Origin of the sequence: Kitasatospora sp. NPDC058046 (genome assembly GCF_042885595.1) — a bacterium.
In the GTDB taxonomy this organism is placed as follows: domain Bacteria; phylum Actinomycetota; class Actinomycetes; order Streptomycetales; family Streptomycetaceae; genus Kitasatospora.
Genome location: NZ_JBHVRS010000001.1, coordinates 1 through 55,999, shown reverse-complemented (window position 1 = coordinate 55,999; position 55,999 = coordinate 1). Strand labels below are relative to the sequence as shown.

Annotated in this window: 48 protein-coding genes and 2 pseudogenes; 18 read left to right on the top strand and 32 right to left on the bottom strand. The window is 74.1% G+C overall.

The window, feature by feature from the left end:
- Nucleotides 1–23 precede the first annotated feature (23 nt).
- The 8 genes from ACFVU7_RS00250 to ACFVU7_RS00215 form a co-directional block, all read right to left on the bottom strand.
- Complete coding sequence (locus ACFVU7_RS00250; protein WP_049655034.1) at nt 24–1,187, bottom strand: aliphatic sulfonate ABC transporter substrate-binding protein; 1,164 nt, start codon at nt 1,185–1,187, stop codon at nt 24–26.
- A gap of 246 nt (nt 1,188–1,433) precedes the next feature.
- Nucleotides 1,434–2,747 carry a sulfate adenylyltransferase subunit 1 gene (locus ACFVU7_RS00245; RefSeq protein ID WP_074001004.1) on the bottom strand — a complete coding sequence of 438 codons (1,314 nt, stop codon included), beginning with the start codon at nt 2,745–2,747 and terminating at the stop codon, nt 1,434–1,436.
- On the bottom strand, nt 2,747–3,706 hold the full coding sequence (gene cysD, locus ACFVU7_RS00240; RefSeq protein ID WP_259316546.1) for a sulfate adenylyltransferase subunit CysD: 960 nt from the start codon (nt 3,704–3,706) through the stop codon (nt 2,747–2,749). The genes ACFVU7_RS00245 and cysD overlap by 1 nt, the downstream gene beginning before the upstream one ends.
- Nucleotides 3,703–4,284 (bottom strand): adenylyl-sulfate kinase, encoded by a 582-nt coding sequence (cysC, locus tag ACFVU7_RS00235; protein ID WP_074001209.1) that lies wholly within the window; start codon nt 4,282–4,284, stop codon nt 3,703–3,705. Before cysC ends, cysD begins: the two co-directional genes overlap by 4 nt.
- Before the next feature lie 60 nt (nt 4,285–4,344).
- Nucleotides 4,345–5,046 carry a phosphoadenylyl-sulfate reductase gene (locus tag ACFVU7_RS00230; RefSeq protein ID WP_117487354.1) on the bottom strand — a complete coding sequence of 234 codons (702 nt, stop codon included), beginning with the start codon at nt 5,044–5,046 and terminating at the stop codon, nt 4,345–4,347.
- Nucleotides 5,027–5,209, bottom strand: coding sequence for a hypothetical protein (locus tag ACFVU7_RS00225; protein ID WP_030060859.1), 183 nt, complete (start codon nt 5,207–5,209; stop codon nt 5,027–5,029). The genes ACFVU7_RS00230 and ACFVU7_RS00225 overlap by 20 nt, the downstream gene beginning before the upstream one ends.
- Entirely contained in the window at nt 5,206–6,930 is a 1,725-nt protein-coding gene (locus tag ACFVU7_RS00220; RefSeq protein ID WP_388043533.1) for a nitrite/sulfite reductase, read from the bottom strand. Before ACFVU7_RS00220 ends, ACFVU7_RS00225 begins: the two co-directional genes overlap by 4 nt.
- A 198-nt stretch (nt 6,931–7,128) precedes the next feature.
- Nucleotides 7,129–7,212 carry a putative leader peptide gene (locus tag ACFVU7_RS00215; RefSeq protein ID WP_310593185.1) on the bottom strand — a complete coding sequence of 28 codons (84 nt, stop codon included), beginning with the start codon at nt 7,210–7,212 and terminating at the stop codon, nt 7,129–7,131.
- A 213-nt stretch (nt 7,213–7,425) separates the two neighbouring features.
- Between ACFVU7_RS00215 and ACFVU7_RS00210 the strand changes: the two genes are divergently transcribed.
- Complete coding sequence (locus tag ACFVU7_RS00210) at nt 7,426–8,835, top strand: YihY/virulence factor BrkB family protein (protein WP_387966463.1); 1,410 nt, start codon at nt 7,426–7,428, stop codon at nt 8,833–8,835.
- 109 nt (nt 8,836–8,944) lie between these two features.
- On the opposite strand, the gene ACFVU7_RS00205 is transcribed toward ACFVU7_RS00210, so the two are convergent.
- Nucleotides 8,945–10,573 (bottom strand): FtsW/RodA/SpoVE family cell cycle protein, encoded by a 1,629-nt coding sequence (locus tag ACFVU7_RS00205; protein WP_388043531.1) that lies wholly within the window; start codon nt 10,571–10,573, stop codon nt 8,945–8,947.
- Between the two features lie 313 nt (nt 10,574–10,886).
- Between ACFVU7_RS00205 and ACFVU7_RS00200 the strand changes: the two genes are divergently transcribed.
- Nucleotides 10,887–12,029 carry a cytochrome c oxidase assembly protein gene (locus ACFVU7_RS00200; protein WP_388043529.1) on the top strand — a complete coding sequence of 381 codons (1,143 nt, stop codon included), beginning with the start codon at nt 10,887–10,889 and terminating at the stop codon, nt 12,027–12,029.
- A 401-nt stretch (nt 12,030–12,430) separates the two neighbouring features.
- Nucleotides 12,431–13,567, top strand: coding sequence for a ribosome small subunit-dependent GTPase A (rsgA, locus tag ACFVU7_RS00195; RefSeq protein WP_388043527.1), 1,137 nt, complete (start codon nt 12,431–12,433; stop codon nt 13,565–13,567).
- A 59-nt stretch (nt 13,568–13,626) separates the two neighbouring features.
- Here the strand turns inward: rsgA and ACFVU7_RS00190 are convergent, their stop codons facing one another.
- Nucleotides 13,627–14,085 (bottom strand): ASCH domain-containing protein, encoded by a 459-nt coding sequence (locus ACFVU7_RS00190; protein WP_117487350.1) that lies wholly within the window; start codon nt 14,083–14,085, stop codon nt 13,627–13,629.
- 379 nt (nt 14,086–14,464) lie between these two features.
- On the opposite strand from ACFVU7_RS00190, the gene ACFVU7_RS00185 reads away from it, so the two are divergent.
- Both ACFVU7_RS00185 and ACFVU7_RS00180 read left to right on the top strand, forming a co-directional pair.
- A complete protein-coding gene (locus tag ACFVU7_RS00185) occupies nt 14,465–16,129 on the top strand; it encodes a DNA-3-methyladenine glycosylase 2 family protein (RefSeq protein WP_082345998.1) in 1,665 nt (554 codons plus the stop codon).
- Entirely contained in the window at nt 16,126–16,635 is a 510-nt protein-coding gene (locus tag ACFVU7_RS00180) for a methylated-DNA--[protein]-cysteine S-methyltransferase (RefSeq protein WP_117487348.1), read from the top strand. Before ACFVU7_RS00185 ends, ACFVU7_RS00180 begins: the two co-directional genes overlap by 4 nt.
- Nucleotides 16,636–16,678: 43 nt before the next feature.
- Here the strand turns inward: ACFVU7_RS00180 and ACFVU7_RS00175 are convergent, their stop codons facing one another.
- The gene (locus ACFVU7_RS00175; RefSeq protein ID WP_388043524.1) at nt 16,679–17,188 is read right to left on the bottom strand and encodes a GNAT family N-acetyltransferase; all 510 of its coding nucleotides are present in this window, start codon (nt 17,186–17,188) and stop codon (nt 16,679–16,681) included.
- 104 nt (nt 17,189–17,292) lie between these two features.
- A complete protein-coding gene (locus ACFVU7_RS00170; RefSeq protein ID WP_049656105.1) occupies nt 17,293–17,811 on the bottom strand; it encodes a MarR family winged helix-turn-helix transcriptional regulator in 519 nt (172 codons plus the stop codon).
- Nucleotides 17,812–18,002: 191 nt separating this feature from the next.
- Here ACFVU7_RS00170 and ACFVU7_RS00165 point away from each other — a divergent pair, with 191 nt between their 5' ends.
- Nucleotides 18,003–19,511, top strand: coding sequence for an MFS transporter (locus ACFVU7_RS00165; protein ID WP_388043522.1), 1,509 nt, complete (start codon nt 18,003–18,005; stop codon nt 19,509–19,511).
- On the opposite strand, the gene pth is transcribed toward ACFVU7_RS00165, so the two are convergent.
- The 4 genes from pth to ACFVU7_RS00145 form a co-directional block, all read right to left on the bottom strand.
- Entirely contained in the window at nt 19,508–20,098 is a 591-nt protein-coding gene (pth, locus tag ACFVU7_RS00160; protein ID WP_388043520.1) for an aminoacyl-tRNA hydrolase, read from the bottom strand. The genes ACFVU7_RS00165 and pth overlap by 4 nt on opposite strands.
- A gap of 177 nt (nt 20,099–20,275) precedes the next feature.
- Nucleotides 20,276–20,950 (bottom strand): DUF305 domain-containing protein, encoded by a 675-nt coding sequence (locus ACFVU7_RS00155; RefSeq protein WP_388044148.1) that lies wholly within the window; start codon nt 20,948–20,950, stop codon nt 20,276–20,278.
- Between the two features lie 35 nt (nt 20,951–20,985).
- Nucleotides 20,986–21,651, bottom strand: coding sequence for a DUF3105 domain-containing protein (locus ACFVU7_RS00150; protein WP_074001014.1), 666 nt, complete (start codon nt 21,649–21,651; stop codon nt 20,986–20,988).
- A gap of 101 nt (nt 21,652–21,752) precedes the next feature.
- Nucleotides 21,753–22,220, bottom strand: a complete 468-nt coding sequence (locus ACFVU7_RS00145) for a hypothetical protein (RefSeq protein ID WP_074001015.1) — start codon at nt 22,218–22,220, stop codon at nt 21,753–21,755.
- A gap of 389 nt (nt 22,221–22,609) precedes the next feature.
- Here ACFVU7_RS00145 and ACFVU7_RS00140 point away from each other — a divergent pair, with 389 nt between their 5' ends.
- Nucleotides 22,610–24,199: a hypothetical protein gene (locus tag ACFVU7_RS00140; protein WP_388043518.1), complete on the top strand. Its 1,590-nt coding sequence runs from the start codon at nt 22,610–22,612 to the stop codon at nt 24,197–24,199.
- 52 nt (nt 24,200–24,251) lie between these two features.
- On the opposite strand, the gene ACFVU7_RS00135 is transcribed toward ACFVU7_RS00140, so the two are convergent.
- The 5 genes from ACFVU7_RS00135 to ACFVU7_RS00115 all read right to left on the bottom strand — a co-directional run bounded on the left by ACFVU7_RS00135 (nt 24,252) and on the right by ACFVU7_RS00115 (nt 30,112).
- A complete protein-coding gene (locus ACFVU7_RS00135) occupies nt 24,252–25,742 on the bottom strand; it encodes an alpha/beta hydrolase (RefSeq protein WP_388043516.1) in 1,491 nt (496 codons plus the stop codon).
- Between the two features lie 180 nt (nt 25,743–25,922).
- Nucleotides 25,923–26,522, bottom strand: a complete 600-nt coding sequence (locus ACFVU7_RS00130) for a TetR/AcrR family transcriptional regulator (protein ID WP_380743123.1) — start codon at nt 26,520–26,522, stop codon at nt 25,923–25,925.
- Nucleotides 26,523–26,619: 97 nt separating this feature from the next.
- Nucleotides 26,620–27,666, bottom strand: coding sequence for an agmatine/peptidylarginine deiminase (locus ACFVU7_RS00125; protein WP_074001019.1), 1,047 nt, complete (start codon nt 27,664–27,666; stop codon nt 26,620–26,622).
- Between the two features lie 17 nt (nt 27,667–27,683).
- Nucleotides 27,684–29,405, bottom strand: coding sequence for an urease subunit alpha (locus tag ACFVU7_RS00120; protein WP_380718008.1), 1,722 nt, complete (start codon nt 29,403–29,405; stop codon nt 27,684–27,686).
- Entirely contained in the window at nt 29,402–30,112 is a 711-nt protein-coding gene (locus ACFVU7_RS00115; protein ID WP_388043514.1) for an urease subunit gamma, read from the bottom strand. The genes ACFVU7_RS00120 and ACFVU7_RS00115 overlap by 4 nt, the downstream gene beginning before the upstream one ends.
- 665 nt (nt 30,113–30,777) lie before the next feature.
- Between ACFVU7_RS00115 and ACFVU7_RS00110 the strand changes: the two genes are divergently transcribed.
- Nucleotides 30,778–31,164, top strand: coding sequence for an ATP-binding protein (locus ACFVU7_RS00110; protein WP_049658213.1), 387 nt, complete (start codon nt 30,778–30,780; stop codon nt 31,162–31,164).
- 338 nt (nt 31,165–31,502) lie between these two features.
- On the top strand, nt 31,503–33,911 hold the full coding sequence (locus ACFVU7_RS00105; RefSeq protein WP_388043511.1) for a SpoIIE family protein phosphatase: 2,409 nt from the start codon (nt 31,503–31,505) through the stop codon (nt 33,909–33,911).
- 46 nt (nt 33,912–33,957) lie between these two features.
- Here ACFVU7_RS00105 and ACFVU7_RS00100 read toward each other — a convergent pair whose 3' ends face one another.
- The 5 genes from ACFVU7_RS00100 to ACFVU7_RS00080 all read right to left on the bottom strand — a co-directional run bounded on the left by ACFVU7_RS00100 (nt 33,958) and on the right by ACFVU7_RS00080 (nt 39,172).
- Nucleotides 33,958–35,112 carry a DUF2637 domain-containing protein gene (locus tag ACFVU7_RS00100; protein ID WP_388043510.1) on the bottom strand — a complete coding sequence of 385 codons (1,155 nt, stop codon included), beginning with the start codon at nt 35,110–35,112 and terminating at the stop codon, nt 33,958–33,960.
- 214 nt (nt 35,113–35,326) lie between these two features.
- Nucleotides 35,327–36,274: a (2Fe-2S)-binding protein gene (locus tag ACFVU7_RS00095; RefSeq protein ID WP_388043508.1), complete on the bottom strand. Its 948-nt coding sequence runs from the start codon at nt 36,272–36,274 to the stop codon at nt 35,327–35,329.
- 163 nt (nt 36,275–36,437) lie between these two features.
- Nucleotides 36,438–37,310, bottom strand: a complete 873-nt coding sequence (locus ACFVU7_RS00090; RefSeq protein WP_049660965.1) for a hypothetical protein — start codon at nt 37,308–37,310, stop codon at nt 36,438–36,440.
- Between the two features lie 221 nt (nt 37,311–37,531).
- A complete protein-coding gene (locus ACFVU7_RS00085) occupies nt 37,532–38,380 on the bottom strand; it encodes a hypothetical protein (protein WP_241852729.1) in 849 nt (282 codons plus the stop codon).
- A 174-nt stretch (nt 38,381–38,554) separates the two neighbouring features.
- The gene (locus tag ACFVU7_RS00080) at nt 38,555–39,172 is read right to left on the bottom strand and encodes an NTP transferase domain-containing protein (protein WP_388043506.1); all 618 of its coding nucleotides are present in this window, start codon (nt 39,170–39,172) and stop codon (nt 38,555–38,557) included.
- Between the two features lie 130 nt (nt 39,173–39,302).
- Between ACFVU7_RS00080 and moaA the strand changes: the two genes are divergently transcribed.
- The 3 genes from moaA (at nt 39,303) to ACFVU7_RS00065 (ending at nt 43,033) form a co-directional block, all read left to right on the top strand.
- Nucleotides 39,303–40,448, top strand: coding sequence for a GTP 3',8-cyclase MoaA (gene moaA / locus ACFVU7_RS00075; RefSeq protein ID WP_388043504.1), 1,146 nt, complete (start codon nt 39,303–39,305; stop codon nt 40,446–40,448).
- Nucleotides 40,449–40,599: 151 nt separating this feature from the next.
- Nucleotides 40,600–41,373, top strand: coding sequence for an HNH endonuclease family protein (locus tag ACFVU7_RS00070; protein ID WP_117487336.1), 774 nt, complete (start codon nt 40,600–40,602; stop codon nt 41,371–41,373).
- A 94-nt stretch (nt 41,374–41,467) separates the two neighbouring features.
- Nucleotides 41,468–43,033 (top strand): alpha/beta fold hydrolase, encoded by a 1,566-nt coding sequence (locus ACFVU7_RS00065; RefSeq protein WP_388043502.1) that lies wholly within the window; start codon nt 41,468–41,470, stop codon nt 43,031–43,033.
- Nucleotides 43,034–43,137: 104 nt separating this feature from the next.
- Here ACFVU7_RS00065 and ACFVU7_RS00060 read toward each other — a convergent pair whose 3' ends face one another.
- Both ACFVU7_RS00060 and ACFVU7_RS00055 read right to left on the bottom strand, forming a co-directional pair.
- Entirely contained in the window at nt 43,138–45,543 is a 2,406-nt protein-coding gene (locus tag ACFVU7_RS00060) for a glycosyltransferase family 39 protein (RefSeq protein ID WP_388043500.1), read from the bottom strand.
- Between the two features lie 71 nt (nt 45,544–45,614).
- Nucleotides 45,615–46,736 (bottom strand): esterase family protein, encoded by a 1,122-nt coding sequence (locus ACFVU7_RS00055; protein ID WP_074001025.1) that lies wholly within the window; start codon nt 46,734–46,736, stop codon nt 45,615–45,617.
- A 154-nt stretch (nt 46,737–46,890) separates the two neighbouring features.
- Here ACFVU7_RS00055 and ACFVU7_RS00050 point away from each other — a divergent pair, with 154 nt between their 5' ends.
- The 5 genes and pseudogenes from ACFVU7_RS00050 (at nt 46,891) to ACFVU7_RS00030 (ending at nt 51,325) form a co-directional block, all read left to right on the top strand.
- Complete coding sequence (locus ACFVU7_RS00050) at nt 46,891–47,859, top strand: hypothetical protein (RefSeq protein WP_388043498.1); 969 nt, start codon at nt 46,891–46,893, stop codon at nt 47,857–47,859.
- Nucleotides 47,860–47,990: 131 nt separating this feature from the next.
- A pseudogene (locus tag ACFVU7_RS00045) lies at nt 47,991–48,677 on the top strand (serine protease); the annotation flags it as partial.
- Nucleotides 48,678–48,881: 204 nt separating this feature from the next.
- Nucleotides 48,882–49,607, top strand: a pseudogene (locus ACFVU7_RS00040) (putative Ig domain-containing protein); the annotation flags it as partial.
- A 76-nt stretch (nt 49,608–49,683) separates the two neighbouring features.
- On the top strand, nt 49,684–50,349 hold the full coding sequence (locus ACFVU7_RS00035; RefSeq protein ID WP_074001028.1) for an HAD family phosphatase: 666 nt from the start codon (nt 49,684–49,686) through the stop codon (nt 50,347–50,349).
- Nucleotides 50,350–50,428: 79 nt separating this feature from the next.
- Nucleotides 50,429–51,325, top strand: coding sequence for an aminoglycoside phosphotransferase family protein (locus ACFVU7_RS00030; protein ID WP_388043497.1), 897 nt, complete (start codon nt 50,429–50,431; stop codon nt 51,323–51,325).
- 59 nt (nt 51,326–51,384) lie between these two features.
- Here the strand turns inward: ACFVU7_RS00030 and ACFVU7_RS00025 are convergent, their stop codons facing one another.
- The 3 genes from ACFVU7_RS00025 to ACFVU7_RS00015 all read right to left on the bottom strand — a co-directional run bounded on the left by ACFVU7_RS00025 (nt 51,385) and on the right by ACFVU7_RS00015 (nt 53,685).
- Complete coding sequence (locus ACFVU7_RS00025) at nt 51,385–51,849, bottom strand: hypothetical protein (RefSeq protein ID WP_388043495.1); 465 nt, start codon at nt 51,847–51,849, stop codon at nt 51,385–51,387.
- A gap of 127 nt (nt 51,850–51,976) precedes the next feature.
- Nucleotides 51,977–52,975 (bottom strand): helix-turn-helix domain-containing protein, encoded by a 999-nt coding sequence (locus ACFVU7_RS00020; RefSeq protein ID WP_388043493.1) that lies wholly within the window; start codon nt 52,973–52,975, stop codon nt 51,977–51,979.
- 299 nt (nt 52,976–53,274) lie between these two features.
- Complete coding sequence (locus ACFVU7_RS00015; protein ID WP_388043491.1) at nt 53,275–53,685, bottom strand: GNAT family N-acetyltransferase; 411 nt, start codon at nt 53,683–53,685, stop codon at nt 53,275–53,277.
- A 359-nt stretch (nt 53,686–54,044) separates the two neighbouring features.
- Between ACFVU7_RS00015 and hemC the strand changes: the two genes are divergently transcribed.
- The gene (hemC, locus tag ACFVU7_RS00010; protein ID WP_388043489.1) at nt 54,045–54,977 is read left to right on the top strand and encodes a hydroxymethylbilane synthase; all 933 of its coding nucleotides are present in this window, start codon (nt 54,045–54,047) and stop codon (nt 54,975–54,977) included.
- Here hemC and ACFVU7_RS00005 read toward each other — a convergent pair.
- Nucleotides 54,974–55,777, bottom strand: a complete 804-nt coding sequence (locus ACFVU7_RS00005; protein ID WP_388044145.1) for a hypothetical protein — start codon at nt 55,775–55,777, stop codon at nt 54,974–54,976. The two genes, hemC and ACFVU7_RS00005, sit on opposite strands and share 4 nt — an antisense overlap.
- Nucleotides 55,778–55,999: the final 222 nt, after the last annotated feature.

The window sequence follows — 55,999 nt, the reverse complement described above, 5'->3', positions numbered from 1 at the left end:
GACGAACGGCCTTGCTGCGGGCGCTACTTGGCGCCGAGTCCGGCGTCCGCGACGGCGGGCCGGCCCTCCGCGGCGAGGACCTTGTTCAGCAGGGTGAGGTCGTAGATGCCGTTCAGGTTGGGCTTCTTGAGGAGCCCGGCGGTGACGGCGTGGTCGGCCTCGGCCTGGAGGGTGTTCGCCAGCGGGTCGTCCAGGAAGTCGATGTCGGCCCAGGCCGGGTCCAGGATGGCGGGCTCCAGGGAGTTGCCGGCCTCCTTCTTGATCGCCTCGTTGGCGTCGGCCTTGGCCTTGTCGGAGTTGTCCTTGATGAAGGCGTTGGTCTTCACCGAGCCGCGCAGCACGGCCTCCACCACGTCCGGGTGCTCCGTGAGGAACTTCTGCGAGACGATGATGTTGGTGATCACGAACTTCTTGTCGGGCCAGACGTCCTTCTCGTTGAGCAGGACCTTCGCGCCGAGCGTGACCAGCTTGGAGGCGGTGGGCTCGGGCACCCAGGCGGCGTCGATGGAGCCGGACTTGTACGCGTCGGGGGTGACCTTGTTGTCGGTGCGCACGACCGAGACGTCGCCGGCGCCGGTGGCCGCGTCGACCTTGTAGCCCTTGCCCGCCAGGTAGTTGAGCAGGGCGACGTCCTGGGTGTTGCCGAGCTGCGGGGTGGCGATCTTCTTGCCCTTGAGGTCGTCCAGGGTGGCGATCTTCTCCGGGTTGGCGACCAGCTTGACGCCGCCGGAGGCCGAACCGCCGATGATCTTCAGGGACTTGCCGTCGGACTTGGTGTAGCCGTTGATCGCGGGGGAGGGGCCGATCCAGCCGATGTCGATGGAGCCGGCGTTCAGCGCCTCGATCTCGGCCGGGCCGGCGTTGAAGACCTGGGTCTTGACCTGGGTGGCGCCGAGCTCCTTCTGGAAGAAGCCCTCCTGGAGGCCGACCAGCGGGGTGCCGTGGGTGAGGTTGGCGAAGTAGCCGATCTTCACCGTGTCCGCGGACAGCTTCGCGCCGGAACTCCCGGCGGTGGCAGCGGTGTTGGCCTTGGCGTCGGAGGACTTGTCGTCCGCCTTGGAGCCGTAGCTGCAGGACGACAGCAGGGCCGCCACGGTCAGGCCGGCCGCGGCGGCGGCCGCGGAGCGTCTGATCCGCCCGGCGTCGGGGCGGGTGCGGGTATGCGGGAGGGCCGGGTTCGGTGCCATGGCGAGAGTCCTGTTCGCGGACGGACCGTCAGGAGGCGGTCTCGGACGGACGGTTGGAAGGTGGTGCGCGCGGCAGCGGTGTGCCGGGGGCAAGCCGGGCGGCTGTGGGGGGAGACAGCCCGGTGACAGGGCGTTCTCAGCCCCGTCGGCCCGCACATCGGGTCAGGCCGCCCTGGCCGCTGCCGAGGACGCCGCTGCCGATGCGGCCGCCTTCCTTGTCCATGCCCGAGAACGCCTCGCTGGGCATCAGACCCAGTCCTCCTCGTCGGGTGTGCCGGTGGTGGGTACGGTGGCGAAGGCCTCGCCCGCCATGCCGGCGGTGAGGGTGGTGCCGTCGGCCGGGTCGATGAGCAGGAACGACCCGGTGCGGCGGTTGTCGGAGTAGCCGTCCAGGGCCAGCGGCTCGGCGGTGCGCAGGACGACCCGGCCGATGTCGTTGACGTTCAGCCCGTCGGGGGCGGGGCGCTGTTCCAAAGTGTCGATGTCGATCCGGTAGGCGACGTCCTTGACCAGCGCCCGCACGGTGCGGGTGGTGTGCTTGAGGAGGACCTTGTCGCCGGCGCGCAGCGGCCGTTCGCTGAGGTGGCTGACGGTGGCCTCGATGTCCTTGGTGGGGACGGGCACGGGGCCGGCGGCGATGAGGTCGCCGCGGGAGACGTCCAGGTCGTCGGCGAGGCGGACGGTCACCGACTGCGGGGCCCAGGCGGCGTCGGCCTGGCGGCCGAGGGCGTCGATCCCGGCGACGGTGGTGGTGTGGCCGGACGGCAGGACCGTGACGGTGTCGCCGACGCGCAGCACGCCGGACGCCAACTGGCCCGCGTAGCCGCGGTAGTCGGGGTGCTCCTCGGTCTGCGGGCGGATGACGTACTGGACCGGGAAGCGGGCCGGCTCGGCGCCCGGGTCGCTGCCGACCGGCACCGTCTCCAGGTGCTCCAGCAGGGTCGGGCCGCCGTACCAGTCCATGTGCGCGGACGGCTCGACGACGTTGTCCCCGGCGAGGGCGGAGATCGGGACGGCCAGCACGTCCTTGACGCCGAGCGAGGCGGCGTAGGCGGTGAACTCGGCGGCGATGGCGGCGAACACGGGCTCGGCGTAGTCGACCAGGTCCATCTTGTTGACGGCGAGGACGACGTGCGGCACGCGCAGCAGGGCGGCGACGGCGGCGTGCCGGCGGGTCTGCTCGACGACGCCGTTGCGGGCGTCGACGAGGACGACGGCGAGTTCGGCCGTGGAGGCGCCGGTGACCATGTTGCGGGTGTACTGCACGTGCCCGGGGGTGTCGGCGAGGATGAACCGCCGGCGGGGCGTGGCGAAGTAGCGGTAGGCCACGTCGATGGTGATGCCCTGTTCGCGCTCGGCCCGCAGGCCGTCGGTGAGCAGGGCGAGGTCGGGCGCCTCCTGGCCGCGGCTGCGGGAGGCGTGCTCGACGGCCTCCAGCTGGTCGGCGAGCACCGACTTGGAGTCGTGCAGCAGCCGGCCGACGAGGGTGGACTTGCCGTCGTCGACGGAGCCGGCGGTGGCGAAGCGCAGCAGCGAGGTGGCGTTGGTGGCGGTGCTCATTAGAAGTATCCCTCGCGCTTGCGGTCTTCCATCGCGGCCTCGGAGAGCTTGTCGTCGGCCCGCGTCGCACCGCGCTCGGTGAGGCGCGAGGCGGCGATCTCGGCGATGACGGCCTCGATGGTGGTGGCGTCGGAGTCGACGGCGCCGGTGCAGGACATGTCGCCGACGGTGCGGTAGCGGATCAGCCGCCGCTGGACCGGCTCGTGCTCCTTGGGGCCGCCCCAGTCGCCGGCGGTCAGCCACATGCCGCTGCGGGCGAAGACGTCCCGCTCGTGGGCGTAGTAGATCTCCGGCAGCTCGATGCCCTCGCGCTCGATGTACTGCCACACGTCGAGCTCGGTCCAGTTGGACAGCGGGAAGACCCGCACGTGCTCGCCCACCGCGTGGCGGCCGTTGTAGAGCGACCACAGCTCGGGGCGCTGGCGGCGCGGGTCCCAGGCGCCGAACTCGTCGCGCAGCGAGAAGACGCGCTCCTTGGCGCGGGCCTTCTCCTCGTCGCGGCGCCCGCCGCCGAACACCGCGTCGAAGCGGTTCGTCTCGATGGCGTCCAGCAGCGGCACGGTCTGCAGCGGGTTGCGGGTGCCGTCGGGGCGCTCGCGCAGGACGCCGCGGTCGATGAAGTCCTGGACGTGGGCGACGTGCAGGCGCAGGCCGTGCCGCGCGGCGACGCGGTCGCGGTAGTCGATGACCTCGGGGAAGTTGTGCCCGGTGTCGACGTGCAGCAGCGAGAAGGGGACGGCGGCGGGCGCGAAGGCCTTGAGCGCCAGGTGCAGCATGACGATGGAGTCCTTGCCGCCGGAGAACAGGATCACCGGGCGTTCGAACTCCCCCGCGACCTCGCGGAAGATGTGCACCGACTCGGCCTCCAGCGCGTCCAGGTGGGACAGCGCGAAGGGCCCCCCTGAATTCTGGTTGGGGTCGCCGGCGGTGCGGACCGGGCTGTCGGTCTCGGTGGTCATGCCAGACCCCTCTCGGTCAGGAAGGCGTGCAGCTCGGCGGCGGACTCGGCGACCGCGCGGCCCTGGGTCTGGAGGCGCAGCTCCGGCCGCTCCGGGGCCTCGTACGGGTCGTCCACGCCGGTCAGGCCGGAGATCTCGCCGGCCGCCTGCTTGGCGTACAGGCCCTTGACGTCCCGTTCGGCGCACAGCTCGACCGGGGTGGCGACGTGGATCTCCAGGAACTCGGTGCCGGCCGCCGCGTGCCGCTCGCGCACCGCGGCGCGGGAGTCCGCGAACGGGGCGATCACCGGGGCGAGCACCTTGACGCCGTTGGCCGCCAGCTTCTCGGCGACGAAGCCGATCCGGGTGACGTTGGTGTGCCGGTCCTCGCGGGAGAAGCCGAGGCCCTTGGAGAGGAACTCGCGGATCTCGTCGCCGTCCAGGACCTCGACCTTGTGGCCCTCGGCGCGCAGCCGCTCGGCGAGGGCGAAGGCCAGGGTGGTCTTGCCCGCGCTCGGCAGCCCGGTCAGCCACACGGTGGCGCCGCGCTCGCACGGGGCGGCCGTACGGGCCGCCTCTGCGGCTCCGTCGGCGGCCAGGGTGTCAGCTGTCACGGTTCTTTCCTTACACGAGGATGGACGGACGATCAGAACGGACGATCAGAGGTGGATGCCGCACTCGGTCTTGCCGGAGCCGGACCAGCGGCCGGCCCGGGCGTCCTCACCCTCGCCCGGCTTGCGGGTGCAGGACAACGGGGAGCAGCCGATCGAGGTGTAGCCCTCCCACAGCAGCGGGTTGAGCAGCACGCCGTGGGCGGCGACGTAGGCGTCCACGTCCTCCTGGGTCCAGCGGGCGATCGGGGCGATCTTGACCTTGCGGCGCTTCGGGTCCCAGGACACCACGGGGGTGTTCGCCCGGGTCGGCGACTCGTCGCGGCGCAGCCCGGTCGCCCAGGCGTCGTAGCCGGCCAGGCCCCGGTTGAGCGGCTCGACCTTGCGCAGCGAGCAGCACAGGTCCGGGTCGCGGTCGTGCAGGGCCGGCCCGTGCTCGGCGTCCTGCTCGGCCACCGTCCGCAGCGGGGTGAGCGTGATGACGTTGACCGGCATGGTCGCGGCCACCGCGTCGCGCGTCCCGAGGGTCTCCGGGAAGTGGTAACCGGTGTCCAGGAACACCACGTCCACCCCCGGGAACACCGAGGACGCCAGGTGGGCCACCACCGCGTCCTCCATCGAGGAGGTGACGCAGAACCGCGCGCCGAAGGTGTCCGCGGCCCACCGCAGGACCTCCTGCGCGGTGGCCTCCTCCAGCTCGCGGCCGGCCCGGACGGCTATCGCCTCGTGGTCAGTCGCGGTGCTGCTCATGTGACGTACCCCCGTGGTTGGTCGGTGACAGCAGGCCGAGGAACTTCAGCTGGAAGGCGCGGCGGCACCCGTGGCACTCCCAGGCGCCGTGCCCGGCCTCGGAGGGGCGCAGGTCCTCGTCCCCGCAGTACGGGCAGAAGAACGGCGCGGCTCGCTCGCTCACGACAGCTGCTCCTCGGTCGCCCGGGCCGCCCACTGGGCGAAGCGCTCGCCCTCGGTGCGGTCGGCCTGGTAGCGGGTCAGCACGCGCTCGACGTAGTCGGGCAGGCCCGCGCTGGTGACCTTGAGGCCGCGGACCTTGCGGCCGAAGCCGGCCTCCAGGCCGAGCGCGCCGCCGAGGTGGACCTGGTAGCCCTCGACCTGCTCGCCGTGCTCGTCGGTGACCAGCTGGCCCTTGAGGCCGATGTCGGCGACCTGGATGCGGGCGCAGGCGTTCGGGCAGCCGTTGATGTTGATGGTCAGCGGCTCGGCGAACTCCGGCAGGCGCTGCTCCAGCTCGTCGATGAGCGTGCGGCCGCGCTCCTTGGTCTCGACGATGGCGAGCTTGCAGTACTCGATGCCGGTGCAGGCCATGGTGCCGCGGCGGAACGGCGAGGGGGTGACCCGCAGGTCGAGCGCCTCCAGGCCGGCCACCACGGAGTCGACGTGCTCCTCGGCGATGTCGAGGACGATCATCTTCTGCTCGGCGGTGGTGCGCACCCGGTCGCTGCCGTGGGCGGCGGCGAGGTCGGCGATCCGGCCGAGCAGCTTGCCGTCGACCCGGCCGACGCGAGGGGCGAAGCCGATGTAGTAGCGGCCGTCCTTCTGCCGGTGGACGCCGACGTGGTCGCGCCAGCGGGCGGCGGGCTCGGCCGGGGCGGGTCCGTCGAGCAGCGGGCGCTCGAGGTACTCCTCCTCCAGGACCCGGCGGAACTTCTCCACGCCCCAGTCGGCGACCAGGAACTTCAGCCGGGCGCGGTTGCGCAGGCGCCGGTAGCCGTAGTCGCGGAAGATGCCGATGACGCCGCCGTAGACGTCCGCGACCTCGTCCAGCGGGACCCACGCGCCCAGCCGCACGCCCAGCTTGGGGTTGGTGGACAGGCCGCCGCCGACCCACAGGTCGAAGCCGGGCCCGTGCTCGGGGTGGACCACGCCGACGAAGGAGACGTCGTTGATCTCGTGCGCGACGTCCAGCAGCGGGGAGCCGGAGACCGCGCTCTTGAACTTGCGCGGCAGGTTGGAGAAGTCCGGGTTGCCGATGAAGCGGCGCTGGATCTCCTCGATGGCGGGCGTGCCGTCGATGATCTCGTCCTCGGCGATGCCGGCCACCGGGGAGCCGAGGATGACGCGCGGGGTGTCGCCGCAGGCCTCGGTGGTGGACAGGCCGACGGCCTCCAGCTTCCGCCAGATCGCCGGGACGTCCTCGATCCGGATCCAGTGGTACTGGATGTTCTGGCGGTCGGTCAGGTCGGCGGTGCCGCGCGCGTACTGCTCGGAGACCTCGGCGACCGCCCGCAGCTGGGGGACGGTCAGCCGGCCGCCGTCGATGCGGACCCGGAGCATGAAGAACTCGGCGTCCAGCTCGTGCGGGTCCAGGATCGCGGTCTTGCCGCCGTCGATGCCCTCCTTGCGCTGGGTGTAGAGACCCCACCAGCGCATCCGGCCGCGCAGGTCGGCGGGGTCGATGGAGTCGAAGCCCCGGTGCGCGTAGATCGTCTCAATACGTGTCCGCACATTGAGACCGTCGTCGTCCTTCTTGAACTGCTCGTTGGCGTTCAGCGGGGTGTAGTGGCCCATGCCCCACTGGCCCTCGCCGCGGTGGCGGGTCACCTTGCGGGCCGCTGCGGGGCGCCGCTCGGCGGCGCGGTCGGCCGTGGGCTCGACGGTCTCGGGGGAGGTGGCCATGGTGAAGTCCTTCTGGGCGGATGGCGCTGCTGCCGAATGGGTCGCGGGGCGTGTCCGGCCGTGCGGTACCGCTCTGACCTGCGGATTTCAAGGTCTTGAGGGCGGTGGCCGGGACCGGGCGGGCGCCTGCGCATCCGCTGCGGCGGGGATGGCGGGAAGGTCGGCGCCGGGTGCGGTGGTGCGGCGGAGACGGGGGGCTCAGGTCACCGGACAGATGGCGCTGGACACGCGAAGGAGATCGACGTGGAGTCGACCTACTAGGGTGGTTCCGGCGCTAGGCATGGCAAGAGATTCGCACGGCGCGGGACTCGCGGTCCACTAACATCCAGATACTGGACTCTGAGGTTTCGTCATGTGGGACATCCGGATGTTCCCGCCGCTCCCCGCCCGGACGTCCGGCGACGCGTCCGGCGACGCGCCCCCACCCCGCCCGGCCACGCGCCCGTACCCCCGGGGAGATCAACCGCCGGGCCCCGGCCCGATACGGTTGGCCCTGTGCAAGCAGCAGGCGATACGAGCAGAGCGAACGCCGAGCGGCCCTCCCGGCGGCGGGGCAAGGGCTCCCGGCGCGCGGCCAAACAGGCCACCTGGCGCCGCACGGCGTGGGAACTGATCAGGGACACCACCAACACCTGCGTCGAGTACCGGGTCACCGGGCTCGCCGCGGAGGCGGCCTTCTTCACCCTGCTGTCGATCCCGCCGCTGCTGCTCGGGCTGGCCGGCACCCTCGGCTACCTCGACGAGTTCGTCGGCGCGGGCACCATCGCCGGGCTCAAGAAGAGCATCCTCTCGGCCTCCGGGACGGTGCTGTCGGACTCCTCCGTCAACGAGGTCGTGGTCCCGCTGCTGGACGGGGTGTTCGACCGCACCCGGCCCGACCTCGTCTCGATCGGCTTCCTGCTGTCCCTGTGGTCCGGCTCCAGGGCCCTCTACATCTTCATCGACACCATCACCGTCATGTACGGGCTCGACGGCAAGCGGGGCATCGTCAAGACCCGGCTGATGTCGCTCAGCCTCTACTTCGGCGCCCTGGTGATCGGCTCGCTGGTGCTGCCGCTGCTGATGGTCGGTCCGGGACTGCTGGAGAACGCCGTACCGGGGGTGTCCGGGCTGGTCGGCGCCCTCTACTGGCCGGTCGCCATCGTGCTGCTGACCGTCTCGCTGACCACCCTCTACCACCTGGCCGTCCCGGTCTCGACCCCGTGGCGCGAGGACATCCCCGGCGCCCTGGTCGCCCTGGTGGTGCTGGTCTTCTGCAGCGTCGGCCTGCGGGTCTACCTGGTCAGCTCGGTCGAGGGCCCCTCGGTGTACGGCTCGCTGGCGGCGCCGGTGGCCGTCCTGCTGTGGATCTTCGTGGTGGCGCTCGCGGTGCTCATCGGCGCCGCGATGAACGCCGCGATAGACCGCCGCTGGCCCACCCTGGAGACCGCCGACGCGCGCGCCGAGAACGAGCGCGCCCACGAGGAGGCCGCCGCCGCCGTGGTCCGCGAGGTCGCCGCCCGGCGGGCCGCCGAACGGGCCCGGCGCGCCCGCGAACTCGGGCTCGCCGAGGGCGTCGAGGAGGAGTGGGGCGAGGACGAGGGCGAGGACGTGCCCTCCGAGTACCCGGAGCGGTGGGCCGACGTGCTGGCCGCCGACAACGTGCGCGGCCGGCTCACCGCCCGCGGCGGGCCGCACCACCGGCCCGGGCCGCCGCCGCCGGACAGCGACCGGCCGGCCGGGCCGCCGCAGGCGGGCGGGGCGGGGGCAGGGCAGCCGGGGTCGGGCGCTGGGCCTGGGCCTGGACCTGGGCCGGGTTCGGGGCCGGGGGCGCCGTCCGGGCCGGGGCTGGGGCCGGTGCCGCCCGGGCAGCAGGTGCCGGGGTACCCGCCGAGGCCGCCCCGGCCGCCGTGGGAACAGCGGTAGGCGGGGCGGACGGAAGGTTGACGGCAGGGCCTCTCCCGCGGGTGCGGGGGAGGCCCTGGTGCGTCGGGGCGTGGGGTGCGCCGCGGGTGCGTCGGGGGTCGGCGGTGGGTCAGGGGGCGGACGGGTTCGGCGGGTGGCCGTACGCGGGGCGCAGCTCGGTCTGGGCGGAGGGGTCGGCGGCGCCGGGGGTGGAGGAGAGCGGTCCCGCCGGGGTCGGGTCCGTCGGGCGCTGGGCTGACGGGTCGTGCGGGGCGTCGGGGTCGGTGGGGCCGTACGGGCCGGGCGCGGACGGTTCGGCCCGTACGGACGGCTCGGCCGGGCGGGCCTGGGCCGGGAGCGGCTCGGGGGAGGGCTGGGCCGGGTCCAGGGCGGTGCGCCCGGAGGAGTCGCTCAGCTTGATCAGCAGCGCCACCATCAGCCAGTTCGCCAGCAGCGACGAACCGCCGGCGGCCAGGAACGGCAGCGCCTTGCCGGTCAGCGGGACCAGCCCGCTCACCCCGCCGACCACCACGAACACCTGGAGCGCCAGCGCCGCCGACAGACCGGTGGCCAGCAGCTTGCCGAACGGGTCGGTCAGGCCGATCGCGGTGCGCAGGCCGCGCTGGACCAGCAGCACGTAGACCAGCAGGATCGCCGTCACCCCGGCCAGGCCCAGCTCCTCGCCGATGGTGGTGAAGATGAAGTCGCTGCGCCCGGCGAAGCCGATCAGCCAGGGCCGCCCCGAGCCCAGGCCGGTCCCGGTCATGCCCCCGGTGCCCAGGCTGAACAGCGCCTCGGCGGGCTGCTCGGAGATCGCCATGTCGTGCACCGGCTTGTAGTAGTCGAGCGGGTGCAGCCAGGCCTCGACGCGGCCGTGCACATGGGGCTCCACCGTCCCGACCACCGCCGCGCCGCCGACCGCCATCAGCAGGCCGAGCACCACCCAGCTGGTGCGCTCGGTCGCCACGTACAGCATGACGATGAAGACGCCGAAGAAGATCAGCGAGGTGCCCAGGTCGCGCTCGAAGATCAGCACCAGCAGGCTGACCACCCAGATCGCCAGCACCGGGCCGGCGTGCCGGCCGCGCGGCAGGGTCAGCCCCCAGACCTTCCGCCCGGCCAGCGCCAGCGCGTCCCGGGAGGCCATCAGGTACCCCGCGAAGAAGATCGTGATCGCGACCTTCACGAACTCGTCCGGCTCGAAGGAGAGCCCGAACAGCCGGATCCAGCGCTTGGCGCCGAAGCTGTCGCCGGGGGAGAGCACCGGCGCGGCCAGCAGGATCAGCGCACCCGCCATCAGCAGGTAGACGTAGCGCTGGAAGAAACGGTGGTGCTTGACGAAGACGATCAGCGCGAGCGCCGCCGCCACCGAGATGAACACCCACATCAGCTGGGAGGGCGCCGCCGGGAGCTTCTGGTAGTCGCCCTTGGCGGCGTGCGCGGCCTTGTAGCTGAAGTCCAGCCGGTCCAGCAGCACCAGCCCGAAGCCGGTCAGGAAGACGCCCAGCGGCAGGATCAGCGGATCGGCGTACGGCGCGAACCGGCGCACCGCCAGGTGGGCCGCCCCGGCCAGCGCGCCCAGCGACAGGCCGTGCACCAGCAGCCCGGGCGGCATCCTGCCGGTGAGCGCCAGGTCGGCGTCGATGTGTCCCGCCAGACAGACGGCCACCGCGAGGGCCAGGAGGCCCAGTTCGATGTTGCGGTGGCGCGCCGCCAGCCGGCGGCCGTCGCCGCGTGCAGTGGTTCGCACCCTTGTCATCCCCTTGTCGGCCACGTGGCGGGTCTCGCCGACGGGGCATCCTGCCAGACGTTTGTGTCTTCGCCCGCGGTTGCGGAAGAGAGGGGACGGAGGGCAGAACTTTGCCTGGGCAAAGCTTTGTTGGGGCTTGGTAAAGCTTTGTTCAGGCCCGGGTATAGAGGCGGGCCCCGGGTGCGGCGGGGGCGCGGTGGAGGGACATCATGGCCGGGCGCCGGGGTGCTCCGGTGTCGGGGTTCCCGATCGGCGGGTTCCCGGCCGATGGGTTCCCGACCGATGGGATTCGCGACAGGCGGGGACCACCGGGACGAGCGAGGTGAGCGGGCGGATGGGCGCGGTGCTGGACGGCGCGATGGGTGCTCCGGTGGGCGGCCTGATGGGCGGCCCGGCGGGCGGTCCGGTGGGCGGTCCCGCCTCGGTGCTCGCCTACAGTGGCCCGCCGCCGTGGCAGTGGTCCGACCTGGCGACCTCCTGGACGTCCGAGCCGCTGGTGCTCGCGCTGTCGGTGCTGCTCGGCGCCTGGTACCTGGCGGCGGTGCGCCGCGTCAACCGGGCCGGCGGGGCCGGGAGCGGGAGTGGGGCTGGTTCCGGGGTCGGGGTCGGGGTCGGGGCCGGGTCCGCCGGCGGGCGCTGGCAGCCCACCCGTACCGTCGCGTTCCTCGGCGGGCTGCTGCTGTGGATCTGGTGCACCTGCTCCGGCCTCGGCGTGTACGACCGGATCCTCTTCACCGACCGGGCCGTGCAGGTCGTGCTGCTGCTGATGGTCGTCCCGCTGCTGCTGGCGCTCGGCGCGCCGGTCTCGCTGCTGGTCGAGGCGGCGCCGGCGGCCCGGCGGGAGCGCGTCCTGCGGGCGCTGCGCAGCCGGCCGTCCAAGGTGCTGATGTTCCCGGCGGTCTCCACCGCGCTGCTGATGGCGCCGCCGTGGCTGCTCTACTTCACGCCCTGGTACGAGTGGTCGGTGTCCAGCGGGCTCGGGAACGTGGTGCTGCACCTGGCGCTGGTGCTGCTCGGCCTCGCGTACTTCTGGCCGCGCCTGCAGCTCGACCCGGTCGGGCACGAGTACCCGCACCTGGTCGGGCTGTTCATCACCTTCGCCGAGGTGATCTTCGACGCGGGGCTCGGGATCGTGCTGATCTACGGCGGGCACCTGGTCGCCGAGCACTACTACCTGGCGCTCGGGCGGCCGTGGGGGCCGAGCCCGGCGCAGGACCAGACCTGGGGCGGCAACGCGTTCTGGGTGCTGGGGGACCTGGTCGGGCTGCCGTTCCTGGCCGCGCTGGTGCGGCGGATGGTGGTGCAGGGGCGGGAGGAGACCGAGGCGGTGGACGCCGAGCTGGACGCCCGCTTCGCGGCGGCGGCCGAGCGGGCGCGGGAGACGGGGCAGCCGGAGGAAGAGGAGACCGGGATGCGGCCGTGGTGGCTGGACGACCCGAACCTCAAGCACCGGTACGGGGGGTAGGGCGCGGCGGGGGCGGGTGTCTGGTGGCGGGGTGGCCGGGTGCCGGGATGGCCTGGTGGCCGGGCAGCCGGGTGGCCGGGTCTGGCAGGGGTGGCCGAGCGGCTGTTTGCGGCAGGCCAATTATGGCCCTTCGAGGCCTTCCCGACGGCCTCTTGCCCGCATTTCCGCAGGTCAAAAATAGGTTGGCCAGGATCCCCTGCTCCGCTAGCGTGTGACACATCCGGTTCGGGGGCCATTGGGCCGCCCGAGGAGTAGAGAGCAGGAGGTGAACCCCGTGGTCGTTGTCGCCCCGATAGCTGCCCAGGGCAGCACTCGCGTTCACCTCCTTTTCCCGGCCGCCGGCTGAGCCCTTCGCGCCAGCCGTAGCCCGCCGGGACATCTCCTCCCGAAGGGCCACTGCGTTGTTCAACGCTGCCTCCGTTCCGTCGTTCTCTTCTTCTTCTTCCTCTTCCTCGACCTCCGCTGACGCCTCCGGGCTGACCGGCTACGGCTGGACGGCCGAGCTCGCGGAGCTGTTCGCCCCGTTCGGCGAGGCCGGGCTGCTCCCGGCGCGGATCGTCCGGGTCGACCGCGGCCAGTGCGACGCCGTCATCGCCGACCCGGAGACGGGCGAGCCGCGCACCGTCCGGTTCGACACCCGGCCGGTGGGCGACGCCGACATGATCAACTGCCCCTGCACGGGCGACTGGGCGGCCGTCGACCTGTACGCCCAGCCGATGGCCTCCGTCGCCGCGCTGCTGCCGCGCTCCACCGCGATCATCCGCAAAGTGGCCGGCAAGCGCTCCGACGGCCAGGTGCTGGCCGCCAACGTCGACACCGTGCTGATCGCCTCCTCCCTCGCGACCGATCCCGACCTCGGCCGGATCGAGCGCTTCCTCGCCCTGGCCTGGGAGTCCGGCGCCGATCCGCTGGTCGTCCTCACCAAGGCCGACCTCGTCGACGACGCCGACTTCATCCGGGCCGACGTCGAGGCGGTCGCCCCCGGGGTCACGGTGGTCGTGGTGAGCGCCGAGACCGGCGAGGGCATGGACGTGCTCCGCGCCTGCACCCCCGGCACCACCGCGGTGATCGGCCAGTCCGGTGTCGGCAAGTCCACGCTCACCAACGCCCTGGCCGGCTCCTCGGTGATGACCGTCCAAGAGGCCCGCGAGGTCGACCAGAAGGGCCGCCACACCACGACCACCCGCGAGCTGATCCCGCTGCCCGGCGGGGGCGTGCTGATCGACACCCCCGGGCTGCGCGAAGTCGGCCTCTACGGTGGCGAGGGCGTGGACCTGGCCTTCGCCGACATAGCCGAGCTGGCCGAGGACTGCCGCTTCCACGACTGCGGCCACCACACCGAGCCCGGCTGCGCGGTGCGGGCGGCGCTGGCCGACGGCACCCTGCCGCAGCGCCGGATGGACAGCTACCTCAAGCTCCAGCGCGAGAACGAGTGGATCGCCTCGCGGTCGGACGCCCGGGTGGCCAAGGCGCGGCTGAAGAAGTGGAAGACGATCAACAAGTCGATGCGAGCCGCGGGAGGTCCGGTGAAGCGCTGAACCCCGGCACCGGCCGGCCGTCGCGCCGCGGCCGCCGGCCTCCGCCGGGCCCATCCGGTTCAGCGGAGGTCGGCCGCCAGGCGGAAGCTCTGCAGGACCACCGGAGTGCTGTCGTCCACGGTGAAACCCGGGTCGTCGAGGGCGTCGAGCATCTCCGGACTGCGCCAGAACCGCTCGTGCACCGCACGCCACTCGGCCACGCTGGTGCACCCCTCGCCCTCGTCCAGGGCGTGCTGGAGGTCGACCTCCGCGAGCGGGACCACCCGGACGTCCGTGGTCTCGATCACGGCGACCCTGCGGCCGTCCGAGTCGAGGACCGCGGAGAGCTCACCGGGCAGCGGCAGGGGCTCGCCCTCGTGGTCGTAGTCGGCGACCAGGCCGGTGGTGCTGGTCTTGGCGCCGTCGAGGATCGCCGCGACCAGCTGGTCCCGCAGCGGGCCGGGGAACGCGAACTCGGCCGGAGGCAGGGCGACGACGCGCGGGTCGTCCGGACCGGTGTAGGAGTGCTGCTCGCTCATGCCGCGAGGGTAACGGCGGGACGGCTGGCGGGCCCGCGAATTTCGGGCCCGGGGCTCTCGGCGCCCGGCGCCCGGCCGCTGGCGCCCGGGGCCGGGAGCCCAGGCTCCTGCTGCCCGGTGCCCGGCCGCTGAAGCTCGGTGCCTGGGCTCGGTGCCCAGGTGCCCAGGCCCAGGCCCAGGGCGTGCAGGGGTGCCATGCCGTGCGGGTGGTCTCGGGCACGGGCCGGCGAATGGGCGGGCCGGCAGGCCTCCGGGCCAAGGCGCCATGGGCCGATGGGCCATGGGGTGAGGTGGTGGGTGGGTGGGCGGGTGGTGGGGAGGGTGGGGGCGGGGGGAGGGGAGGGCCCCCCGAAGCAGGGATCGGCGACGATCAACGGTGATGTCCGATTCCCGCCAGTCACCCCCCGCCCAGTGCCGCAAACTGGACAACGTGATCGACGACGACATCCGGTACCGAGCCGTGGACAGCCGCGACTCCCGCTTCGACGGGGTCTTCTTCACGGCGGTCACCTCCACCGGCATCTACTGCCGTCCGAGCTGCCCCGCCGTGACCCCCAAGCGGGTCAACTGCGTCTTCTACCCCAGCGCCGCGGCCGCCCAGGGGGCGGGCTTCCGCGCCTGCCGCCGCTGCCGCCCGGACTCGGTGCCGGGCTCGCCCGAGTGGAACCAGCGCGCCGACCTGGTCGGCCGGGCGATGCGCCTGATCGGCGACGGCGTGGTGGACCGCGAGGGCGTGGCCGGCCTGGCCGACCGCCTCGGCTACAGCTCCCGCCAGCTGCAGCGCCAGCTGACCGCCGAGCTGGGCGCCGGCCCGATCGCGCTGGCCCGCGCCCGTCGTGCGCAGACCGCCCGCCTGCTCCTCCAGACCACCGAACTGCCCGTCACCGACATCGCGTTCGCGGCCGGCTTCGCCTCCGTCCGCCAGTTCAACGACACCGTGCGCGAGGTCTACGACCGCACCCCCAGCGGCCTGCGCGCCGAGGTCGCCGCCGGTCGCCGCATCGCGACTCCGGCCGGCGGTCTCACCCTGCGCTTGGCCTACCGCGGTGCGCTGGACAGCGAGCACCTGATCGACTTCCTCGCCCTGCGCGCCGTCCCCGGCGTGGAGGAGGTCGTCCCCGGCGCGCGCCCCGGCGTGCGCGTGTACCGCCGCACCCTCGCGCTCCCGTACGGCCACGGCATCGCCGAGGTCGAGGGCCTGGCGCCGGGCGAGCCGCCCACCCGGGGCTGGCTGGACTGTCGCCTGCTGCTCGCCGACCTGCGCGACCTGCCGACCGCCGTCCAGCGCCTGCGCATCCTCTTCGACCTGGACGCCGACCCGCTCGCGGTCGACGAGCAGCTCGGCGCCGACCCGTTGCTCGGCCCGCTGGTCCGCGAGCGCCCCGGGCTGCGCTCGCCCGGTCACGTGGACCCGCACGAGCTCGCCGTCCGCGCCGTCCTCGGCCAGCAGATCACCGTCGTCGCCGCCCGTACCCTGGCGGGACGGCTCGCCGAGAAGTACGGCACCGCGCTGCCCGAGCCCAGCGGCGGCCTGCGCCTGCTCTTCCCGACCGCGGCGGCCCTGGCCGCCGCCGATCCGGAGGACTTCGCGATGCCCGCCGCCCGCCGTCGCGCGCTCATCGGCCTGTGCGGCGCGCTGGCCGAGGGCACGGTCCGGCTCGACAGCGGGGTCGACCGCGAGGAGGCCGCGGCCGGCCTGCTGGACCTGCCCGGCATCGGCCCGTGGACGGTCGGCTACCTGCGGATGCGGGCCCTGGCCGACCCCGACGTCTTCCTCCCGAGCGACGTGGGCGTCAAGCACGGCCTGCTCCGCCTCGGCGCCGCCGGGGACCCGAAGTCCGCCGCCCGCGCCGCCGAGTCCTGGGCCCCGTGGCGCTCCTACGCCGTCCACCGGCTGTGGGCCGGCCCCGCGACCACCGGCCCCGCGACCACCGGCCCCGTAGGCACCGGGACCGACACCGGGACCGATACCGACATGAGCACCAGCATCAGTACCAGCGACACCAGTAGCACCAGCACCGGAACGGAGATCGGACGAGCATGAGCACCACCGTCTACACCACCATGGAGAGCCCCTTCGGCCGGCTGCTGCTCAGCGGGGTGCTGCCGGAGGGCGGCGGACCGGCCGCGCTGGCCACCGTCACCGTGCCCGGCCAGAAGTACGCGCTGGCCGAGCCCGCCGACGACTGGGTGCGCGACCCCGAGGCGCTCGCCGAGCCGGTCGCCCAGCTGACCGACTACTTCGCCGGCAAGCGCACCGGCTTCGACCTCCCGCTCGCGCCCGAGGGCACCGAGTTCCGCCGCAGGATCTGGGCCGCGCTGGACGAGATCCCGTACGGCACCACCGTCACCTACGGCGAACTCGCCGAGCTGGCCGGGCAGGAGCCGCGCATGGTCCGCGCGGTCGGCGGCGCGGTGGGCGCCAACCCGTTGCTGATCGTCCGGCCCTGCCACCGGGTGCTCGGCGCCGGTGGCGCGCTCACCGGCTTCGCTGCCGGCGTGGACCGCAAGCGCTGGCTGCTGGATCTGGAGGGCGGCACCCTGTTCTGACCGCCGGCGCCCCAGGGCCCCTGCCCCAGTAGACCCCGAGGGCTCAACTCCGAAGGTCCACCCGCCAGTTGTTGCTCCACATGAACCGCCCGGGCGGGAACTCGAAGTCCGTCTCGCCGAGCAGTGTGAACCCCGCCTTCGCGCAGACCGCGTTGGAGGCGGGGTTGTCCACCGAGGGGAAGGCGTGGAGGTGGGGGTGTGCGGCCTCGCGGCGGGCGGCCGCGACCGCCGCGCGGGTGGCGGCAACCGCGATGCCCCGGCCCTGGAAGCCGGGCAGCACGTTCCACCCCATCTCGTGGACGGTCCGACCCTCCCACGTCCGGGTGCCGTAGCCGACCGTCCCGACCGCCTCGCCCTCGGGCAGCAGCACGATCCGGTACATGCAGCCGAGCCCGGACGGGACGAAGTCCAGGTAGCGCCGGTGCCGTACGAGCAGCCGCTCCTCGCTCTCCGGCCCGCCGACGTGCTTCTTCATCTCCGGTGTGTTGACCCGGCGCAGCAGTGCGAGGTCGTCGTCCGTCCAGGGCTCGATGCGTACGTCCGCGGTGGTCATGCCGGGGACGGTAGCGCCGGACGGGCCCCGGCGACCAGTGATTTCCGGCCGGCCGGCTTCCCGCAGGGCGGTTTCCCGCAGGCCGGTTTCCCGTCGGTGGCTTCCTAGCCGGCGGCGGGCCCCTGCTCGGGCCCGGTGCCCGGCTGGGCGAGGGCGCGGGCGAGCTGTTCCAGCGCGGGCAGCGCGTCGACGACCGCCGTGCGGTCGGCCGGGTCGAGGGTGCCGAGCGCGGCGGCGATCCGGCGTTCGTGGGCGTGCTGCCAGTCGTCCAGCTGTCGGCGCCCGGCCGGGGTGAGGGCGATCCGGGCGGTGCGGCGGTCGCCGGGGTCGGCCTGGCGGTCGACGAAGCCGGCGTCGAGCAGCTTGCCGACCAGTCCGCTGACGGTGTTGGGCGCGAGCCGCTGTCGCGCGGCCAGTTCGCCGACCCGCAGCGGTGCGGCGGCCAGGGTCTGGAGGAGTTCGACCTGCGCCATCGGCAGGGACTCCCACGGGTAGTCGGTGCGGATGCTGCTGCGCAGCGCGCGGCGCAGCCGGGTGACGGTGTCGGTCAGCCGCCGGGCGTGCTCGACCGCCGGGTCGGGACTTCCGGTGGCGGGGTCGGGAACGTGTGGTGACGACGGCATGGCGGACAGCGTATCGCCTGGTACGGGGCGGTTCGGCGGCCGGTTCGGGCCTCGGGGCCGCACTGTGTTGCGGCTCTGTTGCGGGCCTCGCGGCGGGGGTCCCTCCGGCACCGTCCGTACCGTGGGACGTCTCCTGTCGCAGAGCGAGCTGCTCGTAGAAAGAACATATCTGTATCCGATATATTCGTGTCATGAATGCCACTGCCCTTGCCACGAGGCTGCTCACCGAGCGGCCCCGGCCGCGTGGCATAGCCGGCTGGCGCCACGCCCACTGGCTCGCCGTCGGCACGGTCTGTCTCGGAGCCTTCCTCGGCCAGCTCGACGCCAGCGTCATCGCCCTGGTCTTCCCCGCCCTCGGCCGCCACTTCGGCGCGGGCTTCGCCGCCGTCGAGTGGGTCGCCCTGGCCTACCTGCTGGTCCTGGTCGCCCTGCTGGCCCCGATCGGCTGGCTCTCCGACCTGGTCGGCCGCAAGACGATGTACATCGGCGGCTTCGCGGTCTTCGGCCTCTCCTCGCTGGGCGCCGGATTCGCCGGCGGCCTCTGGGTCCTGGTCGGCCTCCGCGCCGTCCAGGCGGTCGGCGCCGCGATGATGCAGGCCAACAGCGTCGCCCTGGTCGCGCGCGGCGTCCCCGGGCACGCGATGCGGCGCGCGCTCGGTATCCAGGCCTCCGCCCAGGGCCTCGGCCTGGCGCTCGGGCCCATCCTCGGCGGGATGCTGGTCGAACACGCCTCGTGGCGCTGGGTTTTCTGGGTCAACGTGCCGATCGCGGTGTTCGGCATCCTGGCCGGCTGGTACCTGCTGCCCCGCACCCGGACGGCCGGCGCCCCGACCGATGCCCCGACCGATGCCCCGGCCGCCGTACCGGGCCCCCGCGAGGGCCGGACCGGCACCCACCGGACAGCCGCCCACCGGACCGCCCCCCGCGAGGCCGCCCGCTTCGACCTGCCCGGCCTGCTGCTGCTCACCGGGGCGACCACCACGCTGCTGCTCGCCCTGTCCACCGCCTCCGGACTGCCCCTGCCCGGCTGGGCGGTGGCCGCCCTGCTGCTCGCCTCCGCCGTCCTGGCCCTCGCGCTGGTGCGCCAGGAGCGGCGGGTCGCCCGGCCGATCCTGGCGCCCGGGCTGGTCAACACCCCGGGCGTGCGCTCCGGCCTGGTGGTGGCGCTGATCGGCTACCTGCTGCTGTTCTGCCCGCTGGTGCTGGGCCCGGTGCTGCTCACCGGCGCGGGCGTGTCGACGGCCCACGCGGGCCTGGTGGTCACCTTGCTGCCCGCCGCGTTCGCCTTCGCCGCGACGGTCGGTGGTGGGTGGCTGCCCCGGGGCTGGTCGGACGTGACCAGGTGCCGCTTCGGCGCGCTGCTCACGGCCGTCGGACTGCTGCTGTTCGCCGTGCTGCCGGCCTCGGACGCGGTGGCGTTCCCGCTGCTGGTCGCCGGTTACGGGCTGGGCCTGCTGCTGCCCGCCAACAACGCCCTGGTGATGCGGGCGATCCCGGCCCAGTGCTCGGCGGTCGGCGGCGGCATGGTCAACATGGCCCGCAGTCTCGGTACGGCGCTCGGCATGGCGCTGTCCGTCCTCGGTGTCCACCTGGCGGGCGCCGCGTCCGGTGGGCGGACGGTGCTGCTCGCCCTCGCCGCCGTCGCGGCCGCCGCCGCACTGCTCACCCGGCCCGTCCGCACCCGAAGGACCGGACCCTAGGCGTCCGTACGGGCGTTCAGGGTGTCCTGGGCGCGGTTGAGGCCGCGCCGGACCAGGGTCTCCAGGGCGTCCGCGCAGCGGTCCAACTCGCCGGGCATGGCGGCCAGTTCCTCCTCCGAGAACTTCTTCAGCACGAAGTCCCCGACGCTCTGGCCCTTCGGGGGGCGGCCGATGCCGAAGCGCAGCCGGACGAAGTCCCGGGTGCCGAGCACCTCGCCCACCGAGCGCACGCCGTTGTGGCCGCCGGGGCCGCCGCCGCGCTTGAGCCGGGCGGAGCCGAAGGGGAAGTCCAGGTCGTCCTGCACGACCACCAGCCGTTCGACCGGGACGCCGTGGCGGCGCAGCAGCGCGGCCACCGGGCGTCCGGACAGGTTGATGGACCACCACAGCGGCTTGGCCAGCAGCACCCGGTGGCCGTCGATGCCGATCTCGGCGGTCAGGCCGGCGAGCCCGCTCCGGCGGAAGCGGGCGCCGTGCCGTTCGGCGAGCCGGTCCACGGCGAGGAAGCCCGCGTTGTGGCGGGTGAGCCGGAACCAGGGGCCGGGGTTGCCGAGTCCGGCGATCAGCCAGGGGGCGTCGGGGGTCATGCGGGGGTGCTCCGAAGGGGGTTCTGAAGGGGGCGGGGAAGAACGGCGGACGGCCGGGGCGCGGCCGGGACGGTACGGGACCGTCCCCGCCGGCGCCCCGGCCGTCCGGGGAACGCGCGGAACGCGGAACAGGTGGAACAGCTGGAAGAGACCGAACAGGCCGAGCGGGGCGACCGCTCAGGAGGCGGGCACGCCGGGTTCGGCGCCGCGCTCCTTGAGCATGTCGGTCATCAGCTGGAGCTCGGAGGTCTGGGCGACCACCATCGACTGCGCCAGCCGCTTCTCGGTGTCGTTCCGGGCCTTGTCGACATAGCCCTGGGCCATCTCGACGCCGCCCTTGTGGTGCTCGATCATCAGCTGGAGGTAGAACACCTCGGCGTCCCGCCCGCTGAGCGTGCGCAGCTTCGCGATCTGGGTGTTGGTGGCCATGCCGGGCATCAGCGAACCGTCGTGGGCCTGGTAGTCGTGGCCCATCTTCATCCACGCCATCGGCGTGGCGGTCGAGTGCTGGGACAGCCCCCACTGGTCCAGCCAGCCCATCATCATCCCGCGCTGGTTGGCCTGGGTGTTGATGATGTCGAAGGCAAGGGTGCGGGTCGGCTCGTCGGCGGTGCGGTCCCGGACGACGAACGACAGGTCCACCGCCTGCTGGTGGTGGGTCGCCATGTCGCGGGCGAACCCGGCCTCGGGGGAGTCGTCCGCCGGGACGGACAGCGTGGAGGAGCCGGACGCCGAGGTCCCGCTCGCCACCAGGGCCGGCACCCCGAGCGCCAGCGCCACGGCGGCGGCCAGCGCGGCCGGCCACCACAGGCGGCGGCGGCGCGGGGCCGCGCCCTCCTCCGTACCGTCCAGGTCGTCCGGGCGATCCGGGCGGTCCGCGTCGGCGGTCACATCTGCCCCATGGTGCAGGAGGCGCCCGGCTCCTGGGTCTGCTTGCCCTGGACGTACTTGGTGAAGAACTCCTCCACCCGCGGGTCGCTGGCGCTGTCCACGGTCAGCTGGGTGCTCCAGGCGTTCAGGGTGATGGTGCCCTGCTCGTCCGGGTACGGGCTCATCATCGAGTACGGGGTCTTCTTGACCTTGTCGGAGAGGGTCTTGATGTCGTCCGGGGTGGCCTTGCTGTTGTACGTCACCCAGACCGCGCCGTGCTCCAGCGAGTGGACGGCGCGCTCGTTCTCGAGCGGCTGGTCGTAGACGTGGGCCATGCAGTCCGCCCAGATGGCGTTGTGGTCGCCGCCGACCGGCGGGGTCATCGGGTAGGTGACCTTGTCCTTGACGTGGGTGCGGCTCAGCTCGCCGAAGGTCTTCACGCCCGGGATGTCCGCGTTGGCGGCGGCCTGCTTGTCCTTCTTCTTCTGGTTCTGGTCCATGACGATCCAGGTGCCGGTGGCGATCGCACCGACCACCAGCACACCGGCCACCACCGAGGCGACGATCTTGTTGCGGCGGTCGCGGCGCTGCTCGGCGGCGCGCAGCTCGGCGATCCGGGCACGGCGGTCGAGGCCGTCCTGCTTGCCGCCGGGCTTGTTGGACTGCTTGGAGGAGGAACCCATGGTGGTCGTCCTTGTCCCCGCCGCACCGGTCGGTGGCGGCGGTCAGGTGGAGTGAGAGGAGGGACGGATCCGTCGGCGGCTGCGCCGGCGGTGGGTTCCGCTCAGGACCGGTGGACCTGGAGTTCGTGCAGGTCGGGAACCGGGTGCGCGCCGTCCAGCAGGCCGGCGGGCACCACCCGGGGCTGCGCGTCGGGCGCGGTCGGGGTCAGCGGTGACACGGCGGGCTGCGGCTGCGGCGGCGGGTTCGGCAGCTGGGCGTCCTGCGGGCAGTACGGGTGGCTGGAGCAGCCGTTGTTGCGCGGCGGCTGGCCGTCGGCGGTGCAGAGGATCCAGTGCCCCTGCTCCTCGGCCGTCCGGTGGTGGTCCGAGGGGTTCGCGGACTTGGCGACCTTCGCGGCACGGCCGGTGTAGGACGCGTGCCCGGTGGCGACCTGGACGCTGACCACGCTGACCACCGTGACGGAGCCGGCCGGGGCCGCGGCGGCCGTCGGATGGCCGGAGCCGTCCACCGCCTTCGCCTGGCCCGCGCACGGCAGCAGCGTCAGCAGCGCGACGAGCAGCAGGACCAACAGCCCACCTGCCGGGCGGCCCGCGGATGCGGCCCTCCCCGGTCGGGGCGAACTGGGGGCCGACGCGGTCATGCGCACATTTAATCAGCCGAACGAGTGATGCGATGCCCCCCATCGGCCCCCATTTTCGGCGGCCCGAACGCCCGGATGACCAGGAAACACCCTGCTCCGGACACATCCGGCAAGCACGGACGGAACGGAAGCGGACGAACGGATGACGCGCCCGGGACCGGGCTCGCGAACCGGCAGGTGAGCGCGGTGGCCGGGACTTTCCGGTGGGTGACCGGTTGTCGCCGAAACCCGGACAGGGTCCTCGCGGGTGGAGAACAATGTCGTCAGCCCGGCCCGCCCGGGGGCGGCGCGACCACGGAACGACCAGGAGCCGCCAGATGAGCAAGCAGGGTGCACCGGCACAGCCGCACCGGCCGGACGACGGCTGGTGGGACGCCGTCTACGACGGTCCGGCGGGCACCCTCCCGGACACCCCGCACGCCGACCCGGGGGACGGCAGCGTGGACGACTGGTTCGACACGGCGGTCGGGCTCATCGGGCAGCAGCGGTCGGCGGAGCCGGAGGTGCGGCCGGATCCGGAGCCGGAGGTGGCGGTTGCGGCGGCTGAGCCTGAGGTCGAGGTCGGGGCTCCCGCGGAGCCTGACGGTTCGGAGGGCGCGGACAACCGGGACAGCATCGACGACTGGTTCGACACCGCGGTCGGCGTGATCGGCGGGGCGGAGGGGATCGGGCGACAGCGGACCTCCTCCGAGACCCACCACGTCCCGGCCCCCGCCGTCGCCGAGGACGCGCCGAAGCCCGCGCCGGAGCCGGAGGTACAGCCGGAGCCGGTACCTGAGCCGGTACCTGAGCCGGAGACCGTACCGGTCCCGGACCCGGTCTCGCTGGAGAAGCCCACCCCGCCGCCCGCCCCCGAGCCGGAGCCCAAGCCGGAGCCTGAGCCCGAGCCCGCCGCCGAGGCGCCGGCCGAGCCGGAGACGGCGGAGCAGCCGGAAGCCCCCGCGCCCGTCCCCGACCCCCGCCTGGCCATCCGCGCACCGCTCGCCGACGGCGGCGCCGCCGTCCCGCACGTCGGCGAGCGCCCGCCGACCTACGGACCCGAGCCGACGGCCGTACCCGAGGCGGACCCGGGCGCACTGCGCGCGCTCGTACCGGACACCGTGCTGGACGGCGCCCAGTACGGGCCGTCCGTGCTGCGCGCCGCCTCCGTCCGGGGTGACTCCGCGCGCTACCGGGGCGAGCCGCGCCGCGACGCCCTGCTGGTCACCCGGTTCGGCGAGGGCCCCGACGGCCTGCTGCTCGCCGTCCTCGGCGGCTTCGACCGTACGGGCGGCCCCGAGGAGGAGGCGCTCACCGCCGAGGCGGTCGCGGCGGCCACCGGGGAGGCGTGCCACCAGCTCGCGGCCGCGATCGGACGCAGCCGGGCCGGCCTGGCAGCCGACCTGCGCGCCGGCGCCCGCGACCGGCTCCGCTACGGCCTCCAGCGCCTTGCCACCGGTGCCGCCGCCCCGCTGCGCGCCCTGGTGCCCCGGGAGGAGGAGGACGCGCCGTCCCCGGCGCTGCTGCACTGCCTGCTGGTGTCGCTGGACCCGGAGGCCGGCTACCGGGCGGCCTTCGGCGTCGGCCCGGGCGGGCTCTACCTGCTGCGCTCCGGCCACTGGATCGACGCCTACGCGGCCCGCCTGCTGCACCACCCGGACGGCCAGCCGCCGGTCCCCGAGGCCCCGGTGCCCGGTCCGCGCCCGTTCCGCTTCCGGCTCGTCCCCGTGACGCCGGGCGACATCCTCCTGCTCTGCACCCCCGGTCTCGCCCGCCCCATCGCCGACGAGCCGGCCGTCGCCCACTTCCTCTCCACCCACTGGACCCACCCGCACCCCCCGGGCACCGTCGACTTCCTCCGCCAGGTCCAGGTCCGCGCCAAGGGCTACGCCGACGACCGCACGGCCGCCGCCATCTGGACCGAGTGACCGGGGAGGGCGGCGGCGGGATGCGGAGCGGCGGGGTGCGGTCCCGGGCCGGTCAGGCCGGCAGCCGGCCGTCGAGGAGGAAGGCGGTGAGCGGGTCGCGGATCCGGGGGTCGGTGAAGTCGACGCCGTGCCCGGTGGCGTCCACCGTGACCATCGCCGCCCGGTGGCCGAAGGCCGACCGGACCTGACGGGCCCCGGAGTACGGCGTCGAGGCGTCGTAGCGGTTCTGGAGCATCAGGATGTTCCGCGGCCCGTCCGGGTTCGGGCGCACCGGCGGTTCCTCAGGGCGGTAGTGCCAGAACGCGCAGGGCCAGACGTTGCCGGACATGCCGGCGGTGAGCGGGTAGCGCTGCCGGTCGGCCGCGGTGCGGGCGGCGTAGACGGCGGGGTCGCGGGGCCAGGCGGAGTCGCCGCAGATCACCGCGGACTGGGCGGCGACGAAGTTGTCCGGGATGACCGACGGGAGGCCGCTGCCGGGGGAGCCTCCCGGCGGCGGGGCGGTGCGGGTGGCGGCCATCCGCAGCATCGTGGCGGCCAGCGGGTAGTAGCGAGGTTTGGTGAGCGAGGCGTAGACGACGGCCCGAAGGGTGTTGCCGGTGAGGGTCCGGCCGTCGGGCAGGCCGAACGGCGCGCGGTCGAGCTCCTCGGCGAGCCGCAGGTAGGCGGCCCGTACGGCTTCGGGGGTGGCGCCCAGGTGGAGGGTGTCGTCGCGGGCGGCGAGGTACCGGGCGAGGGCCGGGAAGGCCTCCTCGGTGCCCTCGCTGAACAGGCCGATCGCCTGCTGCTCCCCGCCGGGGGCGACCGTGCTGTCCAGCACCACGTGCTCGGCGCGGGTGGGGAAGAGGCTCGCGTAGACCTGGCCGAGGTAGGTGGCGTAGGAGGAGCCCAGGTAGGAGATCCGGTGGACGCCGAGGGCGGCCCGGATCCGGTCGAGGTCCCGGGCGGAGTCGGCGGTGGTGATGTCGGCGAGGTACGGGCCGCTCGCGGCGGCGCAGGCGTCGGCGATCCGCCGGGCCAGGTCGAGGTTGGCGGTGATCGAGCCGTCGGGGGCGGGGAAGGGGTAGTTGAGTTCGGCGGCGCGCTCCTCGGCGGGCAGGTCGCAGTGCACGGGGGTGCTGTTGCCGACGCCGCGCTCGTCGAAGCCGATCAGGTCGTAGGAGCGCAGGACGTCGGGCGGCAGGAAGGCGGTGGCCTCCCCGGGGTAGTCGAGGCCGGAGCCGCCCGGTCCGCCGGGGACCACCACGAGGTCGCCGCGGCGGTGGGCCGGGTCGGCGGTGCGGATCCGGGAGACGGTGAGCGTGAGGGTCCCGGCGCCGGGGTGGCGGTAGTCGCGGGGGACGCGCAGCGTCGTGCACCGCTGGCGCGGGTCGCGGGGGAAGGGCGTGCCGTTGGCGTTGGGGGTCGGGGCCGGGCAGGGCCCCCAACGGAGGGCGGTGGGCGCGGCGTCGGCGTCGGCCGTCGGCGGGGCGACGGCCGCGGGCAGGAGCAGGAGGGAGAGCAGCAGGCCACCGGTCGCGGCCGTGCGGCGCAGGATCGCGGTCATGCTCTGACGGTAGGTCGGCTCGGCGGCCCCGGCTTCGGAGCGGGGGTGGAGGTCGGCGGCCGGCTCTCCACCCGCCGTTCTCCACCCGGTGGTTGAGCCGAAGCCGAAGCCGAAGCCGAAGCCGAAGCCGAAGCCGGATCCGGGGCCGGAACCGGAGCCGGTCAGGCCGCGGGGGCCGGGTCAGGTGCGCAGGAGGATGCCGGTGACGGCGGTGGCCTGGGTGAGGGCGGTGTCGCGGTGGGCGTCGGGGAGGCCGATGGCGACGGGGACGGCGAGGCCGTCGAGCAGGGCGCGGATCTGGGCCGCGCGGTCGGCGGCGGGGCCGGGGGTGAAGCGGCCGGTGGCGGTGCCCTCCTCGATGAGGGCGACCAGGTCGGCCTGCCAGGGGGCCTCGATCTCCTGCTGGCCCTGGCGGATCTCGGCGCTCGCGGGGGAGCGGCCCCACACCTCGACCCAGAGGATCCAGCGCGGGTCGCCCGCGCCCTCCGGTAGGTAGAGGCGCAGGTAGGCGTCGAGGCGCTGCCAGGGGTCGAGGGTGTGGTCGGCGAGGGCCTCGCGGCGGCGGGCGCCGAGCTGGTCCTCGCTCCAGCGGAGGGTCTCCAGCAGCAGCTGGTCCTTGCTGCCGAAGTAGTAGAGCAGGTGTCCGGCGCTCATCTGGAGCTGTTTGCCGAGCCCGGCCATGGTGAGCTTGGCGAGCCCGTGTTCGGCGATCGCGGCCCGGGCGGTGGCGAAGACCTCCTCGCGGGGGCGGGCCGGCCGGCGCGGGCGGGGGTCGGCCATGTGGGGTTCTCCTCGGTGGGCCTGAGCGCGGGAAGGCGGCGCGGAACGCGGGAAGGCGGCCCGGGCGGGGGCGTACGGCCCCCGCCCGGGCGGGGCGTCAGAGCGCCTTCGGCTGCTGCTGGGTGATGCAGTGGATGCCGCCGCCGTTGGCGAAGATCTCGCGGGCGTCGACGAGTTCGACGGTGCGGCCCGGGTAGGCCTCGGCGAGGATCGCGGCGGCCTCCTGGTCGCGCGGGTCGTCGAAGGCGCACAGGACGACGGCGCCGTTGGCCACGTAGTGGTTGATGTAGGAGTAGTCGACCGGCTCGCCGTCCTCGTCCAGCAGGACGGTGGGGGCGGGCAGTTCGAGGACCTCCAGCGGCCGGCCCTGGGCGTCGGTGGAGGCGCGCAGCACGGCGACCAGTTCGCGGCAGACCTCGTGGTCCGGGTGCGAGGGGTCGGGCTGGACGTGGGCGACCACGACGCCGGGGCGTACGAAGGAGGCGACGATGTCGATGTGCCCGCGGGTGCCGAACTCGTCGTAGTCGCGGGTGAGTCCGCGCGGCAGCCAGATCGCCTTGGTGGTGCCGAGGAAGGCGTGCAGCTCGGCCTCGACCTCCTCCTTGGTCCAGGTCGCGTTGCGGCCCTCGCCGAGCTGGACGGTCTCGGTGACGAGCACCGTGCCCTCGCCGTCGACGTGGATGCCGCCGCCCTCGTTGATCAGCCGGGAGGCGAAGCGCTGGACGTCCGTCAGTTCGCTGATGTGCTCGGCGATGTGCTGGTCCTTGTCCCAGCGGGCCCAGGACTGGGCGCCCCAGCCGTTGAAGATCCAGTCGGTGGCGGCCAGCGAGCCCTTGCCGTCGATCAGGAAGGAGGGGCCGATGTCGCGCATCCACGCGTCGTTCAGCGGGCGCTCGACGATCTCGACCTTCTCGGAGACGTACGTGCGCGCCTGCTCGGTCTCGCCGGTGTTGACGATCAGCGTCACCGGCTCGTACCGGACGATGGTGTCGGCGACGGCGGCCCAGGCCTGGCGGGCGGCGTGCAGCTGCTCGGGGCCGTCGAAGGTGGGGTTGGTGGTGGGGAAGGCCATCCAGGTGCGGTCGTGCGGGTGCCACTCGGCGGGCATCCGGTAGCCGAGGGAGGCGGGCGTGGCGGTGGTCATCGTGAAGTCCTAAGCGGTCAGAGGAAGTAGAGGCGGCTGAGGGAGACGCTGTCGGCGGGTTCGGAGCGCAGCGGCGAGCCGTCCAGGGAGACCAGGCCGGTCTCGGTGACCTCGACGTGGCCGATGCGGGCGTTGCGCACCATGTCGCGCGGTCCGATGCCGCGGGTGTTCCGTACGCCGACCCGGCGGCGGCGGGTGGGCAGCCCGTCGGCGGCCTGGTCGAGGTAGGCGCCGTCGGCGGCGGCCTGGGCGACGAAGGCCACCGAGATGTCGGCGGCGGTCGCGCCGTGGGCGCCGAACTGCGGTCCCAGGACGAGCGGTTCGCAGCGGTCGGTGGAGGCGTTGGGGTCGCCGACCACGCCGTAGGCGGGGAAGCCGGCCTTGAGGACCAGTTGCGGCTTGGCGCCGAAGTGGTCGGGGCGCCACAGCACGATGTCGGCGAGCTTGCCGATCTCGATGGAGCCGACCTCGTGGGAGAGGCCGTGGGCGATGGCCGGGTTGATGGTGAGCTTGGCGATGTAGCGCAGCACGCGCTCGTTGTCGTCGCCGCTCTCCGTCGTCCCGTACGAGCCGGCGCCGTCGAGCGGGCCGCGTTCGGCCTTCATCTTCCCGGCCATGGCGAAGGTGCGGCGCACGGTCTCGCCGGCCCGGCCCATGCCCTGGGCGTCGGAGGAGGTGATGCCGATGACTCCGAGGTCGTGCAGCACGTCCTCGGCGCCCATGGTGCCGGCCCGGATGCGGTCGCGGGCCATCGCGGCGTCGCCGGGCAGGTCGGGCTTGAGGTCGTGGGCGGAGACGATCATGTCGTAGTGCTCGCCGAGCGCGTCCCGCCCGAACGGCAGCGTCGGGTTGGTGGAGGAGCCGATGACGTTCGGCACGCCCGCCATCTTCAGCACGTTGGGGACGTGTCCGCCGCCGCAGCCCTCGATGTGGAAGGCGTGGATGGTCCGGCCGTCGAGCACCTTGAGGGTGTCCTCGACGGAGAGGCACTCGTTCAGCCCGTCGGTGTGCAGGGCGACCTGGACGTCGTACTCCTCGGCGACCCGCAGCGCGGTGTCCAGGGCGCGGGTGTGCGCGCCCATGTCCTCGTGCACCTTGAAGCCGGACGCGCCGCCCTCGGCCAGCGCCTCGATCAGCGGGGCCTCGTCGGAGGACGAACCGCGGCCCAGGAAGCCGATGTTGACGGGCCAGGCGTCGAAGGAGTTGAAGGCGTGCCGCAGCGCCCAGGGGGAGTTGACGCCGACGCCCCAGACCGGGCCGAACTCCTGGCCGATGATGGTGGTGACGCCGGAGGCCAGCGAGGCCTCCATGATCCGCGGCGAGAGCAGGTGGACGTGGGTGTCGACGGCGCCGGCGGTGGCGATCAGGCCCTCGCCGGAGACGATCGTGGTGCCGGTGCCGACGACCACGTCGACGCCGTCGAGGGTGTCGGGGTTGCCGGCCCGCCCGATCGAGGCGATCCGGCCGCCGATCAGGCCGATCGAGGTCTTGCGGACGCCCTGGACCGCGTCGATCACCAGCACGTTGCTGATCACCACGTCGCAGGTGTCGCGGACGGCGGCGGGCTTGAGGTGCAGGCCGTCCCGGGCGGTCTTGCCGAAGCCGGCCAGGAACTCGTCGCCGGGCGCCTGGGAGTCGGACTCGACCCGGACGATCAGTCCGCTGTCGCCGAGCCGGACCCGGTCCCCGGCGCGCGGGCCGTGCACGGCGATGTAGTCGTGCGGGGTGATCGCGCTCACGAGGGCACCTCCGCGTCGTCGAAGCCGGTCAGGTAGCCGGTCGCGCGGGCCTTCGCCAGGGCGGCCTCCTTCGCGCCGGGCGCGTCCAGCGGCCCGTCCACGAGCCCCGCGAAGCCGATCGCGACCCGCTCGCCGCCGATCGGCACCAGGCCGACCTCGACGGTGGCGCCCGGGTCGAAGCGCACCGAGGAGCCGGCCGGCACGGCCAGGTGGGTGCCGTAGGCGGCGGCCCGGTCGAAGGCCAGCCGGGGGTTGGCCTCGAAGAAGTGGAAGTGCGAGGTGACCGAGATCGGCACCCCGGAGGTGTTGTGCACGGGGAGCAGCAGCGTCTCCTCGACCGGGTCGTAGCCGGCGCCGTCGCCGATCAGCGCGCTGCCGGGGGCGTCGTCGCCGAGCGAGCCGGCGCCCTTGAACGGGTCGGTGACGACGGCGAGGCGGGTGCCGTCCTCGAAGACCGCCTCGACCTGGACGACGGTGACCACGTCCGGCACGCCGGGCAGCACCTCGTCGGCGGTGAGCACGGAGCGGCCGGCCTCGATGGCCTCGGCGAGGCGGCGGCCGTCGCGGGCGGCCTCGCAGACGGTGTCCGCGATCAGGGCGGTGGCCTCGGGGATGTTGAGGCGCACGCCCCGGGCGCGGCGGGCGCGGGCCAGTTCGGCTGCCGTGAAGATCAGCAGCCGGTCCCGCTCGGTGGGGGTCAGTCGCACGGTTCCTCGCTCGCGGTCGCCGGGGACGGGGGTCTGCTCGGGGCCTCGGGGCTGTCGGGGTCGATGTTAGAACGGCGTTCAAACATCTCGGGGTCATTGAACCCGCAGCGGGCCGCCCTGTCCAGCGTTGCCGCTCCGCGGGCGTTCGGCCCGCCGGGCGGGGGACGGGGGTGAGCGGGCGGGAGCGGGGGGCGGGGGCGAAGGGGACCGGGTGGGCCGGCGCCCGGACCCCGGCGCGCGGCGGGAGCGGGGCAGGGGGCGCGTGGTCGGGCGCACGGTCGGTACGGGCGCCGGGTGTGCGCGGGATCGGGTGGGGGCTTCTTCGAAAACAGCCTCTGCGCTTCGCAAACCTGTCCGGCGCGGGCAGTTGGATCACGCGAACCACCCCGTGCCCCTTTCACCCCACGTGATCGGACGCACACTGTTGCAAACGCCGTCAACTGGGCATGAGGATGAGTGGTCAGAACGAGGGGGCCACCCGGCCGGCGGGGGATCCGGAGGCGGGGGCCCGGATTTCAGGGCGGGGGCATGTGTTGATGGACGGTCAGTCGCGATTCCCGCGGCAGCGGACGAGTTCCGGCGACGCCTACCGGTCCGGGCCGGTCCAGGCGCCGGTCGCCGGCACCGGGACGACCCTGCCGGGTGCGCCGGCACCGGGGTGTGCCGTGCACCGGAGACTGCACCTCACGCTCGATCCGGCGGATCTCGTCGGGGTGGGCGCGGTGCGGCGGCGGTTGCGTTCGGCGCTGAGCCACTGGGGGGTGCCGGAGCTGTCCGACACCGCCGAGCTGCTCTCCTCCGAGCTGGTCACCAACGCGCTGCTGCACACGGGCAAGGGCGCGGTGTTCGACGCGGAGCTCGGCTCGGACCACCGGCTGCGCATCGAGGTGCAGGACGGCACCAGCAGACTGCCCGGGCGGCGGCGCGATCCGGAGGGCGAGTACGCGACCTCGGGGCGCGGCCTGCTGCTGGTGGAGGCGCTCGCGGACTCCTGGGGCGTGCAGCTGCGCGGTGACGGCAAGGTCACCTGGTTCGAGCTCGCCATGCCCTGAGTCCCGCCTCCGGGCGGCGTGCTCCGGGCCGTGCGTTCCGGGCCGTGTGTTCCGGGTCGGCGGCAGGACGTACGATTGTTCGCCGTCGATTGATTCGCTGTCGAAGGAAGCCCAGAACAGAAGGCGGAACGGAAGATTTCCGGCCCGTTGGCATTGCCGCTCGGCCGAACATTGGCCAGGATGGTGGGAATGTGTGTCCACGTGCGGGAAGCAGCGGGGAGACCGAACCTCGACTGGCGACCGTCCGTCGCACCGTCCTATCCAGCACGACCCATCACAACGCCACGCGGCCCGTCCGGACGGTCGGCGCGGTCCGCCACGGCAGCGGCAGGAGCAGCATGCCCACTGAGCCCGAGTCGCCGGGGCCGGCGCTTCCTCCCGGCGCGGCGCCCGTCGTCGAGCCGCGGACGGCGGCGCCGCGAGCCGTAGAGCCGAGGACCGTGGAGCCGCGCACCGCCCGGCCGAGAGCCGTCGAGCCGCGTGTCGCCGAGCAGCCGGGCTCCCCGGAGCCGCGCACCTCCGGGCAGCCCGCCGCCGGCCCCACCACCACCGGGACGGGCCGGGCCCGGCCGCCCGCCCAGTCCTCGCGCCGCGGCTCCGCGGTGCGCCCGTCCCCGAGCCTCGCCGCCGCCCGGCTGGCGCCCGTGCTGTCGGGCGGCCTGCCGCCGTCCTCCGCGGACACCATGCCGGACTGGCTGGAGCCCGCGATGGCGGCCAACGGCATCGGCTCCTTCGACTGGGACATCCGCCGCGACGTCCTGGAGGGCGACCAGCGGGCCTGTGCGATCGTCGGCCTGGACGCCCTGGGGCAGAGCCGCTTCGACCGTACGGCCGCCTCCTTCCTGGCCATGCTGCACCCCGAGGACGCGCCCGTGGTGCGCCGCCGGGTCGAGCGCGCGGTGTCCGAACTGGGCCAGTGCGGCGCCTACTACCGGACGGTCGGGGCGAACGGCGGCATGCGCGCGGTGCGCTTCCGCGGCCGGGTGCTCGCCGACGCCTTCGGCCGGGCCTCCCGGATGGTCGGCTTCGTCTGGGACGCCACCGTCGAGCTGCACAAGCGGGACCACGCCGACCGGATGGCCCTGCTGCGCGAGGAGCGCTCCCGGTTCATCAAGGAGGCGGCGCGCGCCCTCTCCGAAGCCGTCACCGTGCGTGACGTGGCCCGGGTGTTCACCGAGCTGCCGCTGCCCGGACTGCCCCCGGACGGCCTGGTACTGGCCTCCTTCGAGGCCGGACGGGCGCAGATCCTCGGCGCCTCCGGCTACCGCTCCGACTCGCTGGCGGTCTGGGACCGCACCGTGCTGCCGCCCGGCCACCCGGCCGCCGAGGCGCTGCGCCACCGCGCGCCGGTCTTCGTCTCGACCCGCGAGGACTTCCGCGACGGCTACCCCGAGGTGTGGGAGCAGACCAGCCGCACCGGCCGGGGCTCCTGGGCGTACCTGCCGCTGGTGGCCAGCGGCCGGGCGATCGGCGTCTGCGTGGTCAGCTTCGACGACGAGCGCGAGCTGGACGCCGACGAGCGCACCCTGCTGACCACCCTGGGCGGGCTGGTCGCCCAGTCGCTGGCCCGGGCCCGGCTGCACGACGCCGAGCACGAGCTCGCGGCCGGCCTCCAGCGGGTGATGCTGCCGCGCACCGTCCCGTCCGTCCCGGGCGTGACCACCGCCGTGCGCTACATCGCGGCCGGCTCCGGCCTCCAGATCGGCGGCGACTGGTACGACGTGGTGCCGCTGCCCGGCGGACACGTCGGCCTGGTGATCGGCGACGTCCAGGGCCACGACGTGCACGCCGCCGGGATCATGGGCCAGCTGCGGATCGCGCTGCGCGCCTACGCGGCCGAGGGCCACCCGCCCGCCGCCGTGATGGCCCGCGCCTCCCGCTTCCTCGCCGACCTGGACACCGACCACTTCGCGACCTGCACCTACGCCGAGGTCAACGTGGACTACGGCGTGGTCTACGCCGTCCGGGCCGGTCACCTCGACCCGCTGGTGCGCCGCGCGGACGGCACCGCCGCGGTGGTGCCGGTGGCCGGCGGGCTGCCGCTGGGCATCGACCCGGACCAGGAGTACCGGGTCACCCGGTTCAGCCTGGACCCGGGCGAGACCGTGCTGCTCTGCACCGACGGCCTGGTCGAGGCGCGCGGCATGGACCTGGACGAGGGCATCGCCCGGCTCGCCCGGGCGCTCGCCCGCCCGCTGCCGGACGCCGGGCAGGCCGCCCGCGACCCGCTGGAGGAGCTGGCCGAGCGGATCGCCTCCCAGGCCGCCGACTCCAGCGAGCGCGAGGACGACATAGCGCTGCTGCTCCTGCGCTGGGACGGCCCGGCCGGCGGGCTGGCCGCCCAGCAGCTGCGCCGCCGGATCGGCCAGGCCGACCTGGCGCGGGTCGCCGAGGTCCGGGCCGAGCTGCGCGACGCGCTGCGCCGCTGGGGCGTGGCCGAGTTCATCGACACCGCCGAGCTGCTCTCCTCCGAGCTGGTCACCAACGCCATCCGGCACACCGACCGGGACGCCATGTTCACCGCCCGGCTCTACCGGGAGCCGGAGGCGGACGGCGGCCGGGCCCGGCTGCGGGTCGAGGTGGAGGACGAGTCGGACCTCTGGCCGACCCGCCGGACGCCGGGGGAGCAGGCCTCCTCCGGGCGGGGTCTGATGCTGGTCGAGGCACTCGCGGACTCCTGGGGCGTGGAGCCGCGCGGCTCCGGCAAGCGGATGTGGTTCGAGCTCAGCGGGACGTCGGCGGCCTGAGCCCCGGCCCGGGGCCTGGGCTCCCGGGGCGTCGACGGGGGAGCGGTCAGCCGAACTGCTGCTCCAGGTCCTTCAGTTTGCGTTCCATCTCGTCCAGCCGGGGCAGCGTGACGGTGTCCTCCTCCAGGGTGAGGTCGATGGTGCGCCGCTCCGGACGGGCCGGCAGGCCCGGCTGGACGACCGTGCCCTCGGCCGGTTCCACCTCGCGCGGACCGGCGGGGCGCTCCACCTCGGGACGCTCGGCCCCGACGCGCTCCGCCGGCACCCGTTCCGTCGACACCCGTTCCGTCGACACCCGTTCCGCCGACACCCGCTCCGTCGAGACGCGTTCCACCCCGGGGCGGTCCGCCGTGGCGGCCGTCGCGGGCTCCGCGCCGGACCCCAGCCGCCGAGCCGTGCCGCCACCGCGCCGCCAGGTGCTGTGGGAGCGGTTGATCGCCCGGATCTCGGCCCGTTCCCGGCGCCCGGCCAGTTTGCGGCGCTGCTTCTCGTCGGCGCGCTCCCGCTTGTCGTCGCGCACCTCCTCGACCGCCTCGTCCAGGCTGCGGACGTTCTCCAGCAGCATCAGCGACCAGGCCGCGTAGGTCTCGCGCGGGGCGCGCAGCCACCGGACGATGCGGATCTGCGGCAGCGGGCGCGGCACCAGGCCCTGCTCGCGCAGCGCGGCCCGGCGGGTCTGCTTGAGCGCCCGGTCGAACAGGATCGCCGCGGAGAGGGACATGCCGGAGAAGAACTGCGGGGCGCCGGCGTGGGTCAGGCCGCGCGGGGCGTGCACCCAGTTGAACCAGGCCGAGGCGCCGGCGAAGAGCCAGACCAGCAGCCGGGAGCCGAGCGCCGCGTCGCCGTGGCTGGCCTCGCGGACGGCGAGCACCGAGCAGAACATCGCGGCGCCGTCCAGGCCGAACGGGACGAGGTACTCCCAGCCGCCGGACAGGCCCAGGTTCTGCACGCCGAAGCCGACCAGGCCGTGGAAGGAGAGGGCGGCCGCGACGCCCGCGCAGCAGAACAACAGGGTGTAGGAGGCGCCGCCGTACAGGGATTCCTTGCGGCGGCGCCGTTCCTCGGAGCGCTCCCAGGAATCCGTGCCGGCGGTGGAGGAGGCGGACCCCCGGCTGCGGAGCAGGGCCACCAGGAGTGCGCTGACCAGCAGCCCCACGACCACGGTGATCGCCCATCCGAGCGGTATGTCGGACAATTTCATCGCCGAAACCAGCCTCGCTTTCCTGCGTCGCTTTTCTGCGTCGTGACGGCGGGGACCATCATGGCGGACGCGCGGCGAGGAAATGGCCGATTCGCCGTCAATGCGCTGAGGAGAGGGATTTCTGACCCGGCTACCATCGCATTGTCATGCGAATTTGAAGCGGGCTTTTCCCGGAATCGCGGGCTTTTCGGACCTGATATCGGACAGGTTTTCGTCAACGCCGCGTGACGCGCGGACAGCCGCCGCACATGTCCTTCGGATCGGCGGTGTAGACGAGGCAGCAGCTGGCCCGGGAGCGCTCCAGGGCCGGAGCGCCACCGCCCCCGGGCGCCGGGGGCGCGAATCCGGCGCCCGGGATGAAGGGGGCCGGGGCCGGAGCGGGGCGGTCGTCCGCGCCGGGCGTGCGCGCGGGGTCGGGGGGCCCGCCGGGCGCCAGCAGCGCGGACAGTTCGGCGCGCGCCCGCTCCTGCTCCCCGAGCAGCCCGCCCGCGTAGCAGAGCCCCTCCACCACCGCGTCGGTGGCCATCGCCCACAGCACCCGGGGCCCGCGCCGCGCCTCCGGGCCGAAGGCGGTGAGCACCGGGGCCAGGAAGGCGCCCAGCGCGGACCGCAGGGCGGCGGCCAGCGCCGCTTCGTCCGGCACCGTCCGGGCCCACTCCGGGCCGACGGCCGTCCCGGGCTTCGAACCCGCCCCCGACCCGGCCGCCGGGTCGTCCGGAAGGCAGGCGAACTCCGCCGGGCGGACGGTCAGTTCGACCGCGTCGGGGCGCCGGCGCAGCGCGACGTCCCCGAGGCCGAGCAGCGGGACGCGCCGCTCCAGGAACCACGGCAGCGTGAACAGCAGCGAGACCGGCCAGACGAAGCGGTGCAGCCCGAAGCCGGCCGCGACGTCCGGGCGCAGCGGCTGCCCGTAGCGGGCGAGGCCCTGCCGGGCGTCGTGGGCGATCAGCTCGCGCACCGCCTCGGGGCGGGCGGCGAGGTCGGCGACGGGCAGCCAGCCGCCGCCGCGCCGGGGCGGGGCGCAGCGCACCGTCAGGACGGGGGTGAGTCCGGACAGCCGGTGGTACGAGGGGGCGCCCGGGGCGGTGGGGGCGGGGGTGCGCGCCCCGGTGGCGCGGGGGACGCGCGGCCTGGGGCCGGGCCGGGTGCTGCTCGCGGTCATGGACGGCCCCATCGGGTCGACCGGGGCGCCCATGGTCCGCCCGGCGGTGCCCGGCCGGGTGGTGGCGGCGCCGGACGCGGCCGGACCGGGGCATGGCGGTGCCCGGGGAACGGCAAGGCGACCTGGCCGGGGTACTGCTCCCCCCGGCCAGGTTAGCCTCACCTTAGCTGATCGTCCCCCCGGTCTCGCTGGTGATGCGCCCGTCCGGGGGAGCACCGGTTGTGCGGAGGGCGTTCAGCTGGCGCGCGAGCCAGACCGGCACGCCGCCCAGGGCGTCCACCAGCCGGGTCGCCTCGGCCCGCAGCCGCGCGGCCTCGGGCGGCTCGGACACCTCGGCGAGCGCCGCGAGCGCCGGTGCCACCCCCACCGTGAAGCCGAGTTGCTCGCGCAGCCGCAGGGAGGCGTCGAAGCCCTCCCGGGCGTTCCCGCGCTCCCCGCGCGAGAGCGCCAGCGCGGCCAGGTGCCGCCAGGTGTACGAGCGCAGCAGTTCGTCCCCGCGTTCGCCGGCGCCCTCGTGCGCCCGCCGGTAGGCGATCCAGGCGGCGCTGCGGTCGCGCAGCAGGTTCTCGGCGACCAGTCCGCGCCGGAAGTCCAGCAGCGGGCGGCCCGGGGCGTCCGGCGGCAGCAGGGCCGAGGTGCGGCCGAGCGCCGCCTGTGCCTCGTCCAGCCGGTCGCGCGGGCCGAGGACGCTCGCCACGTACGCGAGGAAGCCGCGGGCGCAGGCGGCGGCCGCGCGCTGCTCGGTGCCGGAGGCCAGGGCCTCCGCCAGGCGCAGCGCCTGTTCCGCCTGGGTCCAGTTCGCGGCGGTGAACAGGCATTGCTCGATGAGGAGTTCGGCCCGCCCCAGGGCCGCGTCCGGGTCGTGCTCGGCGGTCGGTCGCAGTAGTTCGGCGGCCTCCTGCCAGCACCCCCGGGACCTCAGCCGCCACACGGTGTCACCCGGCTCCTCCGCTGCCGCCCGCCCCCGCCCCTCCGGGTTGCTCGGGTCCCATCCGTGCTCCGACAACGCCACCTCCTTGTGTGCGCCATCCGGCATGGGCACGGACCTGCCCCTGAGGCCCTGTCGCCACGACCCGCACGCATGGCGACGACAGGGCGAAAGGCCCGCGCTGTGGCGGCAATTCAACACGGGGGTGAGCTTGTGCACCAGATCACGAGCGAAGGTTGTTGCTTTTGGAAGAGAAATGATCTAGGGGTGCGCGAGGGAAAGGGGCCGGAGGGGGCCGGTGGGGCGGCCCGGCGGGGCCGCCCGGTGGGTCAGGAGGTCCAGCCGGTCTCCATCAGGGCCTCGGCGGCGCCGTTCGCGGGCTGCGGCACGCCCGCCAGGTCCAGGCTGAACAGGGCCACCAGCAGCTGTTCGCCGCGCACGGTGGCCTGGTGCGAATAGCCCGCGAGGGTGAACATCGCGGCGGCCATCTCCTCGGCGTGCAGGGTCTGGAGCCAGAGGCACTCGACCGACTTCACGTCGGCGGGCTCGGTCCAGGTGTCCACCTGGGCGACCATCCGGCCGCCCAGCAGGGTGACCCCGTCGCGCTCCTGGGACTCGGTGAGCTCCAGGTCGTCGAAGCCGAGCCACTCCAGGTAGCGGGCGGCGGTGAACACCGCGTCCTGCGAGGTGCGCACCGGGTGCGGGCGGAACGGCGCGCGGTGGCGGAACGGGCGGGAGCGGCCGGTCGGGGACGGTGCGGGCGGGGCCGGGGCGGGGGCGTTCGCCGGGTGGGCCGGGAGCGGGCGGGCGGCCTGCGGGCCGGGGGCGGCGAGCGGGGCGGCGGTGCCGGTGCCCAGGCGGGTGGCGCGGTCCACCGGCAGCCGGACGGTGGCGCCGCAGTTGCAGGTGAACTCGGGCTGCGGCCACTGGTCGGAGCGGCCGCAGTGCGGGCAGCGCATGCTCAGCCAGGAGTCCTCCCAGGACCGGAAGCGCACCTGTACCGGCACTCCGCCGCGCAGCAGCGGCACCTTGAGCGAGGCCCCGCACGGACAGGGGAGGGAGGGCGGTTCGTAGAGGTGCTCGCGGCGGCAGGCGGGGCAGCGGATCGCCCGGGCGCCACCGCCGGGCCCCGTCCGAGCGGGGTCGTGTCCGGTGAAGTCGTCGGGCAGTCCGGCCATCGCGGGCTCCGTCCGTCGGTGTCGGGTGGGTGGGACGTCTCCCATGCTCCCCGAAATGTCCGGCGCAGGACGCGGAATGGGGCAATCCTCAGGGACGGATCAGGGGATCCTGCCTGCTCGGGTAGGGAAGGAATCCTTCCGGAGGGGGATGCCCGGCGGGGCGGACCGGGACGTTCAGCGGGCGGACCAGCGGGCCAGGTCGGCGGGGGTGTCGAGGTCGTCCGGGGCGGCGACGTCGGCGCACTCGACCAGGACGAGCTCCGCCGCGTGCGCCGCCAGCAGGGCGCGGGCCCCGGCGTCGCCGCGGGCGCCCGCCGCCGCCTCGGCGAAGTGCCGGGCGCCGATCAGCACCGGGTGTCCGCGCCGCCCCTGGTAGGCCGCCGCGGCCAGTTCGGCGCCCGCCCGGTGGGCGGCCAGCAGCCGGGCCACCGCGGCCGGGGTGACGCCGGGGGTGTCCACCAGCATCACCAGTGCCGCCGAGGCGTGCGGCGGCAGCGCGGCCAGGCCGGCCCGCAGCGAGGAGCCCATGCCCTGGGCCCAGTCCGGGTTGCCGACCAGTCGGCAGCCCGGCAGGTGCGCGGTGGCCCGGACCCGTTCGCCCGCCGCGCCCAGCACGACCGTGACCTCCGTGCAGCCGCCGGCCCGGACCACCGCCACCGCGTGCTCCACCAGCGGCCGGCCCCGGTACCGGAGCAGCGCCTTGGGCCGCCCGCCGAGGCGCCGCCCGCCTCCGGCGGCGAGGACCAGGGCGGCGACCGGGCCCGGTCCGGCGGGTGTCGGCGCTGTCTGCATGGGGCCAGCCTGCCCGGTCGGGGCCGGGGCGCGCATTGTGGGAAGTTACAAGCGGAGGCGGTGCGCGGCGGCCGCGCCCCGGCGGTTCGGCCGCTGGCCGGGGCGGGCCCGGCCCGCCTGTACTGGGCCGATGAACACCGCCCCGTACAACACCGCCCCGCACAACCCCGCCCCGCACAGCCCTGCCCCGCACAGCCCTGCCCCGCACAGCCCTGCCCCGCACAGCCCCGCCCCGCGCACCGCGCCTCCGTACGACACGCGACCGCACGACACCGAGGCCCGCGACCCCGCCCCGCCCCCGCTGGTGGACCGCTTCGGCCGGGTCCACACCGATCTGCGGGTCTCGCTGACCGACCGCTGCAACCTGCGCTGCACCTACTGCATGCCGGCGGAGGGGCTGCCCTGGCTGGGGCGCGCCGGGCTGCTGGGGGACGACGAGGTGGTCCGGCTGGTGCGGATCGCGGTGGAGCGGCTGGGGGTGCGGTCGGTCCGGCTGACGGGCGGGGAGCCGCTGCTGCGGCGGGGGTTGGCGGGGCTGGTCGGGCGGATCGCCCCGCTGGGGGCCGAGTTGTCGTTGACCACGAACGGGATCGGGCTGGCGCGCGCGGCGGCCGGGCTGGCGGCGGCGGGGCTGGGGCGGGTGAACGTCAGCCTGGACACGCTGCGTCCGGAGCGCTTCGCCGCGATCACCCGCCGGGACCGCATCGGTGACGTGCTCGCGGGGCTGGCGGCGGCGAGGGCGGCGGGGCTGGGGCCGGTGAAGGTGAACGCGGTGCCGGTGCGCGGGGTCAACGACGACGAGATCGTGGAGCTGGTGGAGTTCGCCGTCGGGCACGGGTACCGGATGCGGTTCATCGAGTCCATGCCGCTGGACGCGCAAGGGGCGTGGGACCGTTCGGCGATGGTGACGGCGGCGGAGGTCCTGGCGGCGCTGGGGGAGCGGTTCGACCTCGTCCCCGTCGGCCGGTCCGGCAACGCCCCGGCGGAGGAGTGGCGGATCGCCGGTACGGACGCGGTCGTCGGCGTGATCGCCTCCGTCACCCGGCCGTTCTGCGGCGGCTGCGACCGGGTGCGGCTGACGGCGGACGGGCAGCTGCGCGCCTGTCTGTTCGCGACGGAGGAGTCGGACCTGCGGGCGCTGCTGCGCGGCGGGGCCGACGACGCGGCGATCGAGGCGGCCTGGCGGGCCGCGGTGGCGGGCAAGGGGCCCGGACACGCCGTCGGCAGCGCGGAGTTCGTCCGGCCCGACCGCCCGATGTCCGCCATCGGCGGCTGACGGCGCGGCCGGGGCTGGGGCCCGGACCAGGGGGTGAGCGGGTGTGAGCTTCGACATGCTCGGCGGGATCGCGTGGCGTCGGCTTGACCTCCCCCCGGGCGGCTGGTCTGCTGGCTTGCCGTCAACCCGCCCCTGACCTCCGGAGTTCCCCGTGCCCGCCCGCCGCTCCACCCTGTCCGCCGCCACCGTGTTCCTGATATGCGCGCTCGCGCTGGTCGGCTGGCTGATCGGCGGCCGCGACCACAAGTCGACCGGCCCCAAGGCCAACGGCGGCACCGCCGCCGCCGGGGCCACCGGCACCAGCCCGCTGCAGAACCCGGACGGCACCAAGCCCGGCCTGGCGCCGCTGACCACCCCCGAGGAGCAGAAGGCCGGCCGGGACGTCATCGCCAAGGTCACCACCGCCGCCGTCGGCACCAAGGACGGCTACGACCGCAACGAGTTCGGCCCCGCCTGGACGGACAACGTCGAGGGCGTCCCGTTCGGCGGCAACAAGTGCGACACCCGCAACGACCTGCTGGCCCGCGACGGCACCGCCGTCGAGCACAAGGACGGCTCGGACTGCACGGTCACCGCGATGACCATCTGGGACCCGTACACCGGCAAGAGCGTCCAGTGGACCAAGCAGCAGGCCTCCAAGATCCAGATCGACCACGTGATGCCGCTCTCCTACGACTGGCAGATGGGCGCCAGCAAGTGGGACAAGGCCAAGCGCGTCCAGATCGCCAACGACCCGCTGAACCTGATCCCCGCCGACGGCTCGCAGAACGCCTCCAAGGGCGACTCCGGCCCGGCCTCCTGGCTGCCCGCCAACACCGAGATCCGCTGCTCCTACGCGGTGCGCTTCGCCCAGGTCTCGCTGAAGTACCAGCTGCCCGTCACCGAGGCCGACAAGAAGACCATGCTCCAGCTGTGCGGCGGCTGACGAAACGTCAATCCCCGCCGTCGAAGGGCGGGCGCGGTGTGCCCCCGGTGACGGCCGGGCGCGGGCCGGGTGGTATTCGTGGGCGGTGGCCCCGATGATCTCCCCGCTCCCCCGGTCGGCCGGGCGCGCCGTGCCCGCCCTCGCCGCCGCCCTCGCCCTCGCGCTGTCGAGCGGCTGCACGGGCGCCGCCCGCCCGGCCGCCCGCCCGCCGCTGGACGAACGGGTCGCGGCCACCGCGGCCCCCGCCCTGCGCGCGCTCTACGACCAGCGGATCGACTGGCGGAGCTGCCCCGGCGAGGACGACGGCGACCAGGACGCGGCCGCCGTGCGGTGCGCCACCCTCAAGGTCCCGCTGGACTACGCCGACCCGGGCGGCCGCACCGTCGACGTCGCCCTCGCCAAGGTGCCCGCCGCCGACCCGAAGCGGCGGCTCGGCGCCCTGCTGCTCAACCCCGGCGGCCCCGGCAACTCCGGTGTCGACATGGTCCGTTGGGGCTGGCAGAGCTACCAGGGGCCGCTGCACGACCGGTACGACCTGGTCGGCTTCGACCCGCGCGGCGCCGGCGACACCACCCCCGTCCACTGCCTGGACGACCGCACCCGCGACCAGTGGAACGCCACCGACGACCCGGCCTACGACCACGCCCGGATCCTCGCCGAGGCCTGCCGCGCCCGGCACGCCGACCTGCTCCCGCACCTCGGCACCCGCGACACCGCCCGCGACCTCGACGTGCTGCGCGGCGCCCTCGGCGAGCGCCGGCTGGACTTCCTCGGCTTCTCCTACGGCACCCACCTCGGCGCCCGCTACGCCGAGGAGTTCCCCGAGCGCACCGGCCGGCTCGTCCTCGACGGCGCCGTCGACCACAGCGCCCCCGCGGCGCGGCTCGGCATCGAAGCCGCCGTCGCCGCCGAGACCGGGCTCCGGGCCTTCGCCGCCGCCTGCGCCACCGAGGACGGGCCGGCCTGCCCGCTCGGCGCCGACCCGGCCGCCGCCCCGCAGCGCCTCGCCCGCTTCCTCGACGGCCTGCGCGACCACCCGCTGCGCGCCGCCGACGGCCGGACCCTCACCGCCGCGCTCGGCTGGGTCGCCACCCTGGACGTGCTCTCCGACGGCCGCCGCTCCTGGCCCCGGCTGCGCGAGGCCCTCGAACCGGCCGTCACCCGGGGCGACGCCGACGGCCTGCTCGCCCTCGCCGACGGCGCCGACGGCCGCGGCGAGGACGGCCGCTACCGGACCCCGGCCGACGCCTTCGCCGCCATCTCCTGCGCGGACGGCCCGCCGCCGCCCACCGAGGCGGAGCTGCGCCCGGCCCTCGCCGAACTCGCCGCCCGCGCCCCGCTGACCAGCGGGCACGACCCGGTCGGCACCCTGCTCGAAGCGGACTGCCGCCCCTGGCCGTACCGTCCGGCCGAGCCGCCGCGACCGGTCCGGGCGCCGGGCAGCGCCCCGCTCCTGGTGATTGGCTCCACCGCCGACCCGGTCACCCCGTACGCCTGGGCCGAGCGGCTCTCCGCCGGATTGGAGCACGGCGTGCTGCTCACCAGGGAGGGCGACGGGCACACCGCGTACGACAAGAGCGGCTGCGTCCGGGCGGCCGTGACGGCGTTCCTGGTGGACGGGCGGCTGCCGGCGGCGGGCACCCGCTGCGGGTCGGACTGAGGGCGGCGGGGTCCGGCTGAGCGCGGAGGGGGCCGGCCGGGGACAGCGCGGAGGGGGCGTGCCGCTTTCGCGCGGCACGCCCCCTCCGGGGTCGCGGCCCCCGGTCAGGAGGTGGGGGCCGTCAGGTCGTAGAAGGTGGTCGAGCCGATGGTCTTCGCGGTGAAGTGGGCGGTCACCCAGGACTCGATCTGGGCGGACTCGCTCTGCTGCCCGCCCTCGCCGCCCGTGCCGCCGCCGAAGCCGCGGCGGGAGCCGCCCGCGCCGATGAACCAGTGCACCTTGCCCTCCTGGACGTACTTCTGGAAGCCGGCCAGGGTCAGCGAGGGGTCGGTGCCGTTGAAGCCGCCGAGGGCCATCACCGGTTCGCCGGTGGCGAGTTGGTAGCCGGCCGCGGTCTGCGAGCCGATCGCGGCGGCCGCCCAGGTGTAGTGGTCGGCGTTCTCCTTGAGCATGGCGGCGACCTCGTCGGTCACCTTGGGGCCGTCGAGCAGGCCGCCCATGCCGCCGGGGGGCGGGCCGCCGGCCGTGCCGCCGGGGTTGTTCGTGCCGCCCGTGCCGGTGCCCTCGGGATCCTGGGTGCCGGGGAGGCCGGTGCCGCCGCCGGTGCCGCGCTCGTGGCGGCCGTTGGCGCGGTCGCCGCCGTTGCCGGTGCCGCCGCCCGGGAAGCCCTGCCCGGGCGCGAAGCCCTGCTGACCGCCCTGACCGCCCTGACCGCCCGGAGCACCGGGGCCGCCCTGGCCGAACCAGTGCCCGTTGCCGTTGCCGGTGCCGCCCGGGAAGCCCTTGCCGCCCCGGTGCCCCATGCCGCCCGGCCCGGACCCGCCCTTCACGCCCGGCCCGGCGGTCACGATCGAGCCGGTGTGCGGGGAGTTCACGGTGTCCACCGCGTACGCGGCCGGACCGCCGAGCGCCGCCGCCAGGCCCACCAGGCCCGCCACCGAGGCGATCCGCGCGCCGGCCCGGCCGGAGACCCGCCCGACGAACGGCCCGGCCGCCAGCGCGGCCGCCGCGAGCAGTCCGCCCACCAGCACCGCCCAGCGCAGCCACGGCAGGAAGCCGGAGCTGCGGCCGAGCAGCACGAACGCCCAGACCGCCGTCACCGCGAGCGTCCCGGCCAGCACCAGCGCCCAGGGCACCCGGTGCCGGGCCCGCCACAGCCCGTCCACGCCCATGCCGACCAGCGCCGCGACGGCCGGGGCCAGCGCCACCGTGTAGTACTGGTGGAAGATCCCGGACATGAAGCTGAAGACCAGCGCGGTGGAGAGCAGCCAGCCGCCCCAGACCAGGAAGGCCGCGCGGGCGGTGTCGGCGCGGCCGTAGCGGCGGGTCGCCCAGAGGCCGGCCAGCAGCAGGATCAGCGCGGCCGGCAGCAGCCAGGCGATCTGCCCGCCGATGTCGGTGCCGAACATCCGGGTCAGGCCGGTCTGGCCCCAGCCGCGGCCGCCGCCGGGAGCCGCGCCGCCCGGCAGGTCGACCCCGGCCGGCATCCGGGCGCCGCCGCCCACGCTGCCGCGCTCGTTGCCGTCGACCCGGCCGAGGCCGTTGTAGCCGAAGGTGAGCGAGAGGAAGCTGTTGTCCTGCGAGCCGCCGATGTACGGGCGGGCCGAGGCGGGCATCAGCTCGACGACCGCCACCCACCAGCCGCCCGAGACCAGCAGTGCCGCGCCCGCGAGCAGGGTCTGCCGCACCCGCCGCCAGAGGCCGGTGGGCGCCACCACCAGGTAGATCACCGCGAAGGCGGGCAGCACCAGGAAGGCCGCCAGGGTCTTGGTGAGGAAGGCGAGGCCGAACATCACCCCGGTGAACACCAGCCACCGGGTGCCCGCCGCCTCGACGGCCCGGACCATCCCGTACGCGGCCAGCGTCAGCAGCAGCACCAGCAGCGCGTCCGGGTTGTTGAAGCGGAACATCAGCGCCGCGACCGGGGTGAGCGCCAGCGCGGCGCCCGCCAGCAGGCCGCCGAGCGGGGAGAAGCGCCGGCGCACCGTCGCGTACAGCACGCCGACGGTGGCCGCGCCCATCAGCGCCTGCGGGGCCAGCACCGACCAGGAGGAGAGGCCGAAGATCCGCGCCGAGAGCGCCATCGGCCACAGCGAGGCCGGGGGCTTGTCGACGGTGATGAAGTTCGCCGCGTCCGAGGAGCCGAAGAAGAAGGCCTTCCAGCTCTGCGAGCCGGCCTGCACGGCGGCCGAGTAGAAGGAGTTGGCCCAACCGGAGGCGCTCAGGCCCCACAGGTAGAGGATGGCGGTCGCGGCCAGCAGCGCCAGCAGGGCCGGGCGCACCCAGCGAGGGTCGTCAGCGCGCCCGCGCCAGGTGCGGGCGGGGAGGGTGCGCAGCCGGTCGGGCCAGGTGGCGAACCCCTTGGGGCCGGCGGGCGGCAGGGGCTGTTCGGGGAAGAGCGGCGCCGGGTCCGGCCGGACCGGGTCCGGCCGCGGCACCTCCGGCGGCGGGTAGTGCGCGGCCTCGGGCCACGGTTCGCCGGCCGGAGGGGAGTAGCTGCTCGTGGTCATGCGCCATACCGTCGGTGGCGTGCCTGAGAGAACCGTGAGACGGGAGTGTGAGGCGCGTGTGATCTGGAACGTCAGGCGGATGGCGGTACGGCGAGGTGCTTGCCCAGCCACTCCAGGGCCGGGGGGATCTCCCTGGTCCAGGTGTGGAAGTTGTGGCCGGCGGTGTCCAGGGTGATGGAGGACATCGTGGTGGGGGCCTTGAAGGCCGCGATCATGGCCTTGGTCTCGTCGTAGTTGTTCTCGTCGTACGCGGTGGTCAGCAGCAGGTTGACCGGGGCGGGCGGCTGGTTCTTCAGCCGCCACAGCAGGTCGTTCTCCTGCTTCAGCCGGTCGTTGCCGCCGAACAGGTCGCCGGTGGTCGCGTCGTGGGCCGCGTCGTAGTAGCCGGAGAGCGCGACCGCCGAGCGGTAGGCGTCGGGCTTGCGCAGCGCGAACTTGAGCGCGCAGTAGCCGCCGGTGGAGTTGCCGATGACCGCCCGGCTGGCCGGGTCGGTGCCGATCCGGTAGGTGGTGGCGAGGGCCTTGGGCAGGTCGCTGGTGAAGAAGGTCTCCACCTGGGGGCCGTTCGGCACGTCCACGCACTCGGTGTCCCGGTCGCCGACCAGGGTGGGCCGGGTCATCACCAGGACGGTCGGTGGCAGCTTCTTCTGCTCGATCGCGTTCAGCGTGGACGCCGGATACTGCATCAGCGAGATCAGCTTCTCCGGGGTGCCCGGGTAGCCGGTGAGCACCAGGGCCATCGGGAAGCGCTGCTTGGCGTAGTCCGGCTGGAAGTACTGCGGCGGCAGGTAGACGTACGCCTCGGTGGTCAGGCCGCTGCCGGCTCCTTTGACGTCGACCTTCTGGATCAGGCCGGAGCGCTCCGGGTCCGAGCCCTGCGCGGAGTAGAACTTCTGCTCGCCGGTGACGGCCACCCCGGAGGCGTTGGGCTGGTGGTCGACCACCGTGCCGAGCCCGCCGCTGGTGCCGAGCAGGTCCGTCCAGGAGCTGTAGAAGCCGAAGTAGCTGTTGGCGATCAGGCCCATCGCGGCCAGCACCGACACCTGGGTGGCCAGGAACGCCCCGAGCCGGCCCAGCCACGCCTTCCAGCCCTTCCCGCCGAACCGCGGCCAGAGCCACATGGTGGCGGCGAAGACGGCGATCGCGAGGAGCGAGGCGATGATCTGGAGGGGGAGTCCGGTGAGACTGAGCACGGGCCCGATCGTAGTTGACCTCCGGAGACGGCCTCGGAGGGCCCCTCGGAGGTGACCGCCGGGTAATGGGTTGACGGGGTCGTTCGTGCTCGGGACCATGTGTGACCGCACGGCTGCGCGGTGTGCGCGCGGTCCGGCTACCCGGGGGTGGGGCATGAGGTTCACGGGGTCCGAGAGGTTCGTGGGGAAGGCCGGTCTGGCCGTCGGCACGGCGCTGGTGCTGGCGGCCTGTTCCGGTGGCGGGGGCGGTGGTTCGGCGGGCGGCTCGTCCGCGCCCGGGGCGGTGGGGACGGGGGTCTCGGCGAAGCCGACCGCGACGCCGACGCCGACCCCGACCCGGGCGCCGTACGGCCCGGTGCTCAGCGCGAGCGTCGACCCGGTCACCGTCGCGCTCGCCCAGGTGGCCGGTGCCAAGGACCTGGGCGACCTCGACACCGTGCTCGGCGGCATCGTCACCAGCGCGCAGGGCGCGGCCAAGTCCCTGAGCGTGGCGGACGAGCCGCCCGGGGTGACGGCGGCGCGGAAGGAACTGGTGGCGGCGCTGACCTCGCTCGCCACCGACGCCGGCAAGGTCCGCAGCGACATCAAGTTCCACGACGTCTGCGCGCTGAGCTCGGCCGAGGCCGAACTGGGCGCCTCCCAGGGGCTGGCGGCGGTGTCGGCGGCCCTCGTCACGATGACCGCGGCCGGCTACCAGACCACCTTCGCCGTCCCGCCGCTGCCCCAGCAGCAGTCCCGCGCGCTGGACAACGGCACCATGGTCCGCAAGGGGAAGCTGCGCGGCGAGGGCGTGTTCAAGGTCGAGAACGGCGGCAAGGTGGACGCCGTGGTGTCGCTCGCGCTGAACGGCAAGGCCGTGCACTCGGTGTTCGTCGGCAAGGGGCAGCACGCCAGTGTCGATGGCGTGGAGGACGGGACGTACGAGGTCTACGTCTCCGGCGGTGCGGACTGGGACTCCGACGCCAAGGGCTTCACCCAGAACTGCCAGTTCACCAAGTTCGAGGACACCTTCCCGTTCGAGACCGGCCGGACCGCGACCTCCTGGGAGATCACCCTCCAGCCGGTGGCCGACGGCAACGCCAAGACCAACGACGTGGACCCGAACGCCTTCCCGCAGCCGTAGCCGTAGCCCTAGCCGCATCCACTGCCCCGGCCCGTAACGGGCATACCGGGACGGGTCGTTGCCGTCGGATGGCACGGCCCGTGCCGGGCAGTGGCGAGTTCGGTCACACTCCTTGACCTCTTGAAGTGGCCATGGCACTTTCATGCGGCGCGGGCGTCGGCGACCAGTCGTACACCCCGCGATCCCCCACAAGGAGAGCCATGTTCAAGAGACTTGTCGCGGTGGCCGGTACGAGTGCCGTCGTCGCGGGCGGGCTGGCCTTCGCCGCCGCCCCCGCGCACGCCGTCCAGGCGGCCGACCTGACGTCAACCATCGCCCTGAGCAACTGCTCGGCCTCGCTGGTCCGTTACCCCACCTCGGCGGCCGGCGACCGGGCGCTGATGCTCACCAACGGACACTGCCTGCCGACCATGCCCTCGGCCGGCCAGGTCATCCAGAACACCACCGCCAGCCGCAGCGGCACCCTGCTGGACGGCGCGGGCAACAGCCTGGGCACCGTCCAGGCCGACAAGCTGCTCTACGCGACCATGACCGGCACCGACGTCGCCCTCTACCAACTCACCGACACCTACGGGTCGATCAGCTCCAAGTACGGCGCCACCGCGCTGACGATCAGCGACGCCCACCCGACCGACGGCGCGTCGATGTACATACCCTCGTCGTACTGGAAGCAGGTCTGGAACTGCTCCGTCAACGGCTTCGTGCCGACCCTGCGCGAGGACGCCTGGACCTGGCACGACTCGCTGCGCTACAGCTCCGGCTGCAACACCACGCACGGCACCTCCGGCTCGCCGATCGTCGACTCCGCCAGCGGGCGGATCATCGGCATCAACAACACCGGCAACGACGACGGCGGCATGTGCACCCTCAACAACCCGTGCGAGGTGGCCGCCGACGGCACCACCAAGGCCTACAAGGGCCAGAGTTACGGTGAGGAGACGTACTGGTTCACCACCTGCCTGAACTCCTCGACCCGGGCCATCGACCTCAACGTGGCCGGCTGCCTGCTCACCAAGCCGGCCGGCAGCGCCGTCTCGGTGACCAACCCGGGCAACCAGTCCACCGCCGTCGGCGGCGCGGTCAACCTCCAGATCAACGCCTCCGGTGGCACCGCCCCGCTGTCCTACGCCGCGAGCGGCCTGCCCGCCGGGCTGTCGATCAACTCCTCCACCGGCGCGATCACCGGCACCGTCTCCACCGCGGGCAGCTCCACCGTCACCGTCACCGTGACGGACGCCGCCGGCAAGTCGGCCTCCACCAGCTTCACCTGGGCCGTCTCCACCAGTGGCGGCGGCTGCACCCCGGCCCAGCTGCTGGGCAACGAGGGCTTCGAGTCGGGCACGGCCACGCCGTGGACGACGTCGAGCGGTGTGGTGGACAGCAGCGCCTCGCAGGCGGCCCACAGCGGCTCCTGGAAGGCGTGGCTGAACGGCTACGGCTCCACCCACTCGGACTCGCTGTCGCAGACGGTGAGCATCCCGGCCGGCTGCAAGGCGACGCTGAGCTTCTGGCTGCACATCGACACCGCCGAGTCGGGCACCACCGCGTACGACAAGCTGACCGTCTCGGTGAACGGCACCGCGCTGAAGACCTACTCCAACGTGGACGCCGCGGCCGGCTACCAGCAGCGCACCTTCGACCTGTCGGCCTACGCGGGCCAGACGGTCACCGTGAAGTTCGTCGGGACCGAGGACGCCTCGCTCCAGACCAGCTTCGTGATCGACGACACCTCCATCCAGACCAGCTGACGCCAACGCCCGGGCGCCGGTGGCCAGTTCGACGGCCACCGGCCCCCGGGCGCGGGCACCGGCCTATGCTGGTGGGATGATCAAGCCGATTGAGCTGGTGATTTTCGACTGCGACGGCGTCCTGGTGGACAGCGAGGTGATCGCCGTCCGGGTGCTGGTGCGGCTCGGCGAGGAGTACGGCTGGCCGCTGACCGAGGCGGAGGCGATCGAGCTCTTCGTCGGACGGTCCGAGGCGGCCAACCGGGCCACGGTCACCGAACGGCTCGGCGGTGAGACGGCGACGGTGTGGAGCAAGCGCTTCGTCGAACTGCACGCCGAGGCGGTGGACGCCGGACTGACCCCCGTGGACGGCCTGCCGGAGGCGCTGGCCGCGATCACCCTGCCCACCTGCGTGGCCTCCAGCGGCACCCACGAGAAGATGCGCCACACCCTGGGCCGGACCGGCCTCCACGACCACTTCGCCGGGCGGATCTTCAGCGCCACCGAGGTCGAGCGCGGCAAGCCCGCACCCGACCTCTTCCTGCACGCCGCCCGCTCGATGGGCGTCGACCCGGCCGCCTGCGTGGTGGTCGAGGACAGCCGCCCCGGCGTCGAGGCCGCCCGCGCCGCCGGGATGCGCGCACTCGGCTACGCGGGCGGCGTCACCGCCGCGGAACGGCTGGCCGGGCCGGGCACCGTGGTCTTCGACGACATGCGCGAGCTGCCCGCCCTGATCGCGGCGGGCGCGGTCCGCCAGGGCTAGCCGCCGCCCTCCGGGCGGCCGTCGGTCCGGCGGCAAATCGGTTGCCGGGCGCGGCCCGTGGCTGGCAGGGTCGGTCGCTATGGCCACCTCCCACAAGTTGCACGCCGACGAACTGGACATCGACGAGGCGCTGGTGCGCCGGATGGTCGCCGAGTGCTTCCCGCAGTGGGCCGGCCTGCCGGTCGAGCCGGTGGAACCGGCCGGGACCAGCAACGCGATGTACCGGCTCGGGGCGGAGCTGGTGGTGCGCGTCCCGCGGATCCCCGGGGTGGTCGAGGAGATCGCCAAGGAGGACGTCTGGCTGCGGCGGCTGGCCCCGCGGCTGCCGGTCCCGGTACCGGTCCCGCTGGCCGTGGGCGGACCGGTCGACGGCTGCCCCTGGCCCTGGTCGGTGCTGCGCTGGCTCGACGGCACCACACCGATGCCCGGCCGGATCGCCGAACCCGGGGCGCTGGCCGGGGACTTGGCCGACTTCGTGACGGCCATCCGCCGGATCGACCCGACCGGTGCCCCGGCCGCCCACCGCAGCGAGTCGCTGGCCTCGCGGGACGCCGGGACCAGGACCTCGATCGCGGCCGTGGCGGACCTCGTCGACGCCCCCGCCGCGACCGCCGCCTGGGAGCGGGCCCTGGCCGCCCCGGCTCCCGACGGCCCGCCGGTCTGGCTCCACGGGGACCTCCAGCCCGGCAACCTGCTGGTGTCCCCGGACGGCTGGCTGAGCGCCGTCATCGACTTCGGCTGCGCGGGCCTCGGCGAACCGGCCGTCGACCTGATCCCCGCCTGGTACGTCCTGCCCGCCGCCGCCCGTGCGACGTTCCGCGAGGCCGCGGCCCCCGACGACGCGGCCTGGGACCGCGCCCGCGGCTGGGCCCTGTCCGTCGCGCTGATGGAAGTCTCCTACTACCGGGACAGCGACCCGCGGATGATCGCCATCGCCCGCCACGTCATCGCCGAGGTGCTGGCCGACCACGCGTAGGCGTACGGGCCGCTCCCCGCCCGTCGTACGGGCGGGGAGCGGGCCGGGCCGTCGGCAGGTCAGCCGATCGACAGCCAGCCCGAGTACGTGTTGGTCAGCACCAACAGCCCGGTGTCGCCGTCGTAGAGGGCGTTGTTCAGCTGGATGTGCCCCGTCTCGCGCATGTCGTAGTTGCACTCCGCCCAGTGGCCGACGCCGAGGGCGTTGCGGCACGCGCCGGTGCGGCCGTAGTCGGTGCTCCACCGGCCGACGGCGGAGAAGCCGTCCTTTGCGGTGTCGAGCACGAGCACCTTGTCGCCGGCCTTGTCGAAGCAGGTCGTGACCCCGGGGCTGGTGATGCACGGCAGGCTGGCCGCCGTGATCGCGGACTCCGACATGGTGACGGGCGTCCCGATCGTGCGCGGGTCGTCCTGCGGCGCGGCGACGGCCTGACCGCCGCCGAGGACGGTGAGCCCGAGCGCCAGGGCGGCGAGGCCGATGACGGCGGCGGAGCGCGGGTTCCTGCGGAGTCCGTTGCTGGACATGGATGGTCCCCCTTCGAGGGTGTCGGTGTGTTCGTGTCCACCACCTGATCCCCCGCGGTGGACACAGCATCAGCTTGCCGAGGCCCCAGGGGGGTTGTCGTTAGCAGCCGGTCCACGTCCGCTTCGCTCAGCGTCCACCCGCGGCCGTCGCGGCGGCGCCGTGCCGGAAGTCGCGGGGCGGCAGCCCGTACGCGCCGCGGAAGGCGCGGCTGAAGTCGGCGGCGCGGGGGAACCCGCAGCGGGCCGCGATGACGTGGACGGGGGTGGCGGCCAGGACTGGGTCGGCGAGGTCGCGGCGGGCCCGTTCGAGGCGCTGGTGGCGGATCCAGGCGGCGACGGTCTCCTCTTCGCCCTCGAAGAGGCGGTGCAGGTAGCTGACCGAGATGTGGTGCGCGGCGGCGACGGCGCCGGGGTCGAGGTCCGGCTCGTGCAGGTGGGAGCGGATGAAGGCCCGGATCCGTTGGACCAGCGCCCGGCGCCGGCTCTCCGGCGGTACGGCGTCCTCGGCGTCGAGGTGGTGGGCGAGCAGCGCCGACACCAGGTCGAGGGCGACGGTGCCCAGTCGGGGTGCGTCGCCGGCCCGGTAGGCGCCGGGGTCGGCGGCGATGCCGACGAGCAGTTGGACGAGCAGGGCGCCCACGCCCGTGCCCCCGGGCATCCGGCGGGCCGTGAGCGTGCCGATCCGGTCCGGCGACAGCGGCAGCGCCTGCCGGGGCACGGTCAGCCAGCCCCCGCGGACCCGCTGGCGCGGATCGTCGGTGCTCGCCTGGAGGAGGAGGGGCCGGGCGCTGTCCTGCAGGACCACGTCGTGCGGGCGGTAGGCGCCGAGGCCGTCGGAGCGGACCGCGGTGGCGGAGTCGCCGAACGGGAGCGAGAACAGGTACAGCTCGGGGTCGGTGGACGAGCGGATCAGGCGTGGTGACCGCCTCGCGGCGAGCGGCGGGTGCTCCATCGTCCAGAGCGCCACGTCGCCGAGCGGCAGGATGTGCACCTCGGACCGGAAGTCGGCCCTGTGCTCGGTGCGGACGTCGAACGGCGCGATCAGCCGGACGAGTTGCTGCTGCCAGTACTCGAAGCGGTCCCGCGGTTCCACGTCCTCGGTCCGGTACACCGACTCGGTCAGCATGCTCGCCCTCCCCTAGCTCGCCTTCCCCGTCCCGGCATTCTCACACCGCTGACGGATCCGGCCCGGGGAAGGAGGGGAACGGCCGGCGGGGCCGCCCTCGGGCGAGGCCCGCGCCGGACGGCTTCGGCCGGAAGCGGTGCTCTCTTCGGGCGGCCCCGGCCAAGCTTGGCCGGGGCCGCCGAAACCACAGCTGAGCCCGTTGCCGCTTCGGCCTGGCCGAAGCGGCAACGGCACCACCACTCCTGCGTAGGAAGTCGGCCGGGCCGAAGTCAACCGTGGCTTTCAGGACTCCGCCGGACTCAGCGTTCCGGGGCCAGTACCTGCCACCGTCGGACGGCCATGCCTCTCAGCGGCAGCATCTCGAGCTTCTCGTAATACGCGCGCAGCGGTTCGTCGCAGGTCAGGTCCACGGAGTACAGATGTTCCGCCTCGGCGAGGACCCGCCGGACCAGCTGCCCACCGATGCCTTTCCCCTGGTATTCGGGCAAGACCTCCAGCCACGGGATGAAGCCCGTGAGGACCCCGTCGCTGATCATGTTGACGAAGCCCACGACTCGCCCCGTCCCGGCATCCAGAGCAACCACGACCCGGTAACTGCCCTTGAGTACGGCAAGGTGCTGCGCGGCCGTCGGCGGTGCGGGCCAGCCTACGAAGAACCCGGAAAGGTCCTGCTCCGCAAGATCGGAGAGATCGGTGCTGTAGTTGATCACCGGCGCATCCTGCCAGAGCGAAGCACACGCTCTGGAGGAGACCGTCAGCCACGGCTGTCCGCGATCGCGATTTCGGTGATGCTCCGTACCGGGGCGTGGAGAGCCGGTCTTCGAGAAATCGTCGACAGTCAGGCTGCGTTGGCCCTGGTCGCGAGACTCGGCATGACGCACAACGCGCCGCCCGGATCACCATCCGGACGGCGCGTCACGTTGCTTGACGCGGCACTGGGCCGACGACGGTTCGGGGGTGTACGTCCCCCGTGGATTCTCGACCGGTTTCCGACATAACGTCGGAAACCGGGTGTGTTCGATGCGAGTAGCATGCGGTCAACACCTCTTCAGCTGCTGGGAGTTGGCTTATGAGCACACTGGTGGTGGGGTCGCGGGCCAGTCACCTGGCGCGGGCTCAGGTCAGGGAGTTCCTGGCGCCGCTGCGGGAGCGCTTCCCCGACGTGGTGTTCCGTCGGCGAGTGATCACGGAGGCCGGTGACCAGGACCGCAGGTCGGCCCTGAGGGACGTCTCGGAGCGCGGCGGCGGCTCGGCGTTCTCGGTGAACCAGGTGAACGCGCTGGTGTCCGGTGAGGTCGACGTGATCGTGCACTCGCTCAAGGACCTGCCGACCGCGAACCCGCCCGGCCTGATCCTCCTGCCCCCACCCACCCGTGCGGACGTGCACGACGCCCTGTGCGGCTCGACGCTGGCGGACCTTCCGTACGGGGGCAGGATCGGGACGTCGGCGTCGCGCCGGATCGCCCAGCTGCTGCACGTCCGTCCGGACCTGGTGCCGGTGGAGATCCGGGGGAACGTCCCGACCAGGCTCGGCAAGCTCAGGACGCAGCAGCTGGACGCTGTCGTCCTGGCGGCCGCCGGGATCAAGCGGCTCGGCCGCGGCGACGAGATCAGCGAGATCCTGCCGGTCGGGCTGTTCCCCCCGTCGCCCGGGCAGGGCGCGCTGGGCATCCAGATCCGGGAGGACAACGAGTGGGCCCGCGAGGTCCTGGCCGGGGCCGGTGACCTCGTGACCGACGTGGAAGTGCGGGCCGAGCGGGCGATGCTGGCGGAGCTCCACGGCGGATGCTCGGTGCCGGTCGGTGCGTTCGGCAAGGCCGACGGCGGCGTGCTGACCCTGCACGGGCAGGTCACCTCCGTGGACGGCGGGCGGCAGGTGGAGGCCCGGCTCTCCGGCCCGGTGAGCGAGCCGGAGAAGCTGGGAGTACTGGTGGCAGGCCTCCTGCTGGACCAGGGCGCGGAGGACATCCTGGCGGAGGTCCGGCCCACTGCCGCCGCTTAGGCGTGTAGGCGGGCCAGGTCCAGGGCCGCGTAGGTGATGATCCGGTCCGCTCCGGCCCGTTTGAGCATGGTGAACAGTTCCGCGAGCGGGCGGAAGTCCCGCTGTCCGGTGGCCGGGTCGGGCGGGGCGAGGCGGGTGTACTCGCCGGAGACGGAGAACGGCATCAGCGGGGCTGCCGTCCTGACCCTGAGGCTGGCGAGCACGTCCACTGACGGCATCCCCGGCTCCAGCAGCAGCATGTGCGCCCCCTCGTCGAGGAAGGCGAGTCCGGTGTCGACGGCGGTCTCCGGACTGCGAGGGCTGATCCGGAACGGGCGGCGGGTGCCGGAGGTGGGGGTGGCCCGCATGGTGGTGCGGTAGCCCTCGTAGAGGGCGGAGTCGAAGATCAGGTGCGGCATGGTCGCCACGTCCCGGTGACCGGCCTCGTCCAGCGCCTGCCGCACGGCCCGGGTGGTACCCCGGGTCATCGCGGCAGGGCCGACGATGTCGGCGCCGGCGCCGGCCTGGATGACGGCCTGGGCGGCGGTCAGCGCGGCCGTCGCCTCCAGATCGATCCGGGCGCCGACGGTCAGGTGGCACTCGCCGGTGTCGGTGTGGCCGCACCGGCAGTTATCCGTCATCACGGCCATGCCGGGCTCGGTGTCCTTGACGGCGCGGATGGCTCGGACCTTCAGGCTGTCCGACGCGACGGCACCGGCGGCCCGCTCGTCGCGGCGCAGACTGTTGGCGAACACCTCCACCGAGCGGATGCCGGCGGCGGTCAAGTCCCGCACGGCCTGCGGGATCTCGGGGACGGTGATGGTCGACAGCCGAATAGCGCTTCACCCCACCACGCAGCGCCGCTACCGCTGCGTAGGAAGTCGGCCGGGCCGACTTCCTGTGCGCGGCGAGGCGACCCGCCGGGCGGGTCCGGTGACCGATCAATGTCGTCGGGCGGGCCCGCCCGACGACAAGAGAAGGCGAGGGAAGCACCCCGCTTTCCGTCCCTTTCAGGAACCCGCTAGAGCAACGGCCAGGCGCAT

What these genes read in the sequence shown, in the direction of transcription:
- ACFVU7_RS00250 (WP_049655034.1), bottom strand. Translation starts at nt 1,187, where the DNA reads ATGGCACCGAACCCGGCCCTCCCGCATACCCGCACCCGCCCCGACGCC.
- ACFVU7_RS00245 (WP_074001004.1), bottom strand. Translation starts at nt 2,747, where the DNA reads ATGAGCACCGCCACCAACGCCACCTCGCTGCTGCGCTTCGCCACCGCC.
- cysD (WP_259316546.1), bottom strand. Translation starts at nt 3,706, where the DNA reads ATGACCACCGAGACCGACAGCCCGGTCCGCACCGCCGGCGACCCCAAC.
- ACFVU7_RS00230 (WP_117487354.1), bottom strand. Translation starts at nt 5,046, where the DNA reads ATGAGCAGCACCGCGACTGACCACGAGGCGATAGCCGTCCGGGCCGGC.
- ACFVU7_RS00220 (WP_388043533.1), bottom strand. Translation starts at nt 6,930, where the DNA reads ATGGCCACCTCCCCCGAGACCGTCGAGCCCACGGCCGACCGCGCCGCC.
- ACFVU7_RS00215 (WP_310593185.1), bottom strand. Translation starts at nt 7,212, where the DNA reads ATGCCTAGCGCCGGAACCACCCTAGTAGGTCGACTCCACGTCGATCTC.
- ACFVU7_RS00205 (WP_388043531.1), bottom strand. Translation starts at nt 10,573, where the DNA reads ATGACAAGGGTGCGAACCACTGCACGCGGCGACGGCCGCCGGCTGGCG.
- ACFVU7_RS00190 (WP_117487350.1), bottom strand. Translation starts at nt 14,085, where the DNA reads ATGAGCGAGCAGCACTCCTACACCGGTCCGGACGACCCGCGCGTCGTC.
- ACFVU7_RS00185 (WP_082345998.1), top strand. Translation starts at nt 14,465, where the DNA reads ATGTCCGATTCCCGCCAGTCACCCCCCGCCCAGTGCCGCAAACTGGAC.
- ACFVU7_RS00180 (WP_117487348.1), top strand. Translation starts at nt 16,126, where the DNA reads ATGAGCACCACCGTCTACACCACCATGGAGAGCCCCTTCGGCCGGCTG.
- ACFVU7_RS00175 (WP_388043524.1), bottom strand. Translation starts at nt 17,188, where the DNA reads ATGACCACCGCGGACGTACGCATCGAGCCCTGGACGGACGACGACCTC.
- ACFVU7_RS00170 (WP_049656105.1), bottom strand. Translation starts at nt 17,811, where the DNA reads ATGCCGTCGTCACCACACGTTCCCGACCCCGCCACCGGAAGTCCCGAC.
- ACFVU7_RS00165 (WP_388043522.1), top strand. Translation starts at nt 18,003, where the DNA reads ATGAATGCCACTGCCCTTGCCACGAGGCTGCTCACCGAGCGGCCCCGG.
- pth (WP_388043520.1), bottom strand. Translation starts at nt 20,098, where the DNA reads ATGACCCCCGACGCCCCCTGGCTGATCGCCGGACTCGGCAACCCCGGC.
- ACFVU7_RS00150 (WP_074001014.1), bottom strand. Translation starts at nt 21,651, where the DNA reads ATGGGTTCCTCCTCCAAGCAGTCCAACAAGCCCGGCGGCAAGCAGGAC.
- ACFVU7_RS00140 (WP_388043518.1), top strand. Translation starts at nt 22,610, where the DNA reads ATGAGCAAGCAGGGTGCACCGGCACAGCCGCACCGGCCGGACGACGGC.
- ACFVU7_RS00135 (WP_388043516.1), bottom strand. Translation starts at nt 25,742, where the DNA reads ATGACCGCGATCCTGCGCCGCACGGCCGCGACCGGTGGCCTGCTGCTC.
- ACFVU7_RS00130 (WP_380743123.1), bottom strand. Translation starts at nt 26,522, where the DNA reads ATGGCCGACCCCCGCCCGCGCCGGCCGGCCCGCCCCCGCGAGGAGGTC.
- ACFVU7_RS00125 (WP_074001019.1), bottom strand. Translation starts at nt 27,666, where the DNA reads ATGACCACCGCCACGCCCGCCTCCCTCGGCTACCGGATGCCCGCCGAG.
- ACFVU7_RS00105 (WP_388043511.1), top strand. Translation starts at nt 31,503, where the DNA reads ATGCCCACTGAGCCCGAGTCGCCGGGGCCGGCGCTTCCTCCCGGCGCG.
- ACFVU7_RS00100 (WP_388043510.1), bottom strand. Translation starts at nt 35,112, where the DNA reads ATGAAATTGTCCGACATACCGCTCGGATGGGCGATCACCGTGGTCGTG.
- ACFVU7_RS00095 (WP_388043508.1), bottom strand. Translation starts at nt 36,274, where the DNA reads ATGACCGCGAGCAGCACCCGGCCCGGCCCCAGGCCGCGCGTCCCCCGC.
- ACFVU7_RS00090 (WP_049660965.1), bottom strand. Translation starts at nt 37,310, where the DNA reads ATGCCGGATGGCGCACACAAGGAGGTGGCGTTGTCGGAGCACGGATGG.
- ACFVU7_RS00085 (WP_241852729.1), bottom strand. Translation starts at nt 38,380, where the DNA reads ATGGCCGGACTGCCCGACGACTTCACCGGACACGACCCCGCTCGGACG.
- ACFVU7_RS00080 (WP_388043506.1), bottom strand. Translation starts at nt 39,172, where the DNA reads ATGCAGACAGCGCCGACACCCGCCGGACCGGGCCCGGTCGCCGCCCTG.
- moaA (WP_388043504.1), top strand. Translation starts at nt 39,303, where the DNA reads ATGAACACCGCCCCGTACAACACCGCCCCGCACAACCCCGCCCCGCAC.
- ACFVU7_RS00065 (WP_388043502.1), top strand. Translation starts at nt 41,468, where the DNA reads ATGATCTCCCCGCTCCCCCGGTCGGCCGGGCGCGCCGTGCCCGCCCTC.
- ACFVU7_RS00060 (WP_388043500.1), bottom strand. Translation starts at nt 45,543, where the DNA reads ATGACCACGAGCAGCTACTCCCCTCCGGCCGGCGAACCGTGGCCCGAG.
- ACFVU7_RS00050 (WP_388043498.1), top strand. Translation starts at nt 46,891, where the DNA reads ATGAGGTTCACGGGGTCCGAGAGGTTCGTGGGGAAGGCCGGTCTGGCC.
- ACFVU7_RS00035 (WP_074001028.1), top strand. Translation starts at nt 49,684, where the DNA reads ATGATCAAGCCGATTGAGCTGGTGATTTTCGACTGCGACGGCGTCCTG.
- ACFVU7_RS00030 (WP_388043497.1), top strand. Translation starts at nt 50,429, where the DNA reads ATGGCCACCTCCCACAAGTTGCACGCCGACGAACTGGACATCGACGAG.
- ACFVU7_RS00025 (WP_388043495.1), bottom strand. Translation starts at nt 51,849, where the DNA reads ATGTCCAGCAACGGACTCCGCAGGAACCCGCGCTCCGCCGCCGTCATC.
- ACFVU7_RS00020 (WP_388043493.1), bottom strand. Translation starts at nt 52,975, where the DNA reads ATGCTGACCGAGTCGGTGTACCGGACCGAGGACGTGGAACCGCGGGAC.
- hemC (WP_388043489.1), top strand. Translation starts at nt 54,045, where the DNA reads ATGAGCACACTGGTGGTGGGGTCGCGGGCCAGTCACCTGGCGCGGGCT.